The sequence below is a fragment of the Halorubrum sp. ARQ200 genome (assembly GCF_005435115.1).
In the GTDB taxonomy this organism is placed as follows: domain Archaea; phylum Halobacteriota; class Halobacteria; order Halobacteriales; family Haloferacaceae; genus Halorubrum; species Halorubrum tropicale.
Genome location: NZ_SGTZ01000008.1, coordinates 53,251 through 109,212 on the forward strand (window position 1 = coordinate 53,251; position 55,962 = coordinate 109,212).

At 71.5% G+C, this 55,962-nt stretch carries 52 protein-coding genes and 1 tRNA gene (2 of these 53 cut by a window edge); 27 read left to right on the top strand and 26 right to left on the bottom strand.

From position 1 onward, the window contains the following. Positions 1-283 carry the end of a helix-turn-helix domain-containing protein gene (locus EXE50_RS10810; protein ID WP_199241356.1) on the top strand. Its footprint begins 362 nt before the window's first position, so 283 of the gene's 645 nt are visible here — the last part of the coding sequence; its start codon lies beyond the left edge, outside the window; it ends in the stop codon at positions 281-283. A gap of 30 nt (positions 284-313) precedes the next feature. Here EXE50_RS10810 and EXE50_RS10815 read toward each other — a convergent pair whose 3' ends face one another. Beyond that, positions 314-2,080 (bottom strand): excinuclease ABC subunit C, encoded by a 1,767-nt coding sequence (locus EXE50_RS10815; RefSeq protein WP_137705118.1) that lies wholly within the window; start codon positions 2,078-2,080, stop codon positions 314-316. A 145-nt stretch (positions 2,081-2,225) separates the two neighbouring features. Between EXE50_RS10815 and EXE50_RS10820 the strand changes: the two genes are divergently transcribed. The 3 genes from EXE50_RS10820 to EXE50_RS10830 all read left to right on the top strand — a co-directional run bounded on the left by EXE50_RS10820 (position 2,226) and on the right by EXE50_RS10830 (position 5,677). Then, the gene (locus EXE50_RS10820; protein ID WP_053770298.1) at positions 2,226-3,842 is read left to right on the top strand and encodes a methyl-accepting chemotaxis protein; all 1,617 of its coding nucleotides are present in this window, start codon (positions 2,226-2,228) and stop codon (positions 3,840-3,842) included. A 155-nt stretch (positions 3,843-3,997) separates the two neighbouring features. Continuing rightward, positions 3,998-5,389 carry a cytochrome P450 gene (locus EXE50_RS10825; protein ID WP_053770299.1) on the top strand — a complete coding sequence of 464 codons (1,392 nt, stop codon included), beginning with the start codon at positions 3,998-4,000 and terminating at the stop codon, positions 5,387-5,389. Between the two features lie 3 nt (positions 5,390-5,392). Beyond that, complete coding sequence (locus EXE50_RS10830; protein WP_233561640.1) at positions 5,393-5,677, top strand: hypothetical protein; 285 nt, start codon at positions 5,393-5,395, stop codon at positions 5,675-5,677. A 10-nt stretch (positions 5,678-5,687) separates the two neighbouring features. Here the strand turns inward: EXE50_RS10830 and EXE50_RS10835 are convergent, their stop codons facing one another. From EXE50_RS10835 to mdh, 3 genes are all read right to left on the bottom strand, one after another. Further along, on the bottom strand, positions 5,688-6,263 hold the full coding sequence (locus tag EXE50_RS10835) for a 2'-5' RNA ligase family protein (RefSeq protein ID WP_137705078.1): 576 nt from the start codon (positions 6,261-6,263) through the stop codon (positions 5,688-5,690). A gap of 13 nt (positions 6,264-6,276) precedes the next feature. Further along, complete coding sequence (locus EXE50_RS10840) at positions 6,277-6,465, bottom strand: hypothetical protein (RefSeq protein WP_053770302.1); 189 nt, start codon at positions 6,463-6,465, stop codon at positions 6,277-6,279. A 66-nt stretch (positions 6,466-6,531) separates the two neighbouring features. Beyond that, on the bottom strand, positions 6,532-7,446 hold the full coding sequence (mdh, locus tag EXE50_RS10845; RefSeq protein WP_053770303.1) for a malate dehydrogenase: 915 nt from the start codon (positions 7,444-7,446) through the stop codon (positions 6,532-6,534). Between the two features lie 107 nt (positions 7,447-7,553). On the opposite strand from mdh, the gene EXE50_RS10850 reads away from it, so the two are divergent. The 3 genes from EXE50_RS10850 to EXE50_RS10860 all read left to right on the top strand — a co-directional run bounded on the left by EXE50_RS10850 (position 7,554) and on the right by EXE50_RS10860 (position 11,510). Further along, positions 7,554-8,147 carry a hypothetical protein gene (locus EXE50_RS10850; protein WP_121563330.1) on the top strand — a complete coding sequence of 198 codons (594 nt, stop codon included), beginning with the start codon at positions 7,554-7,556 and terminating at the stop codon, positions 8,145-8,147. Positions 8,148-8,182: 35 nt separating this feature from the next. Then, positions 8,183-9,595 carry an MFS transporter gene (locus EXE50_RS10855; protein ID WP_137705079.1) on the top strand — a complete coding sequence of 471 codons (1,413 nt, stop codon included), beginning with the start codon at positions 8,183-8,185 and terminating at the stop codon, positions 9,593-9,595. 79 nt (positions 9,596-9,674) lie between these two features. Continuing rightward, positions 9,675-11,510: a histidine kinase N-terminal 7TM domain-containing protein gene (locus EXE50_RS10860; RefSeq protein WP_137705080.1), complete on the top strand. Its 1,836-nt coding sequence runs from the start codon at positions 9,675-9,677 to the stop codon at positions 11,508-11,510. A 55-nt stretch (positions 11,511-11,565) separates the two neighbouring features. On the opposite strand, the gene EXE50_RS10865 is transcribed toward EXE50_RS10860, so the two are convergent. The 3 genes from EXE50_RS10865 to EXE50_RS10875 all read right to left on the bottom strand — a co-directional run bounded on the left by EXE50_RS10865 (position 11,566) and on the right by EXE50_RS10875 (position 14,210). Then, positions 11,566-12,309: a DNA polymerase sliding clamp gene (locus EXE50_RS10865; protein WP_137705081.1), complete on the bottom strand. Its 744-nt coding sequence runs from the start codon at positions 12,307-12,309 to the stop codon at positions 11,566-11,568. Between the two features lie 61 nt (positions 12,310-12,370). After that, complete coding sequence (locus EXE50_RS10870) at positions 12,371-12,676, bottom strand: hypothetical protein (protein WP_053770307.1); 306 nt, start codon at positions 12,674-12,676, stop codon at positions 12,371-12,373. Between the two features lie 130 nt (positions 12,677-12,806). Further along, complete coding sequence (locus EXE50_RS10875) at positions 12,807-14,210, bottom strand: phosphoglucomutase/phosphomannomutase family protein (protein ID WP_137705082.1); 1,404 nt, start codon at positions 14,208-14,210, stop codon at positions 12,807-12,809. A 144-nt stretch (positions 14,211-14,354) separates the two neighbouring features. Between EXE50_RS10875 and EXE50_RS10880 the strand changes: the two genes are divergently transcribed. The 7 genes from EXE50_RS10880 (at position 14,355) to EXE50_RS10910 (ending at position 21,094) form a co-directional block, all read left to right on the top strand. Beyond that, positions 14,355-14,909 (top strand): NADPH-dependent FMN reductase, encoded by a 555-nt coding sequence (locus tag EXE50_RS10880; protein ID WP_053770309.1) that lies wholly within the window; start codon positions 14,355-14,357, stop codon positions 14,907-14,909. 130 nt (positions 14,910-15,039) lie between these two features. After that, positions 15,040-15,351: a rhodanese-like domain-containing protein gene (locus tag EXE50_RS10885; RefSeq protein ID WP_321167088.1), complete on the top strand. Its 312-nt coding sequence runs from the start codon at positions 15,040-15,042 to the stop codon at positions 15,349-15,351. An 83-nt stretch (positions 15,352-15,434) separates the two neighbouring features. After that, a complete protein-coding gene (gene hjc / locus EXE50_RS10890) occupies positions 15,435-15,983 on the top strand; it encodes a Holliday junction resolvase Hjc (RefSeq protein ID WP_053770311.1) in 549 nt (182 codons plus the stop codon). Between the two features lie 66 nt (positions 15,984-16,049). Then, a complete protein-coding gene (rio1, locus tag EXE50_RS10895) occupies positions 16,050-17,018 on the top strand; it encodes a serine/threonine-protein kinase Rio1 (protein WP_137705083.1) in 969 nt (322 codons plus the stop codon). Between the two features lie 103 nt (positions 17,019-17,121). Next, positions 17,122-17,664 (top strand): KH domain-containing protein, encoded by a 543-nt coding sequence (locus tag EXE50_RS10900; protein WP_053770313.1) that lies wholly within the window; start codon positions 17,122-17,124, stop codon positions 17,662-17,664. Between the two features lie 809 nt (positions 17,665-18,473). Beyond that, positions 18,474-20,126 (top strand): thermosome subunit alpha, encoded by a 1,653-nt coding sequence (gene thsA / locus EXE50_RS10905; RefSeq protein ID WP_121599891.1) that lies wholly within the window; start codon positions 18,474-18,476, stop codon positions 20,124-20,126. A 311-nt stretch (positions 20,127-20,437) separates the two neighbouring features. After that, the gene (locus EXE50_RS10910; protein WP_053770315.1) at positions 20,438-21,094 is read left to right on the top strand and encodes a lactate utilization protein; all 657 of its coding nucleotides are present in this window, start codon (positions 20,438-20,440) and stop codon (positions 21,092-21,094) included. A 136-nt stretch (positions 21,095-21,230) separates the two neighbouring features. On the opposite strand, the gene EXE50_RS10915 is transcribed toward EXE50_RS10910, so the two are convergent. Continuing rightward, positions 21,231-21,304 (bottom strand) — tRNA-Lys (locus tag EXE50_RS10915). 105 nt (positions 21,305-21,409) lie between these two features. On the opposite strand from EXE50_RS10915, the gene EXE50_RS10920 reads away from it, so the two are divergent. Then, a complete protein-coding gene (locus EXE50_RS10920; RefSeq protein WP_137705084.1) occupies positions 21,410-22,741 on the top strand; it encodes a M20/M25/M40 family metallo-hydrolase in 1,332 nt (443 codons plus the stop codon). Between the two features lie 32 nt (positions 22,742-22,773). Here the strand turns inward: EXE50_RS10920 and EXE50_RS10925 are convergent, their stop codons facing one another. Together EXE50_RS10925 and EXE50_RS10930 are read right to left on the bottom strand one after the other, a co-directional pair. Further along, positions 22,774-23,436 carry a hypothetical protein gene (locus EXE50_RS10925; protein ID WP_053770317.1) on the bottom strand — a complete coding sequence of 221 codons (663 nt, stop codon included), beginning with the start codon at positions 23,434-23,436 and terminating at the stop codon, positions 22,774-22,776. 83 nt (positions 23,437-23,519) lie between these two features. Continuing rightward, positions 23,520-24,218, bottom strand: a complete 699-nt coding sequence (locus tag EXE50_RS10930; protein WP_137705085.1) for an SdpI family protein — start codon at positions 24,216-24,218, stop codon at positions 23,520-23,522. A 108-nt stretch (positions 24,219-24,326) separates the two neighbouring features. On the opposite strand from EXE50_RS10930, the gene EXE50_RS10935 reads away from it, so the two are divergent. The 3 genes from EXE50_RS10935 to EXE50_RS10945 all read left to right on the top strand — a co-directional run bounded on the left by EXE50_RS10935 (position 24,327) and on the right by EXE50_RS10945 (position 25,908). Further along, on the top strand, positions 24,327-25,190 hold the full coding sequence (locus EXE50_RS10935) for a tetratricopeptide repeat protein (RefSeq protein ID WP_053770319.1): 864 nt from the start codon (positions 24,327-24,329) through the stop codon (positions 25,188-25,190). Continuing rightward, complete coding sequence (locus EXE50_RS10940) at positions 25,191-25,490, top strand: DUF424 domain-containing protein (RefSeq protein WP_053770320.1); 300 nt, start codon at positions 25,191-25,193, stop codon at positions 25,488-25,490. Between the two features lie 115 nt (positions 25,491-25,605). Next, a complete protein-coding gene (locus tag EXE50_RS10945; RefSeq protein WP_137705086.1) occupies positions 25,606-25,908 on the top strand; it encodes a hypothetical protein in 303 nt (100 codons plus the stop codon). Between the two features lie 33 nt (positions 25,909-25,941). On the opposite strand, the gene EXE50_RS10950 is transcribed toward EXE50_RS10945, so the two are convergent. Beyond that, on the bottom strand, positions 25,942-27,051 hold the full coding sequence (locus tag EXE50_RS10950; protein ID WP_053770970.1) for an alanine--glyoxylate aminotransferase family protein: 1,110 nt from the start codon (positions 27,049-27,051) through the stop codon (positions 25,942-25,944). Positions 27,052-27,247: 196 nt separating this feature from the next. On the opposite strand from EXE50_RS10950, the gene EXE50_RS10955 reads away from it, so the two are divergent. Then, a complete protein-coding gene (locus tag EXE50_RS10955; RefSeq protein ID WP_137705087.1) occupies positions 27,248-29,629 on the top strand; it encodes an amino acid permease in 2,382 nt (793 codons plus the stop codon). Positions 29,630-29,671: 42 nt separating this feature from the next. Here EXE50_RS10955 and EXE50_RS10960 read toward each other — a convergent pair whose 3' ends face one another. The 4 genes from EXE50_RS10960 to EXE50_RS10975 form a co-directional block, all read right to left on the bottom strand. Then, the gene (locus EXE50_RS10960) at positions 29,672-29,929 is read right to left on the bottom strand and encodes a hypothetical protein (RefSeq protein ID WP_049932058.1); all 258 of its coding nucleotides are present in this window, start codon (positions 29,927-29,929) and stop codon (positions 29,672-29,674) included. A gap of 402 nt (positions 29,930-30,331) precedes the next feature. After that, on the bottom strand, positions 30,332-31,474 hold the full coding sequence (locus EXE50_RS10965; RefSeq protein WP_137705088.1) for an ABC transporter ATP-binding protein: 1,143 nt from the start codon (positions 31,472-31,474) through the stop codon (positions 30,332-30,334). Next, complete coding sequence (locus tag EXE50_RS10970; protein ID WP_137705089.1) at positions 31,464-33,272, bottom strand: iron ABC transporter permease; 1,809 nt, start codon at positions 33,270-33,272, stop codon at positions 31,464-31,466. The genes EXE50_RS10965 and EXE50_RS10970 overlap by 11 nt, the downstream gene beginning before the upstream one ends. 27 nt (positions 33,273-33,299) lie before the next feature. Beyond that, entirely contained in the window at positions 33,300-34,529 is a 1,230-nt protein-coding gene (locus tag EXE50_RS10975; RefSeq protein ID WP_137705090.1) for a thiamine ABC transporter substrate binding subunit, read from the bottom strand. A gap of 84 nt (positions 34,530-34,613) precedes the next feature. On the opposite strand from EXE50_RS10975, the gene EXE50_RS10980 reads away from it, so the two are divergent. Together EXE50_RS10980 and hisA are read left to right on the top strand one after the other, a co-directional pair. After that, positions 34,614-35,453: a hypothetical protein gene (locus EXE50_RS10980; RefSeq protein ID WP_137705091.1), complete on the top strand. Its 840-nt coding sequence runs from the start codon at positions 34,614-34,616 to the stop codon at positions 35,451-35,453. Positions 35,454-35,772: 319 nt separating this feature from the next. Further along, positions 35,773-36,513, top strand: coding sequence for a 1-(5-phosphoribosyl)-5-[(5-phosphoribosylamino)methylideneamino]imidazole-4-carboxamide isomerase (gene hisA / locus EXE50_RS10985; RefSeq protein WP_137705092.1), 741 nt, complete (start codon positions 35,773-35,775; stop codon positions 36,511-36,513). Between the two features lie 126 nt (positions 36,514-36,639). On the opposite strand, the gene EXE50_RS10990 is transcribed toward hisA, so the two are convergent. After that, positions 36,640-37,293, bottom strand: a complete 654-nt coding sequence (locus tag EXE50_RS10990; protein WP_137705093.1) for a hypothetical protein — start codon at positions 37,291-37,293, stop codon at positions 36,640-36,642. Between the two features lie 545 nt (positions 37,294-37,838). Between EXE50_RS10990 and hisB the strand changes: the two genes are divergently transcribed. The 3 genes from hisB to EXE50_RS11005 all read left to right on the top strand — a co-directional run bounded on the left by hisB (position 37,839) and on the right by EXE50_RS11005 (position 41,257). Further along, a complete protein-coding gene (hisB, locus tag EXE50_RS10995) occupies positions 37,839-38,435 on the top strand; it encodes an imidazoleglycerol-phosphate dehydratase HisB (RefSeq protein ID WP_137705094.1) in 597 nt (198 codons plus the stop codon). Positions 38,436-38,500: 65 nt separating this feature from the next. Further along, a complete protein-coding gene (locus tag EXE50_RS11000) occupies positions 38,501-39,397 on the top strand; it encodes a YkgJ family cysteine cluster protein (protein WP_137705095.1) in 897 nt (298 codons plus the stop codon). Positions 39,398-39,472: 75 nt separating this feature from the next. After that, positions 39,473-41,257: an L-aspartate oxidase gene (locus EXE50_RS11005; protein WP_137705096.1), complete on the top strand. Its 1,785-nt coding sequence runs from the start codon at positions 39,473-39,475 to the stop codon at positions 41,255-41,257. A gap of 19 nt (positions 41,258-41,276) precedes the next feature. Here the strand turns inward: EXE50_RS11005 and EXE50_RS11010 are convergent, their stop codons facing one another. From EXE50_RS11010 to larE, 7 genes are all read right to left on the bottom strand, one after another. Next, positions 41,277-41,555: a hypothetical protein gene (locus tag EXE50_RS11010; RefSeq protein ID WP_137705097.1), complete on the bottom strand. Its 279-nt coding sequence runs from the start codon at positions 41,553-41,555 to the stop codon at positions 41,277-41,279. Beyond that, a complete protein-coding gene (locus EXE50_RS11015; RefSeq protein WP_137705098.1) occupies positions 41,552-42,184 on the bottom strand; it encodes a GNAT family N-acetyltransferase in 633 nt (210 codons plus the stop codon). Before EXE50_RS11015 ends, EXE50_RS11010 begins: the two co-directional genes overlap by 4 nt. Before the next feature lie 71 nt (positions 42,185-42,255). After that, positions 42,256-43,389 carry a Brp/Blh family beta-carotene 15,15'-dioxygenase gene (locus EXE50_RS11020; RefSeq protein WP_137705099.1) on the bottom strand — a complete coding sequence of 378 codons (1,134 nt, stop codon included), beginning with the start codon at positions 43,387-43,389 and terminating at the stop codon, positions 42,256-42,258. Then, positions 43,382-44,215 carry a lycopene cyclase domain-containing protein gene (locus tag EXE50_RS11025; RefSeq protein ID WP_137705100.1) on the bottom strand — a complete coding sequence of 278 codons (834 nt, stop codon included), beginning with the start codon at positions 44,213-44,215 and terminating at the stop codon, positions 43,382-43,384. Before EXE50_RS11025 ends, EXE50_RS11020 begins: the two co-directional genes overlap by 8 nt. A 106-nt stretch (positions 44,216-44,321) precedes the next feature. Further along, a complete protein-coding gene (gene serB, locus EXE50_RS11030; protein ID WP_053770334.1) occupies positions 44,322-44,972 on the bottom strand; it encodes a phosphoserine phosphatase SerB in 651 nt (216 codons plus the stop codon). Between the two features lie 180 nt (positions 44,973-45,152). Next, positions 45,153-45,356: a hypothetical protein gene (locus EXE50_RS11035; RefSeq protein ID WP_053770335.1), complete on the bottom strand. Its 204-nt coding sequence runs from the start codon at positions 45,354-45,356 to the stop codon at positions 45,153-45,155. A 96-nt stretch (positions 45,357-45,452) separates the two neighbouring features. Beyond that, complete coding sequence (gene larE, locus EXE50_RS11040) at positions 45,453-46,397, bottom strand: ATP-dependent sacrificial sulfur transferase LarE (protein ID WP_137705101.1); 945 nt, start codon at positions 46,395-46,397, stop codon at positions 45,453-45,455. A 132-nt stretch (positions 46,398-46,529) separates the two neighbouring features. On the opposite strand from larE, the gene EXE50_RS11045 reads away from it, so the two are divergent. Beyond that, positions 46,530-48,545 (top strand): helix-hairpin-helix domain-containing protein, encoded by a 2,016-nt coding sequence (locus EXE50_RS11045; RefSeq protein WP_137705102.1) that lies wholly within the window; start codon positions 46,530-46,532, stop codon positions 48,543-48,545. Positions 48,546-48,594: 49 nt separating this feature from the next. Here EXE50_RS11045 and EXE50_RS11050 read toward each other — a convergent pair whose 3' ends face one another. Beyond that, positions 48,595-48,975 carry a RidA family protein gene (locus EXE50_RS11050; protein ID WP_137705103.1) on the bottom strand — a complete coding sequence of 127 codons (381 nt, stop codon included), beginning with the start codon at positions 48,973-48,975 and terminating at the stop codon, positions 48,595-48,597. 116 nt (positions 48,976-49,091) lie between these two features. Between EXE50_RS11050 and EXE50_RS11055 the strand changes: the two genes are divergently transcribed. After that, on the top strand, positions 49,092-49,340 hold the full coding sequence (locus tag EXE50_RS11055) for a hypothetical protein (protein WP_137705104.1): 249 nt from the start codon (positions 49,092-49,094) through the stop codon (positions 49,338-49,340). A gap of 24 nt (positions 49,341-49,364) precedes the next feature. On the opposite strand, the gene uvrA is transcribed toward EXE50_RS11055, so the two are convergent. Both uvrA and EXE50_RS11065 read right to left on the bottom strand, forming a co-directional pair. Beyond that, positions 49,365-52,316, bottom strand: coding sequence for an excinuclease ABC subunit UvrA (gene uvrA, locus EXE50_RS11060; RefSeq protein WP_137705105.1), 2,952 nt, complete (start codon positions 52,314-52,316; stop codon positions 49,365-49,367). A 99-nt stretch (positions 52,317-52,415) separates the two neighbouring features. Next, on the bottom strand, positions 52,416-54,632 hold the full coding sequence (locus EXE50_RS11065; protein ID WP_137705106.1) for a twin-arginine translocase subunit TatC: 2,217 nt from the start codon (positions 54,630-54,632) through the stop codon (positions 52,416-52,418). A gap of 156 nt (positions 54,633-54,788) precedes the next feature. On the opposite strand from EXE50_RS11065, the gene EXE50_RS11070 reads away from it, so the two are divergent. Further along, a protein-coding gene (locus tag EXE50_RS11070; RefSeq protein ID WP_137705107.1) for a twin-arginine translocase subunit TatC crosses the window boundary here: on the top strand, positions 54,789-55,962 show its 5' portion. The gene runs 62 nt beyond the window's last position; 1,174 of the gene's 1,236 nt are visible here — the first part of the coding sequence; its start codon is at positions 54,789-54,791; its stop codon lies beyond the right edge, outside the window.

Here is a 55,962-nt window from a genome sequence, read left to right on the forward strand (position 1 = left end):
CGCGGCCGAAGCGCTCAGCGCGTTCCACGACGACCTCGCCGACCTCGCCGACCTCACCATCGAGCGGGTCCGGGAGTTCGAGCGCCGGCGGACCCCCTCCCGGCTGACCGACCGACAGCGCGCGGCGCTGGAGGCGGCGGTCTCGGCGGGGTACTACGAGGTGCCCCGCGGGGGGACCGTCGCGGACGTCGCGGCCGCGCTCGACTGCGCGACGAGCACGGCCGGGGAACTGCTCCGCAAGGCGGAGGCGGCGGTCGTCGAGCGCGCCGTCGAGCCGGAGTGACGGCGCCCGCCGCGAGGGAGAGACCCGCGTTTACAGCCGCTCGCGGAGCGTGTCCGCGGTCGCGTCGCCGACGCCGTCCACGTCGATGAGGTCCTCCCGGGAGGCGTCGCGGACGTTCTCGACCGAGCCGAACCGCCGGAGCAGCCGGCGGCGCGTCTCGGGGCCGACGCCGGGCACGTCGTCGAGGACAGTCGCCACCTCGTCGCGGACGGTCTGGTGGTACGCGACCGCGAAGCGGTGCGCCTCGTCGCGCACGCGCTGGAGGAGGTGGAGCTCGGGCGCGCCGTCGTCCCACCGCCGGGTCCCGGTCGGGGTGACGACCAGCTCCTCCGCCTTCGCGAGGGCGACGACGGGCACGTCCCACCCCGTCTCCGCGAGCGCGTCGCGGGCGGCCCCCAGCTGTCCGTCGCCGCCGTCGATGAGGAGGAGGTCCGGGTCGGGGCGGTCGTCCGAGCCGTCGAGCGCGCGCTCGGCGCGCCACCGGACCAGCTCGCGCATGTTCGCGTAGTCGTCGTTGCGCTCGGTCAGCTTCTTCCGGCGGTAGTCGGCCGTCTCCGCGCTCCCGTCGACGAAGCACACGTCGGAGCCGACCACCGCGGTCCCCTGCGCGTGGCTCACGTCGAACCCCTCGATCCGCTCGGGGCGGGCGATCCCGAGCCGCTCGCCGAGCGCGCCCACGGGGTCGTCGCGGCCGCCGCGCTTCCGGGCGTTCTTCAGCGCGAGCTCGACCAGCTTCGCCTCGCGGCCGGCGCCCGGCACGCGGACCGCGACCCCCTCGCCCTCCAGCCAGTCGACCACGTCCGGGTCGGCGGGCCGCTCGGCGAGCAGGACCGCGTCCGGGAACTCCCGCTCGGCGTAGTACTGCGCGAGGAACGCCGCGAGGACGGCGGCCGGGGTGTTGGCGTCGGCGGACGAGGGGCCGCCGTCCGCGCCCTCGACCGCCGCGGCGTCCAGCCGGTGCCGGCTCCGGTCGACGAGCTGGCCCCGTTCGCTGTGGAGCCGGGCCACGCGGGCGGCGTCGCCCTCGACGGCGGCCGCCAGCACGTCGACCGTGCGGTCGTCGCTCCGGTCGCTGACGGCCTCGCCGCCCTCGCCGTGGAACGCCTCGACGGCCTCCAGCCGGTCGCGGAGGTTCGCGGCGCGCTCGAACTCGTTCGCCTCGGCGGCCGCCTCCATCCGGCGGCGGAGGGGGTCGGCGAGGACGCCGGTCTCGCCCTCGAAGAAGCGCCGCGCCGCGGCCACGTCCTCGGCGTACTCCTCCGGCGGGATTTCGCCCGTACACGGCGCCGAGCAGATGCCCATTTCGTAGTCGAGGCAGGGCCGGTCGCGGCCCTCGTACTTGTGGTCCGAGCAGCCGCGCAGCCGGTACTCGTCGCGGATCGCCTTCACGACGGTCTCGACGCGTCCCACGTCGGTGAAGGGACCGTACGCGACCGCGCCCGCCTCGGGGTCGCGGGTCACTTCGATCCGGGGCACCTCGTGGTCCGAGAAGGCGACCAGGGGGTACGACTTGTCGTCCTTCAGCCGGACGTTGTAGCGCGGCCGGAGCCGCTTGATGAGGTTCGCCTCCAAGAGGAGCGCCTGCGTCTCCGTGTCGGTGACCGCGAACTCGATCCGGTCGGCGCGCTCGACCATCCCCCTGATCCGCCCCGAGCGCGGGTCCGCGTACGACCGCACCCGGTCGCGGAGGTCGAGCGCCTTCCCGACGTACAGCGTCGCCTCGCCCGCCCGGAACTGGTAGACCCCCGGCTCCGTCGGGAGGTCTCGGGCCCGCTCGCGCACCGCGTCGGCGTCCATCGGTCTCGGACCGACGTAGCCGCCCGACGCCATTGAACGCTGCGGGGCGCGGTCCCCGCCGCCCCGAAGCCGCTCGTCGAGGTTATCAGAATCGAATATCGGGACGGACGCTTTATGATGGCGCTTGGGAGACGGTGACGTAGACATGAGTAGACTTCGCGAGCGCCTGCGGAACGCACTCGGGTGGGGGAGCGATTCCCGGTCGGTCCCCGACGGGGGCGTCGTCGTTGAGGACGGCGAGGGAACGGACGCCGGGACGGCCGCGGCGGACGAGGCCGTCGGCCCGGGCGAGGAGGGGCACGGCGTCGCCGACGAGGCCGGCGTGAACCGCGCGGCGACGCTCGCCGGCGCCGGCTTCGAGCAGGTGTTCAACGCCACCAGCATCCCGACGTTCATCCTCGACTGCGACGGGAACGTCGCCGAGTGGAACGAGTCGATCGCGACGCTCACCGGCGTCGACCGCGACGAGGCGGTCGGGCACGGCCACGTCTCCGAGCTCTTCTACCCCGACGGCCGCCGGGCCGACACGCTCGCGGACAAGGTCCTCGACGCGCCGACGAACGCCGACGAGGTGTACGGCGTCGAGCCGTGCGACTCCGCGCGCGACCGCTACCGCGACGCCAGCACGATGGTCGACCGCCACGGCGAGGAGCGCCACATCGAGTTCACGGCGACCGCGCTGTACGACGACGGCGAGCTCGTCGGCGTGACCGAGGTCGTCATCGACCGGACGGAGACGGTGAACGAGCGCGACGCGACGAGCGAGCTGGTCGCGGAGGTCCGCGAGACCGCCGAGGCGATCGGCGAGGGGGACCTCGACGCCCGCGCGGGCCACCGCGACTCCTTCGAGCACCTCGACGGCGACCTGATCCGCGTCGTCGACGTCGTCAACCGGATGGCCGACAACCTCGACGAGCTCTCCTCGGGCGTCCACGAGAAGGCGCGCGACCTCGACGAGACGGTCGAGGAGGCGAGCGCCGCGGCCGCCGACATCGCGGAGAACGTCGACGAGCAGAACGAGCTCTTGGAGGAGAGCGTCTCGGAGATGCAGTCCTTCTCCGCCGGGATGGAGGAGGTCGCCGCCACCGCCGACCAGGTCGACTCCGCAGCCGTCGCCGCGAGCGAGGCGGCCGACGAGGGCCTCGACGCCAGCGAGGACGCCCGCGAGGCGACCGAGGACGTCGTCGAGATCGGCGACGAGTTAGTCGAGAGCGTCGGCGCGCTCTCCGAGCGCATGGACGACATCGAGGAGGTCATCGAGGTCATCTCCGACGTGGCCGAGCAGACGAATCTGCTCGCCCTGAACGCCAACATCGAGGCCGCCCGCGCCGGCGAGGGCGGCGACGGCTTCGCGGTCGTCGCCGAGGAGGTGAAGAAGCTCGCCGACGAGACCCGCGGTTACACCGAGGAGATCACGGAGAGCCTCGACAAGCTCCAGACCCAGTCGGCGGAGACGACGACCGCCGTCGAGCGTTCCCACGAGCGCATCGAGGACGCGGGCACCGAGATCGAGACGGTGCTCGACTCCCTCGAAGAGATCGCCGACGCCGTCGACGAGGCGGCCGCGGGCGTCGCGGAGGTCGCGCGGACCACCGACGACCAGGCCGCGACCGTCGAGGAGCTCACCTCCTCGCTGGAGGCGGTCCGCGAGCGCTCCGACCGCACCGAGGACGCGACCGAGCGCATCGTCGACGCCACCGACGACCAGGAGGCGGCCGTCGACGAGCTGATCGCCCGCGTCGAGCGCCTCGACGCCCGGTAACGGCCCGTCGACGCCGCGGCCCGCCCGCTCTTCCGGCAACGCCCCGTCGACGCCGCGGCCCGCCCGCTCTTCCGAGGTCTCGTTCTCCGCGTTTTTCCCCCGCGTACCCTTCCCCTCCGCCGAACGTTTAACCCCGCTCAACCCCCAGAAATCGTATGTCCGTTACGCCGCCCGGACCGCTCGGCGACCCCCTCTTCGGGAACGGTCGCCAGTTCGCTGACGACCCGTTCGGATTCCTGCGCGCCTGCGCCGACAGCTACGGCGACGTGGTGGGGCTTGACCTCGGCCCGCGAGAGACGTACCTGCTCACGAACCCCGCCGACGTCGAGCGCGTGCTCGTCGCGGACGCCGAACGCTACCGCAAGCCGCAGTTCGACGACGCGATGGACACGCTCCTCGGTGACGGCCTCCTGCTGAGCGAGGGCGACACGTGGAAGCGCCAGCGCCGGCTCGCGAACCCCGCCTTCCACAACCGCCGGATCGGCGCGCTCGCCGGCGTGATGGCCGACCACGCCGAGTCGCACGTCGCCGACTGGGAGGACGGCGACGTCGTCGACGTCCAGCTGGAGCTTGCGCGGCTCACCGTGAAGATCATCGTCACGGCCATGTTCGGTGCCGACATCAGCGACGAGGAGGTGAAGACGGTCCAGGAGAACCTCGAACCGCTCGGCGCCCGGTTCGAGCCGGACCCCCGCCGGTTCCTGATCCCGGACTGGCTGCCGACTCGGGAGAACCGCGAGTTCGACGCCGCCATCGACACGCTCGAATCGGTGATCGACGACATCGTCGCCCGCCGCCGCGGTACGGAGCGCGACCCGAGCGTCGACCCCGCCGGGCCCGACGGCACCGGCGTCCGCGGGCCGCCCGGCGACCCCGACGCCGACCTCCCGATGGACCTGCTCTCCGTCCTGCTCCGCGCCCGCGACCGCGGCGAGCAGACCGACGAGAACCTCCGCGACGAGCTGGTGACGATGCTGCTCGCCGGCCACGACACCACCGCGCTCGCGTTGACGTACGCGTTCTACCTCCTCTCGAACCACCCCGAGGCCCGCGACCGCGTCGCGAGCGAGGCCCGGGAGGCGACGGCCGACGGCCCCCTGACCGCGGCCGCCGTCCGCGACATGGACTACACCGAGCGCGCCCTCAACGAGTCGATGCGGCTCTACCCGCCGGTGTACACGCTGTTCCGCGAACCGAAGCTCGACGTGAAGCTCGGGGGGTACCGCATCCCCGAGGGGTCGGCGCTGATGGTGTCCCAGTGGGCGATCCACCGGTCCGGGCGCTGGTACGACGACCCCGAGGCGTTCGACCCGGACCGCTGGACCCCGGAGCGCCGGAGCGAGCGCCCCCGGTTCGCGTTCTTCCCGTTCGGCGGCGGGCCTCGCCACTGTATCGGGAAGGCGTTCTCGCTCCTGGAGGCGAAGATCATCCTCGCGACGGTCTGCTCGCGGTTCGACCTCGATTACGAGGGGCCGGACCTCTCCTTACGCGGGTCGCTGACGATGCACCCGAACCACCCGGTGCCGATGCGGATCCGCGAGCGCTGAGGGATGGCCGGCGCCGACGAGGCGACCCCCGACGGCGAGGCGACCCCCGACGGCGAGGCGACCCCCGACGGCGAGGCGACCTCCGAGGCCGACGTCTACTGCGCCCGCTGCGGCGATCCGCTCTCGCGCGGCCTCGTCGCGAGCGGACGGCGCGCCTGCTGTCTCAACGCGACCCCCATCGCCGGCGTCTGCCCGACGCACGGTCCGGTGGGGCCGCACCACGCGGTCGAGGAGCCGAACGACGACGAGGCGGCCGACGCCGGCGTAACGCCGACCGACCCCGCGTGACCGCGTAACGCTACAGCTCAACGCTCGACGCGACCTCCCGGAACTCCGGGTCCCACACGTCGAGCGCGTGGACCCGCCACCGGACCGGGTCGAACGCGGCGTCGACGAGGTCGGCGACGACGCCCGGCTCCGGGTTCCCGCCCCGCGCCAGCGTGACGTGCGGCACGTAGTCGTCGCCCTCGATTCCCTCCACCGCCCCGAACGCCGCGCAGAGCCGTCGGTGGAGCCGATCCAGTCCGTCGCTCTCGACGGTCAGGTAGACGACCGGCCGCGACCCCGACCGCGGCGCGTCGAAGACGTCGATCCCGGTCACGGCGACCTCGAAGGGGCCGACGCCGGCGAGCGGCCGACGAAGCCGCTCGCGCAGGCGGTCGAGGGCTTCTTCCCGAGGCGGCGGCTCCCGACTCCCTTCCCGCCCACCTCCTTCGTCCCCGTCGCGCTCCCCGTCCCGTACGTCCGCGACGCCGAACCGCTTACAGACGAGGGTGCGGCGCTCACGGACGCGGTCGAACCCCGACAGTTTCGGGTGGAGATCGGCCGCGAGGCGGTCGACGCCGGGCGGCAGCGGGACGTTGAGGCTGAACACGTCGGCGGGCGCCTCAGATCCGATCGGTGAGGTGTAAGGCGATCACGACGACGAGCGCGATCCCGATCAGCGTCGGGAGCGCGTCGAGCAGCCAGAACGCGACCTCCAAGACGGTCCCGACGATCTCCAGGAGAAGCCACACGACGACGAGCAGTAACACGACCTTCAGCAGGTCGTCGGTGTCGATCTCGGCACGGTTCATGCTCCGAAGCGACGCGGCAGCGATAAAAATCCGGTGGGTGTCGGCGGCCGACCCCCGCGAACGGCCCTACGCGATCTTCTCGTACTGCTCGGAGAGCTTCTCGGCGGCCTCGTCGAGCAGATCGGCCTCGTACTCGTCGAGGTCCCACTCGACGACCTCCTCGACGCCGTTCGAGCCCAGCTTCGCGGGCACGCCGAGCGCCGTGTCGTCGTAGCCGTACTCGCCGTCGAGGACGACCGAGCACGGGAGCACCTCGCCGGTGTCGTTGAGGATGGCCTCGACCGTGTGGGCGACGCCGGTGGCGGGCCCCCACTGCGTGGCGCCCTTCCGGCTGATCACGTCCATCGCGGACTCCTGGAGGTCCGCGAGGATCTCTTCCTTCTCGTCGGCGTCGAACGACGGGTCCCGGCCGTCGACGCGCACCTTCGAGAAGACCGGCGCCTGCGCGTCGCCGTGCTCGCCGAGGATCGTCGCCTCGACGTTCTTGACGGGCGCGTCGAAGCGCTCGGAGAGGACGTAGCGGAAGCGCGCGGAGTCGAGCCGGCCGCCGAAGCCGATCACCTTGTGGCGGTCGCGGTCGCCCGCCTCGTAGAGGTGGCGGTTGAGCAGGTCGACCGGGTTCGACGTGGTGACGGTGACGAAGTCGTCGTTGTGCTCGGCGATCGACGACCCGATGTCCTCCATGATCGGCGCGTTGTCGCCGGCCAGGTCGATTCGGGTCTGTCCCTCCTTCCGCGGGATGCCGGCCGTGATGACGACGACGTCCGATCCGGCCGTGTCCTCGTACTCTCCCTGCCGGACGGTCGTGTTCGAGTCGTAGGCGACGCCGTGGTTCGCGTCGGCGGCCTGTCCGATCGTCGTCTCGCGCTGGTCCGGGATGTCGACGAAGACGAGCTCGTCGACCACGTCGCGCAGCGCGAGGTTGTAGCCCGCCGCGGCTCCGACGGTCCCCGCCGCACCGATAACGCTGACCTTTGTCATACCGTCTTGATCCGCGACCGGACGGCGAGTAAACGTTTCGGAACCCCCCAACGTCCGCGGGCGCCGTCGCGAAACCCCTAACTCCCGCGGCGTCGAACCGTCGCCTCGTGCCGACGTTCCGCTACCCGTGCCCGGGCTGTCGGACGACGAACAGCCTCCACGACGCCGACTGCGAGTTCGAGGGCGTGAGCTGGCCGACCGTCGAGAAGGCCTACACGGACCTCCTCTCGGTGCTGTCCGCCGAGCCCGACGGCCTCTCGGAGGCGGCGCTGCGGGACGCGGTCCCCGCCGACTGGGGCGGGCTCCACAAGGCCGCGCTCGGCGCGCTCCGCCGCGACCAGCGCGTCGTCGAGGACGGCGACCGGCTCCGCCTGCTCACCGCCGCGGAGTTCAAGGAGCGCGTCTCCGAGCCCACCCGCGAGCCGATGCGCACCGTCTATCAGCACGGCTCCGTGCCGGGCTGTCACGACAACGCCGTCTTCGCGATGGTGGCGTGGTACGAGATGGTCGGCCTCTCGTGGCCCGAGACCCGCGAGAACGTGATCGAGTGGCTCCGCGAGTCGGGCGCGTGGGACCGCGGCGGCTTCGAGGAGTCGACGCCGGGGGAACTCGTCGACGCCAAGCGCCACGTGTACGACGAGGGGTACGGCTGGAAGGAGAAGGGCCAGGCCGCGAAGCGCGTCATCGAGCGCCACCTGTAGCGCCGACTTAAGTCGCCCCGCGACCTCTCGACACCGTGACACACCCGGAAGCCGGCGCCGCGCCGACCGCGGACCCCGACGCGGCCGCCGTCAGTGACGCCGACGCCGCCGACGCCCCCGACGGCGACGGCGCCGACCGCCCCCCGGCCGTCGCCAACCCCCGCCGCGCGCTCGCCGTCGTGATCGGCGTCGTGTTCATCGACCTCGTCGGCTTCGGGATCGTGATCCCCATCCTCCCCTTCTACGTCCGGTCGTTCGGCGTCAGCGACGCCTTCATCGGGCTGCTCGCGTCCTCCTACTCGCTCGCGCAGTTCGTCGCGGCGCCCACGCTCGGCCGGCTCTCCGACCGGATCGGGCGCCGTCCCGTCCTCTTGGCGTCGCTCGCGGCCGCCGGCGTCGCGTGGGTGACGTTCGGCTACGCCGGCTCGGCCGGCGCGCGCTTCGGCCCCGTCGCCGCGCTGGCGGTGCTCTTCGCCTCCCGCACGCTGGCCGGCGCGATGGGCGGCAACATCGCCGCCGCGCAGGCGTACGTCGCCGACATCACGCCCCGCGACCGGCGGGCGGGCGCGCTCGGCCTCGTCGGCGCGTCGTTCGCGCTCGGGTTCGTCTTCGGGCCGGCGATCGGCGGCCTGCTCGCCGCCGACGCCGTGGTGGCCCGCGCCGACGCGCTCTTCCCCGCGTTCGTCCCCGCGACGCCGTACTCCCTGCCGAGCTTCGCGGCGGCGGGGATGAGCCTCCTCGCGGTCGCCGTCGGGTTCCTCCTCCTCGAAGAGCCGGCGCGGACGCGACCCGCGGGTGACGCGCCGGGCGCCCGCACCACCGCGATCGGCCAGTTCCGGGACGCGCTCGCGTCCGCGTCGCTCCGGCCGCTGACGGTCGCGTACTTCGTCGTCGCCGTCGCGTTCGCGGGCGTCCAGGTGATGTTCATCCCGTACGTCGCGGACGCGTTCGGTTACGACGCGACGGCCGCGGCGTTCCTGCTCACCTACGTCGGCGTCCTCGGCGCGGTGAACCAGGGCGTCGTCGTCGGTCGGCTCTCGCGGGTCGTCCCCTCGCGGACGCTCGTCGCCGCCGGGTCCGTCGTCCTCGCGGGCGCGCTCGCCGCGATCCCCGCGACCGGACTGGTCGACCGGGTCGCGGGCGGAGTCGCCCTCGGCGGGCCGGAGTGGCTCACGCTCCCTCTGCTCGCGCTGCTCGCCGCGCTCGCCGCGCTCTCGCTCGGCAACGCCCTCGTGAACGTCTCGCTGGCGACGCTCGTCTCCGCGTCGGCCGACGACGCCGACCAGGGGGCCGCCTTCGGCGTGACGCAGGGCGCGTCGAGCCTCGGGCGGACCGTCGGCCCGCCGCTGATGGCGGTGCTGTACACGGTCGCCGTCGCGTCGCCGTTCCTGATCGGCGCGCTGCTCCTCGCGCCCGTGGCGCTCGCGTTCGGACGCCGGGCCGGGTGAGCGCCCCGGGCGGGCGGTGAGCGGCCGTCCCGCCTCCGCACGACAGTTTTACGCCCGCCGTCGCCGTCGTGCCTCGCACATGGCCCTCGACCTCGTTCCCGCCTGGCCCGCCGTCGGATCCCTCGCGGGCGGGGCGGGGGCGGTCGCGCTCGCGTGGGCGATCCGCCAACACCGCGGCCGCCCCGGCGTCGACTGGTTCCTCGGCGTCTTCGCCGCGCAGGCGACGTGGTGCGTCTCCTACGGCGTCGGGCTGCTCGTCGCCGACCCGGCGGTCCGCGCCGCGCTGGAGACGGCGATGTGGCTGGGCGTGATCTGGACCGGGGTCGCCTTCCTCGGCTTCGCCTTGGAGTACACCGGCCGGAGCGACGTGGTCCGGAGCCGCCCGTTCGGGGCGGTCGCCGGGTTCGGCCTCCTCTCGTCCGTCCTCGTCGCCACGAACCCCCTCCACGGCGCCTTCTGGACCGACCTCTCGCGCGCCCCCGTCTTCGGCGTCGAGACCGTCTCGTACGCGTTCGGTCCGTGGGCGTACCTCACCGTCGCCGTCGAGACCGTCCTCGTCGCCAGCGCGGTCTTCCTCCTCGTCGACACGCTGCTCAGCTACGGGCCGCTGTACCGCCGCGAGAGCGCCGCGGTCGCCCTGAGCTCGCTGCCGCCGGGGTTCGCGCTGGTCGCGTGGACGCTCCAGCTCGGCCCGGTCCCGCAGCTCCAGCTCGCGCCGGTGATGTTCGTCCCGCACGTGATCCTGGACGCGTACGCGTTCGACCGCGCGGAGATGTTCGACCGGAACCCGACCACCAGCCGCGCCGCCGAGCGCACGGCGATCGACGACCTCCGGGACCCGATCGTCGCGCTCGCGCTCGACCGCCGCGTCGTCCGGCTCAACCCCGCCGCAGAGACGGTGTTAGGCGTCGACGCCGAGACCGCCCGCGACCGGCCGCTCGCCGACTTCCTCGACCTGCCCGTCGGGATCGGCGACGAGGCGATCGACGCCGCCGACGACGACCCCGGCGACGACGAGGCGGGCGGCGGCTCCCGCGAGACGGTTCAGGTCGACACCGCCGACGGCGCCGGTCGCCGCACGTACGCGGTGTCGGTCTCTCGGCTGACCGATCCGAACGGGACCCACGTCGGCTACACGGTCGTCCTCTCGGACGTCACCGAGCGCGAGCGCCGCCGCCAGCAGTTAGAGGTGCTCAACCGAATCTTGCGCCACAACCTCCGCAACGACGCCGGCGTCGTCCGCGGCTACGGCGAGATCCTCCGCGACCGCCTCGACGACCCGGAGCTGGTCCGGATGGCGGACGCCGTCGAGCGCCGCGCCGGCGCGCTGGCCGCGCTCGGCGAGAAGGCGGGTACCGTCGAGCGGCTCCTCGCCGACAGCGACGCCGGGGCGACCGACGTCCGCGACCTCGTCCGCGCGGTCGTCGCCGACGCCCGCGAGCGCGACCCGGACGCCGTCGTCGAACTCGCGGTCGCCGGCGAGCCCGACGCGGAGACCGACGGCGGCGGAGCGGCCGACTGGACCACCCACGTGAGGCCCGACGCGCTCCGCGCGGTCGTCGAGAACACCGTGGAGAACGCGGTCGACCACCACGACGGCGAGGGCGTCGAGCGCGACGACGGCGGGGCCTGGGTGCGCGTCTCGCTCCGCGGAGAGGGCGGCGCGACGGGCGAGTCCGAGGGCGACGACCCCCGATTCGTCCTCACCGTCGCGGACGACGGGCCCGGGATCCCCGACCACGAGGTCAAGGCGGTCGAGTCCGGGCGGGAGACCGCCCTCGAACACGGCTCCGGGCTGGGACTGTGGGTCGTCGCGTGGGGCGCCGCCGCGGTCGGCGCCGAGGTGGAGTACGCCGAGCGGGAGCCGCGGGGAACGCGGGTGACGGTGTCGATCCCGGTCGTGGACGGCGAGTGAGTCGGGTCGGAAAACGAGACCGCTGTTCCTCCCGAAAAGGCAGAATTCGGGCGCGTTAGTCGCTCTGAATGCGCGGAGCTAGCATGAAGGTCACGTTCCCCAGCCCCTCGGCGAAGCCGTAGTGGAGCTTGACGGGGAACTCCTCGCCGAGCTCGACGGTGACCTCGGCGTCGGAGGGGATCGCCTTGTTCATGTCCTTGAGGTAGTCGAGGCTGAACAGCGAGTCGGCGGGGCCGGCGGTGAGCGCGATGAGGTCCTCGCGGTCGAGCTTGAGGTTCACGTCGTCGGTGTCGCCCTCGGCCTCGATGAAGAACGCCTCGTCGGTCTCGTCGACGCGGAGGCGGATGTGGTCGGAGACCATGTCGGCGGCCTTGATCCCGCGGTCGAGCTGGGCGCCCTCGACGACGATCTCGGAGGCGAGATCGAGGTCCGGGATGTCCGGCTCCTGGCGGATCGAGTCGGGGTCGATGAGCGCGAGGGTGTACGAGAGGCCGTCGATCTCGATGTGGAGCTTGCGGGTCTCCTCGTCGAGTTCGAGGTGGATCAGGTCGCCGGAGTTGGCCATGCCGGCGATGTCCTCCAAGCGAGCGAGGTTGACGCCGATGACGCCGCCGTCCGCGTCGTACGACTCGAACGCGGCCGCCTCCAGCGTGAGGTCGACCATGCCGACGTTGGCGGGGTCGACGGCCCGGATGGAGAGCTCCTCCTCGTTCAGGCGGATCTTACACTCGTCGACCAACACGCTCACCGAATCGAGCGCGTCCTGAAACGTCGACGCGCTCACGATGGCCTTGAACATATACGTTCAGCTTGGGCGGTATCACCTAAAAAGGCACCCGATCGGAGCGGCGACCGCCGGCTCAGAGCGACCGGATGAGGCGGGCGACGACGACCGCGAGCGTGACGACGGTCCGCCACAGTCGGAGCCGTTCGAGCCGGTATTCGCGCGTGTCGGGCTCGCCCGCCTCGTCGGCCTCGGCCTCCGGCCCGCGGTCGCATTCGCAGGCCGCGTCGCCGTCGGACCGGTCGGGCGGCGGATCGGTCGTTCGGTCCGGCTCGGCTCGGGCGCTCCGATCGGTCGCGTCGCGCTTCGGCGGCTCGCCGCGCTCGGTCGGGCTCGGTTCGGCGTCGGTACGTTCGGTCGCGGGCAGCGGCTCGTCGGGCATGGTGTCTCTCGGCCGCGTCGGGCCGTACGCGACGATACGCGGTTAATTTATAAATAAACGAACCGAACGCAAGGCGGAACTGAAACTCGTCCGGGCGGCCGGGGCTCCGATCGGTCAGCCCGCCCCGTTCTCAGACCAGCGGCTCGACGAGGTCCCGCCCCTCGTCGAGGAGCTCGTCGACGGCGGCCTCCGAGTCCGCCTCGGCGTACACGCGCAGCTTCGGCTCCGTGCCCGAGGGGCGGACGAGCAGCCACGAGCCGCTCTCCAAGAGGAGCTTGAACCCGTCGAGGGTAACGACCTTCGCGACGGGGGAGCCGCGGACGGACTCCGGGATGTGGTCCTCCAGCTCGTCGAGGACGCCTTCCTTCCGGTCGTCCGGGCAGTCGAGGGACACCTTCCCGGCCGCGATATGCCCGTGCTCGTCGAGCAGGCGGTCGACGCGCGCGTCGAACGGCTCGGCGGCGTGGGTCGCGGCCGCGAGCAGCGCCATCAGCACCCCGTCCTTCTCGCGGACGTGGCCGCGGAGGGTGAACCCGCCCGACTCCTCGCCGCCGAACAGCGCGTCGTGTTCGCCCATCGCCTCGGCGACCCACTTGAAGCCGACCGGCGTCTCGTACACCGATTCGCCGTGTGCCTCCGCGATGCGGTCGACGAGGAAAGTCGTCGAGACGGTGCGGACCGCGGGCCCGGAGTCGGCCTCCAGCAGGCGGTCGTAGCAGGCGGCGTAGAAGAGGTTCGCGTCGAGGACGCCGCGGTCGGGCGTGACGACCGCGATCCGGTCGGCGTCGCCGTCGTTTGCGATCCCGAGGTCCACGTCGCTGTCGGGGTCGGTGACGCGGTCGGCCAGTTCCCCGAGATGTTCCGCCGAGGGCTCGGGGGAGTCGCCGCCGAACGTCACGTCGCGCTCGCAGCGCAGGCGGACGACCTCCGCCCCCGCAGATTCGAGCAGCGCGTCGGTGACGCCGCGCCCGCTCCCGTGCATCGCGTCGTACGCGACCGTGAGCCCGGAGAGGTCGACGCCGCCCTCCGCCCCGGCGAGGTTGCCCACCACCTCGCGGGCCGCGTCGGCGTGGTCGCTCACGAGGTCGACGCGCTCGATTCCGCCGCGCTCGGCCTCGGGCAGCAGGGCGGGCTCCGCGAGCCGGTCGACGACGTCCTCGGTCACGTCGGGGAGCGCGGGCGCGCCGTCGTGGGGGATGAACTTCACGCCGTTGTACTCGGGCGGGTTGTGGGAGGCGGTGACCATACACGCGCCGGCGAGCCCGCGGGCGACGATGGCGTGGGCGATGACGGGCGTCGGCGCGTCGCGCTCGGGCAAGAGTACGTCGAAGCCGTTGCCGGCGAGCACCTCGGCGAGGCTCTCGGCGAACCCCTCGGAGGTCTCGCGGGCGTCGTACCCCACCGCGACCGGTTCGTCGCGACCGGCCGCGTCGAGGTGGTCGGCGACCGCCTGCCCGACGATCCGCACGCGCTCGTCGGTGAAGGTGTCGAGCGTCGCGCGCCAGCCGTCCGTGCCGAAGGCAATCTCGTCCATACCGACCACGTCGGCGGCGAGGGCAATAATGCCCCGTGCCGGTCGCGAGGCTTGCGACGGGCGCCGCGAGCGGCGGAGCCTGGTGAGCGCCCGACGGGTCCGTCGATCGGCCGCGTTTTTGTGGTCGGACCTCGAACCCGAATCATGACCCGAATCGCCGCCGTCTCCGGCAGCCGGAGCGCGGACAGCACCACGCGGGCCGCGCTCCGCGTCGCGCTCGACGCCGCGGCCGACGCCGGCGCGGAGACCGACCTGATCGACCTCGCGGCCGTCGACCTCCCGCTGTTCCATCCCGACGAAGGCGCGCAGGGCGACAGCGAGGCCCTGAAGCGCCGCGTCCGCGAGGCCGACGGCGTCCTCGCCGGCACGCCCGTCTACCGCGGCTCCTACTCGTCGACGTTCAAGAACTTCCACGACTTCTGCGGCTCAGACGAGTACGCGGACACGGCCGTGGGGCTGCTCGCGACCGCCGGCGGCGGCTCCTACGGCGGGACCTTGGAACACCTCCGGTCGACGTTCCGGAACGTCCACGCGTGGACCGTCCCCCACGAGGTCGGGATCCAGGGCGCCTCCTCGAAGGTCGAGACGGCGGCGGCCGCCCCCGACCGCGGGCCGCGGATCACCGACGGGGACATCCGGCGCCGCACGGAGCGGCTGGGCCGGGTCGTCGTCGAGCACGCCGAGCGGATGCGGGAGTGAGAGTGGTCCCGGTCGCCGAGTGCCGGCCGCGGTCGGCAGGGGTTTCCCCCGCGTGGCCGTCCGTCCGCCCATGAGCCGCATCCGCCCGGACGAACTCGACGAACGCCTCGGCACCGACGACTAGCCGTTCCTGCTGGACATTCGGCCCGAGTCGGACTACGGGCGCCGCGCGATCGACGGGAGCCGGAACGTGCCGGTGTACGACGACCTCCGGAGCGGCGACGACGCCCAACTCCGCCGCCGGCTCGACGAGATCCCCGACGACCGTGAGGTCGTCACCGTCTGTAAGATGGGGATCGTCGCCAAGCGCGCGACCCGCGTGCTCGACGAGGCGGGTTACGAGGCGTCGACGCTCGCCGGCGGAATAAGCGGGTGGAGCGGGTACCAGCGCGGGTCGCTCGGCTACAGGATCCGGTCGCTGTGGTGGCGGCTGCGAGGGTGATCGCGCGCGGTCGCGGCACTCGGGCGCCGGAACCCGCCGCCCTTTTGCCCGCCTCGCGCCTACGGCGCCCATGACCGAACCGGGTGACGACGACCGTGTCCGCTAACCGGAAGGGGGACCGCCGCGAGCGCGAGCTGGTGAACGCCTTGGACGAGGCGGGGTTCGCGGTAATGCGCGCGCCGGCCAGCGGCTCCGCCACGGAGCGCGAGCTGCCCGACGTGCTCGCCGGCGACGGCGAGACGTTCTACGCCATCGAGGCGAAGTCGAGCGCGGGCGACCCCATCTACCTCACCGGCGAGGAGGTGGAGGCGCTGCTCTTCTTCGCGCGGAACTTCGGCGCGAAGGCCCGGATCGCGGTCCGGTTCGACCGCGAGGACTGGTACTTCTTCCACCCGGGCGACCTCTACACCACGGACGCCGGCTCCTACCGCGTGAAGAAGGAGACGGCGCTGGCCGACGGCACCGACTTCCCCGAGTTCGTCGGTGAGACCGAGAAGGTGACGCTCGGCGAGGTCGGCGGGGGCGACGGCGACGCGGACGAGGTCGACCCCGAGACCGGGGAGCGGCGGACGATCCTAGAGGCCGTCCGCGACGGCCACATGCCGGTCGAGGACGCGCTCGACGTGTTGTAGCGCGGCGGACCTCCCGCGCCGCGCGACCCCCTCGCTTATCCCTCGTCGCGTCGAACCCCGGGACGAATGAGCGAGGACTTCGGCCTGCTCGAACCCGCGGACCAGCCCGGCGACGAGTGGGAGCAGCTCGACGTCTCCGACACCGAGGCCGACCGGATCGCCCGGCGGCAGGACCGCGAGTTCGACGAGTTCCGCAAGCGGATCAAGGACACCGAGCAGTTCAAGCTACAGGAGTCGGTGTTCGATGACGCCACGCTCGCGGCGGTGTACAAGCTGGTCCAGGACGGCTACGTCGACGCCTTCGGCGGGCCGGTGTCTACGGGGAAGGAGGCGAGCGTCTTCGAGGCGCTCGGCGGGCAGGCCGGCGAGCGACCGGAGCCGGGGTCCGAGGCGGCCGGCGGCGGCCCCGAGGGCGTCGCGCCCGAGCGCGAGGTCGCGGTGAAGGTGTACCGGATCAACTCCTCGAACTTCCGGCAGATGCGCGAGTACTTAGAGGGCGACCCGCGCTTCGAGGGGATCGCGAACGACAAGAAAGCGGTCGTGTTGGCGTGGACCCGCAAGGAGTTCGCGAACCTCGAACGCGCGCGGCAGGCGGGCGTCCGGGTCCCCGAACCGATCGCGGTCCAGCGGAACGTTCTCGTGATGGAGCTGGTCGGGCACGCCGAGGACCGCGCCCGGCGGCTGAGCGAGGTCGACGTGGAGAACCCCGAGACCGCCTACGAGGTCGTCCGCGAGTACATGCGCCGCCTGTACGGCGCCGGGCTGATCCACGGCGACCTCTCGGAGTACAACATGATCATCCACGAGGGCGAGCTGGTGATCATCGACCTCGGGCAGGCGGTGACGGTCCACCACCCCAACGCCGGGGAGTTCCTGACGCGCGACTGCGAGAACGTGGCCGCCTTCTTCACGCGTCAGGGGATCGACGTCGACCCCGACGACCTCCGCGCGTACGTGACGGAGCCCGAACCGGATCCGACGGGTGAGCCGGGAGCGGACGGCGAACCGGAGTCGGACGAAGGGGCGACCGAGTAGACCGACGCGGGCTCCGGCGTAAGCGGCCGAAGACCACCGTCACGCGGCCACACACCGCCCGCGGCGGAACACGCTTAAAAGGCTCCGCCGGGTACCCCGTGGCATGCAACACGTGACGGTTCCGCAGGACCGGATCGGCGTCGTCATCGGCGCCGGCGGCGAGACGATGCGGGAGATCGAAGAGCGGGCGAACGTGCGGCTCGACATCGACTCCGAGTCGGGGAGCGTCGCCATCGAGGAGCGCGACGACCCGGTCGCGGCGATGGTGGCCCCCGACGTGATCAAGGCGATCGGCCGCGGCTTCAAGCCGGAGACGGCGCTGTCGATCCTCGACCACGATCTCCGGACGCTCGATCTGATCGACCTGTCGGAACACACCCGCAACGACAACGACCTCCAACGCAAGAAGGGCCGGATCATCGGCGAGAACGGTCGCACGCGCGAACTGATCGAGGAGCTGTCGGGCGCGAACGTCGTCGTCTACGGCTCGACGGTCGGCGCCGTCGGCCAGCCCGAGGAGCTGGAAGTGGTCCGGCGCGCGGTCGGGATGCTGCTCGACGGCGCCCCGCACGGCGCGGTGTACTCGTACTTGGAGCGGATGTCGAACGAGCTCGACGACGACGTGAGCTTCAGCGCGCCGCAGTAAGCGATATTCGGTCTCGATCTCTGGGCCGTTGATATCGTTCTCTGATTGGTCTCCGCGTGACCCGTAACCGAGGATCAGCGGAGTGTACTAACAGTCGCATATCACGAATACGAATTAAATAGGATCGACCCAGAGAGAATGAGCAAGACCCCAAACGCAACTTGAGGCACAATCGCAAAGAGAAACGATAGGCCAGCAATCATGAGTCCGATACCGAGAAGGGTTGGGACCGTTCTCCCTTCGAATAATCTCGCAGAGTCCTTTGGTTTCGGGGAACCGTCCGTTGCCATGCGAGCACGTCGACATGGACATTATAATAAGTTTTGGTGCTTGGAATAAAATAAACCGGTCACACAGTTACTATCTCTATTCGGCATGCGGTCGGAACCCCCCAGAACCAGTAGTTTCCAACACAGCCGTTTCTGTTTATCATTCCGTGAGTAGTACGGACACTCCCGACTGCCCATTTGAGTCCCGCCCGACCCCGACCGCCACCGCAGCCTCGCGCCTCCCCAGCCTCGTCGCTGGCACCCTCCGCTTCGCTCCGGGATCCAGCGTACTCCCTCGCGCGTGCGACTCACGCCCTTCGGGCGTTCGTCGGCACGCGCCACCGCAGTCCGTCCACAAACACCCAACGCCCAGTACGTGATCTGAAGTTCTATATAAAGGGCCGTGTGAACGCACCGCATGACTCTCGCTAATACCTCCACCGTGTTGCGGTTTCTCACGCACCGAGCAAAGGATTTATATAGAATCACAATCAATCAATGGCTGTAATGTCACAGCGTCAGCGGATGGGCAATCAGCCCATGATCGTACTTTCTGAAGAGTCGCAGCGTACCTCCGGAAAGGACGCGCAGAACATGAACATCACGGCCGGCAAGGCGGTCGCGGAGTCCGTCCGCACGACGCTCGGCCCGAAAGGGATGGACAAGATGCTCGTCGACTCCGGCGGGTCCGTCGTCGTCACGAACGACGGCGTCACCATCCTGAAGGAGATGGACATCGACCACCCGGCGGCCAACATGATCGTCGAGGTCTCCGAGACGCAGGAGGAGGAGGTCGGCGACGGCACCACCTCCGCGGTCGTGGTCGCCGGTGAGCTCCTCGACCAGGCCGAGGAGCTCCTCGACCAGGACATCCACGCGACGACCCTCGCGCAGGGGTACCGCCAGGCCGCCGAGAAGGCCAAGGAGATCCTCGACGAGGAGGCCATCGACGTCTCCGCCGACGACCGCGACACGCTCGTCGAGATCGCCGAGACGGCGATGACGGGCAAGGGCGCGGAGAACTCCAAGGACCTCCTCGCCGAGCTCGTCGTCGACGCCGTCCTCGCGGTCCAGGACGACGACGGCATCGACACGGAGAACGTCTCCGTCGAGAAGGTCGTCGGCAGCTCCATCGACGAGTCCGAGCTCGTCGAGGGCGTCATCGTCGACAAGGAGCGCGTCGACGAGAACATGCCCTTCGCGGTCGAGGACGCCGACGTCGCGCTGTTCGACGGCGCCATCGAAGTGAAGGAGACGGAGATCGACGCCGAGGTCAACGTCACGGACCCCGACCAGCTCCAGCAGTTCCTCGACCAGGAAGAGGAGCAGCTCCGCGAGATGGTCGACCACCTGACCGAGATCGGCGCCGACGTCGTCTTCGTCGGTGACGGCATCGACGACATGGCGCAGCACTACCTCGCGCAGGAGGGCATCCTCGCCGTCCGCCGCGCGAAGTCCGACGACCTCAAGCGCCTCGCCCGCGCGACCGGCGGCCGCGTCGTCTCCAACCTCGACGACATCGAGACGGACGACCTCGGCTTCGCCGGCTCCGTCGCCCAGAAGGACATCGGCGGCGACGAGCGCATCTTCGTCGAGGACGTCGAGGAGGCGAAGTCCGTCACCCTCATCCTCCGCGGCGGCACCGAGCACGTCGTCGACGAGGTCGAGCGCGCCATCGACGACTCGCTCGGCGTCGTCCGCACGACGCTGCTTGACGGGAAGGTGCTGCCCGGCGGCGGCGCCCCCGAGGCCGAGCTGGCGCTCCAGCTCCGCGACTTCGCCGACTCCGTCGGCGGCCGCGAGCAGCTCGCCGTCGAGGCGTTCGCCGACGCCTTAGAAGTCGTCCCGCGCACCCTCGCCGAGAACGCGGGCCTCGACCCCATCGACTCGCTGGTCGACCTCCGCTCCCGCCACGACGGCGGCGAGTTCGGCGCCGGTCTCGACGCCTACACGGGCGACGTGATCGACATGGAGGCCGAGGGCGTCGTGGAGCCGCTCCGCGTCAAGACCCAGGCCATCGAGTCCGCCACCGAGGCGGCCGTCATGATCCTCCGCATCGACGACGTCATCGCCGCGGGCGACCTCAAGGGCGGCGGCACCGACGACGGCGGCGACGACGGCGGCCCCGGCGGCGCGCCCGGCGGCATGGGCGGCGGCATGGGCGGCATGGGCGGCATGGGCGGCGCGATGTGAAGTTCGGCGAGAACTCACACAGCCCCCTGACCCCGACCTGACGCCGAGCCGCACCGCCTCTCGACCGACCGTCGCGCGCCCCTCCGGGCCCGACGACACGCGACTTTTATCGACGACCGGACCCGCGTAGCGACGCGCTCGTTCCTCGGTCCGGATCCACACCTCTCCATGCCGAGTCCCGCGCTACCGACCCCTACATTCGGCTCGCGCGACACGAGGGTAACACCCGCGTCACCACCGGACGGCGGTGTCCGCGAGCGGTTAAGTGACTCCCGGCCCTCCGTTCGCCCGACGAGGTTTTCACGTTCACCATGCCACAGCAGAAGGCCGATTACGCAGCCGACGCCGATATCGACGCGGAACTAGACGAGCTTCCCGACGACGAGACGGTCGAGGAGACGGTCGCGAACTTAGAGGAGCGCGGCTTCGACGCGGTCGTCGTCGACGACGCCGACGAGGCGCTGGAGGCCGTGACGTCGCGGATCCCCGCCGGGGTCTCCGTGATGAACGGGCACTCGACGACGCTCGAAGAGATCGGGTTCGACGAGTTCCTGAGCGAGGGCGACCACGAGTGGGAGAGCCTCCCGGACCGGATCTGGAACATCGACGACGACGCGGAGCGTCAGGCCGCGCGGCGCGAGTCCCAGACCGCGGACTACTTCCTCGGCGGCATCAACGCGGTCGCGCAGACGGGCGAGCTCGTCGCCGCCGACCTCTCCGGCAGCCGGATCGGCGCGTACCCGTTCGCGGCGGGTAACGTCGTCATCGTCACCGGGATCAACAAGATCGTTCCGACGCTCGACGACGCCCTCGACCGGCTCGAGTCGGTCGCGTACCCGCTGGAGAACGAGCGCGCGCAGGAGGCGTACGGCGTCGAGTCCGCCATCGCGAAGCAGCTGATCTACCGCCGCGAGACCGAGGAGGGCCGCACGACGGTCGTCCTCGTGCGCGAGCAGCTCGGGTACTGAGCCCGCGCCGACGCTCCAGGCGCTTTTTCCTCCTTTCGACGGCCTCGCCTACTCCGTTCGCTGCGCGCGACCGGTCTCTTCGAATCCCTCCCGATCGGTTCGCTCGACGGTTCGCGCTGCTCACCGTCTCGCTGTACGGGCCGGGAGGGATTCGAACCCCCGACCGTCCGGTTAAAAGCCGGACGCTCTCCCTAACTGAGCTACCGGCCCAGACGAACTGTCGTAGGGTCAGCCGACGGATAAACGTTTAGAACCGCGGTAGGGGTCGGCGTCGCCACCCGAAACGGTTTCCCGGCCCCCGCCGTCGCCGCGACCATGGACTTCGACATGCGCGCGTTCGCCGCCGACCTCTGTCGGCACCGCTCGACCGCCGGCGAGGAGGCGGCCGCGGCCGCGTTCGTCGCGGAGCGACTCGCCGACCTCGGCTTCGAGACGTACGCCTGGGACGCCGACCCCGCCGTCCTCGCGGACCACCCCTCCTTTCCGGACGACCTCGACGCGGCGGCCGTCGAGGGGCGGCGCAGCGTCGCGGGCGTTCTCGAACTCGGCGACGCGACCGACGCGACCGACGCGGGCGACGGGGACGACTCGGTCCCCACCCTCGTGTTGAACGGCCACCTCGACGTCGTCCCCGCCGAGCCGGCCGAATGGTCGAGCGACCCGTTCGAGCCGGTCTGGGGCGACGGTGCGGCCCGGGACGCGCCGCCCGGCCGCGACGGCGAGACGCTCACCGCCCGCGGCGCCGCCGACATGAAGTCGGGGCTGGCGGCCTGCGTCGGCGCCGCGGTGGACGTCCGCGAGGGGGTCGCGGACGGCTCGGTCGACCTCCCCCCGTCCGGGCTCCGGCTCGTCGTCGAGGCCGTCGCGGGCGAGGAGGACGGCGGCTACGGCGCCGCGACCGCCGCGCTCGCGAGCCCGTTCCCCTTCGAGCGCGACGCGGCGATCGTCGCGGAGCCGACCGAGCTGCGCCCCGTCGTCGCCTGCGAGGGGTCGCTCATGGCCCGGCTGGAGATCGACGGGCGGAGCGCGCACGCGGCCACCCGGTGGCGCGGCGAGGACGTGCTCCCGCGGTTCGAGGCCGTGCGAGAGGCGTTCGCCGACTTAGAGGCCGAGCGCGCCGAGTCGGTGTCGCACCCGCTGTACGAGTCCTTCCCGGTCCCGTGGCCGGTCGTCTGCGGTCGGGTCGAGGCCGGCTCGTGGGCCTCGACGGTCCCGGCGACGCTCGACGCGGAGTTCCGGATCGGCGTCGCGCCCGGCGAGACCGTCGCCGAGGTGGAGGCGGCGTTCCGCGAGCGGCTGGACCGGGTCGCGACCGACGACCCCTGGCTGCGCGAGCACCCGCCCCGGTTCGAGCGGTTCTCGGTCCAGTTCGAGCCGGCCGAGATCGCCGTCGACGAGCCGGTCGTGGAGGCGGTCCGCGCCGGCCTCGCCGCGACCGGCCACCCGGACGTCGAGCCGCGGGGCGCGACGTACGGCGCGGACTCGCGACACTTCGTCGCCGCCGGGATCCCGGCGGTGCTGTTCGGTCCCGGCACCATCGACGAGGCGCACTACCCGGACGAGACGATCGCGTGGGAGGAGGTCGTCGCGGCGCGGGACGCCGTCGCCGCCGCCGCCGAGCGGTTCGCGACCGACTACGCCGCCTAGTCGGCGACGCGCGGTTCCCTCGGTCTCGTCGTCTACCGGTCGTCGCCGAGGTACTCGTCGAGCGCGTCCGCGACGATCGCGCCCGGATCGACGGTCTCCATGGAGGCCCGGCGGCGCAGTTCGACGTAGGTGTCCGCCGGGAGCCGGAGCTGAAGCCGGCCGAGTTCGACCCCCGCGTCGCGGACCGCGGCCGCGACGTCCGCCCCGTCGTTGACCGCCGACGCGACGGCGCGCACCTCGCGGACCGTGAGGTCCCCGTCTATCGTCGCCCACGCGAGCAGGTAGCGGTCCCGCCCGCCGAGCCGCGCGACGTGCTTCGCGGCGCTGGGCGCGATCCGCCCGTTGGCGACCTGCCGCCGGACCGCCTGCGGCAGGTCGTGGACCCGCGCCCACTTGCGGATGAACGCGACGGAGACGCCCTCGCCCCCGCGCTCGGCCGCCTCTTTGTACGACCCCACGCCGCGGACGAGCGCCGCGCAGGCGGCGGCGCCGCGCAGCATCAGGACGTTGTCGTCGTCGCTCACGTCGCCGGCCGCGAAGCGGGCCACCGTCTCCGCGGCCTCCGCGACGCTGTCGGGGTCGTTCGGGTCGAACCCCACCGCGTCCGCGGCCCGGTCGCCCGTCACCGCCGGGTCCGACCGGACCACCGGTTCGCCGACAGGGGACCGCCGGTCAGCGCGTGACTCCTCGGTCATACACGTCCCTTCGGGGCCGCAGGTATAAACGCCGGGCACCGGGGCGGAACTCGCCCGAACGCGGGACGCCCCCGGCGCGGGCCTTACTTCGCCGTCCGGGCGCTCGCGTCGCCGTCGTCCCCCTCGTCCGGTCCGCGCGCGTACAGGACGTACGAGTACGCGACGGTGGCCGCGGCGGTCGCGAGCGCCGGCCCGACGAGGAAGTACACCGCGTACTCGCCGGCGAAGAGGCCGACGACCGCTATCGCGGCGGAGAGCTTGAACAGCCGCGCGCCGAGCGCGTGGGTCCGGTCCCACACGGCGGCGTCGCTGAGCGTCCACGGCGTCCGGATCCCGACGAACCAGTTCGGCTCGACGTGCGGGAGCAGCGTCCCGAGGTAGTAGAACAGCGCGGCCGCGCCGGCCACGGCGAGCGTCGTCACGTCGACCGCGTAGCCGAGGTTGACGGCGAGCACGGCGAGGTGAACGGCGACGAGGAACGCGGTGACCACGACGACGAACCGGTCGTAGTGGACGCGGAACGCGGCGATGTTCTCCCCGAGGGGGTCGATCCGCGGGAGCAGCGCGAACAGGCCGATCAGCCCGGCCGCGAGCCCCGGCACGAACCACATCCCGAGCGTTCGCGGGAGGGTTCCGGTCGGCTCGCCGGCGCCGTTCCACTGCGTCACCATCCGCTCGGGCAAGCCCGGTGCGACCGCGAGGCTGGCGGCGGCGCCGACGGCGACGAGGAGGGCCGCGACGCCGAACCGGAGCCGCGTGGAGAGTCGGGAGTCGGAGGGCATACGCGCGGAGAGACGGGCCCCACCGACGAAAAGCTTCACCCGTGGGAGTCGCCCCCGCGGGCCCGGCACGACGCAACCCTTACGCGTCGTGACCGTCAATCCGGGCGTATGACCGACGAACGCGACGACGACGGCCACGAGTTCTCCTCGGGACAGGGCGTCGACGCCGACTACGACGCGTTCACCCTCGACCCGCCCGAGTTAGGCGAGGACCCGAGCCGCGTCGACCCCGTCGACTCCCGGGTGCTGACCGAGGAGCTGGACCGCCGGAACATCGGCAGCGAGGACGTCGACGTCGAGCAGCTGATCGACGTCGGCCTCTCGTACATGGGGATCAACCGCTTCGAGGAGGCGACGGAGACGTTCGAGCGCGCCGCCAACTTCGCCGAGGAGGGCTCGCTGGAGGCCCAGGAGGCGTGGGTGAACAAGGGCGCCGCCCACGCTCAGTTGGAGGAGTTCGACCAGGCGATCGGCGCCTACCAGGAGGCGCTGCGCATCGACGAGGAGTCCGAACACGCCGCGACCGCCGAGACCAACCTCGCGTACGCCCTCTGGGAGTCCGGCCGGGGCGAGCAGGCGCTCGAACACGCCGAGCGCGCCGTCGAGACCGACCCGCGCTTCGCCGAGGCGTGGTACAACCGGGGGTTCCTCCTGGTCGAGCGCGGCCTCGCCGAGGACGCCGTCAAGTGCTTCGACAACGCGATCCGCCTCGGCTACCGCGACGCGGGCGTCTTAGAGGAGAAGGCCCGCGCCCTCGAGGAGGCCGGCGACCACGAGCAGGCCGAGGAGGTCGCCGACCGCGCCGAGGAGCTCCGCCGCGAGGCGGAAGAGCAGATGGTCGAGGAACAGACCGGGCAGGCGCCCGGGCCGGGCGGCCAGCCCCCGCGGGGCGGTCGCGGCGGTGCCGGCGGTCGCGGCGGCGAGGAGGCCCCGGAGCGCGAGCTCCAGGGCGAGGGGCCCGAGGGCTTCTGAATGCTGCTCCGCGAGCGCGAGACCGCCGAGGGACGGCTCGTCTCCGTCTGCGACCCGGACTGTCTCGGCGAGACGTACGACAACGGGCGCGCGACGCTCACCGTGAGCGAGGCGTTCTACGGCGGCGACGACGCCGTCGAGGCGACCGCCGACGAGGTGGTCGAGGGGCTCCGGCGCGCGCAGGTCGCGAACATCGTCGGCACCGAGGCGGTCGGCGTCGCCGTCGAGGCCGGCCTCGTCGACGAGGAGACCGTCCTGGAGTTCGACGGGACGCGGCACGCGCAACTGCTCTGGCTGTAGACGCGGCCCGGTCCGACTGACTCGGACGCGCGGTCCGTCGACGTCGCGGTCGCCGTCGCCCGCCGTCTCGTCGGGATCCGAACCGGCTAAGTGCGCGCGCGACGAGGCGGATCCGATGAGACGACTCACGCGGAGCGAACTGGCGTCGCGGCTGGGGCCGCGGCAGCCGTCGGACGCGTTCTGGCGCCGCGCCGTCGACCGGGGGGAGGCGGCGCTCGGCGTCGGTCCCGACGCGGTCGCCGCGGCGGCGAGCGGGGGCGCGACCGCGGACGGCGGCGACGAGCGGCGCGAACCGCTCGCCACCGGCGACATCGTCGACGTCGGCGACCACGCGTTCGTCGTCGTCGACGCGACCCCGACCGAGGCCGGCGGGCGGACCTACCGGATCGAACTGGTCGCCGACCGCGACGGGGACTGACGCGGCTCGAACTCGGTCGGTGCGGGCGCCGGATTACAGGTCCGCCACGTCCTCGATGGCGTCGGTGAGCGCTTTCACGCTCTCGACCGTGTGCTCGCCCATGTGCCCGATCCGGAACGTCTCCTCGCCGAGGTCGCCGTAGCCGTTCGAGAAGGCCATGTCGTACTCCTCGTTCACTTCCTCGATCGTCGCGGCCACGTCGATCCCCCGCGCGTTCTCGATGCAGGCGACCGTCTGCGACTCGTAGCCCGCCTCGGGGAACATCGCGAAGTGCTCGTCGGCCCAGTCGTGGACGTACTCCATCATCTCGCGGTGGCGCGCGTCGCGGGCGCGGTGCCCCTCGTCGAGCATGCGCTTCATCTGCGTGCGGTACGCCAACATGATCGGGATCGCGGGCGTCGAGTGCGTCTGTCCCTTGCGGTCGTAGTAGTCGATGGTGCGGCGGAAGCCGCCGTACCACGAGGAGTCGCCCTTCTCGACCTCGCGGTCGTAGGCGTCGTCGCTCACGACGCAGACGGCGAGCCCCGGCGGCATCGCGAACGCCTTCTGGGTGGACGCGAAGACGGCGTCGATCCCGTGTTCGTCGATGTCGACGTAGTCGCCGCCGAGCGAGGAGACGGCGTCGACGGCGAAGTAGGTGTCCGGGTACTGCTTGAGGACGTCGCCGATCTCCTCGACCGGGTTCCGGACGCCCGTGGAGGACTCGTTCATCACGCCCGCGACCATGTCGTAGTGGACGTCCGCGGACTCGATCGCGTCGCGCACGTCCTCGGGCTTGACCGCCTCGCCCCACTCGTACTCCAGGCGGTGGACGGTCTTCCCGAGGCGCTCGGCGACGTTGGCGTAGCGCTCGCTGAACGCGCCGCAGGTCGGCACGAGGACGTGCTCGTCGACGAGGTTGAGCGTCGTCGCCTCCCAGAACTCCGTGCCGGAGCCGGTGAGGATCACGACCTCGTTGTCGGTGCCGAGGAACTCCTTCGTGTCCTCGACGATGGTGGTGTAGAGGTCGGTCATCCGGTCCATCCGGTGGCCGAACATCGGCTCGGCCATCGCCTCGATGACGTCGTCGCGGACCTCGGTCGGGCCGGGGATGAACAGCGTCTTCTCGTCGTAGTCGTCGCGGTATTCGCGTTTCTTCGTCACGGGATCCACCTGTTAGATCGTACCGGGGCGCGTGAGGGTATGGTCCTTGTGTTCCGTTCAAAAGGCGCGACGCGCGGTCGCCGTCGCCTCGCGGAAACGGTGCCGTCGCCCGGATCAGCCGGGTTTATACGACCGGGCGGTTGAATTGTGGTATGATACACGCACCGAGAGTCGCAACCGCCGGAGGTGGCCCGCCGTGAGCGGCGACGAGGAGCTCGCGAAGGACCTCGGTCCGCTCGCGGCGCTCACCATCGGGATCGGGACGATGATCGGCGCCGGGATCTTCGTGCTGCCCGGCACCGCGGTCGCCCGCGCCGGCCCGCTCGCGGCGTTCACCTTCGTCCTCGGCGGCGTGATCGCCTTGTTCACCGCGCTGTCCGCCTCCGAGCTGGGGACCGCGATGCCGAAGTCGGGCGGGGCGTACTTCTACGTCAACCGCGCGCTCGGCCCCATGTTCGGCTCCGTCGCGGGGTGGGCGAACTGGCTCGGGCTCGCGTTCGCGTCGGCGTTCTACATGTACGGCTTCGGCGAGTACGTCAACGCCTTGGTCGGCCTCGGGCCGATCGGGCTCGGATTCGTGACGCTGGAGGCGGCGCAGGTGATCGGCCTCGCGGGCGCGCTGCTCTTCATCGCCGTCAACTACTTCGGCGCGAAGGAGACCGGCGGGCTCCAGATCGTCATCGTGATGTCGCTTCTGGGCATCCTCGCCGTCTTCACCGTTGTCGGCCTGCTGAACGCCGAGATGTCGTCGCTTCGCCCCCTCGCGCCGCCGGGGACGACGAGCGAGGTGCTCCCGGTCACGGGGATCATCTTCGTCTCGTATCTGGGCTTCGTCCAGATCACCTCGGTCGCCGAGGAGATCAAAAATCCCGGGCGGAACCTCCCGCTCGCGGTCCTCGGCTCGGTGATCATCGTTACGGTCGTCTACGCGCTGTTCCTCCTCGTGCTGCTCGCCGCGGTGCCGAACGAGCTGGTCGCGAACAACGAGACCGCGGTCGTCGACGCCGCCAGGCTGCTGTTCGGCGAGTACTCGCTGTTCGGCTTCTCGCTGGGCGCCGTCGGCGCCGCCATGCTGCTGATCGGCGGGCTGCTCGCGACCGCCTCCTCCGCGAACGCCTCGATCCTCTCGTCGTCCCGGATCAACTTCGCGATGGGCCGCGAGAAGATCGTCACCCCGAAGCTCAATCAGATCCACGAGCGGTTCGGCACCCCGTACAAGTCGATCGCGCTCACCGGCGCGCTCATCGTCCTCTTCCTCGTCGCCGGGAGCGTCGAGTCGCTGTCGACGATGGGGTCGGTGCTCCACCTCGTGGTGTACGGCCTGCTCAACCTCGCGCTCATCGTGATGCGCGAGTCGGAGGTCGAGGGGTACGACCCCGACTTCGAGGTCCCCTTCTACCCCGTCGTCCCGATAATCGGCGCGGTGTCGTCGTTCGCGCTGATCTACTACATCGACCCGACGATCATCCTGCTGTCCGCCGGCCTCGTCGTCTTCGCGCTGCTCTGGTACCTGCTGTACGCCCGCGGGAAGGTGGAGTCGCGCGGCGTGCTCGGGACGTGGATCCTCGACCGCTCCGAGGACCTGCCCGAGCCGGCCGTCTCGGCGGCGACCTCCGTCCAGCCGAGCGGCGGCGACTACCGCGTGATGGTGCCGCTCGCGAACCCCGCGACCGAGGAGCACCTGATCACGCTCGCGTCCGCCATCGCGAAGCAGCGCGACGGCACCGTCGTCGCGGTCAACATCGCGAACGTCCCCGACCAGACCTCCCTGGAGGCGGCCCGCGACCGCGGCGCCCACGAGGCGGCCCACGGCCTCCTTGACCAGGCCCGCGAGGACGCCGAGACGTTCGGCGTCGACGTGGAGACGCACGTCGTCCTGTCGCACCGCGTGTTCGAGGAGGTGTTCGACGCCGCGCGCACCTACGGCGCCGACATGACCGTGATGGGCTGGGGGAAGGACTCCCACGGGGCGCCGGGGCGCGCCGAGTCCGCCGTCGACGAGCTGGCGTACTCGCTCCCCTCGGACTTCCTCGTGTTCCGCGACCGCGGCTTCGACGCCTCGCGCATCCTCGTGCCGACCGCTGGCGGTCCGGCCTCCGACCTCTCCGGGGCGGTCGCGAAGATGCTCCAGACGGAGTTCGACGGCGAGGTCACCCTGCTCCACGTCGCCGAGGACGGCGAGGAGGAGGAGGGCCGAGCGTTCCTGTCCGAGTGGGCCGACGAGCACGACCTCTCGGACGCGGCGCTCCGGATCGAGACCGGCGACGTGGAGGACAGCATCGAGCGCGCCGCCCGCGACGCGACGATGCTCATCATCGGCGCGACGCAGAAGGGGCTGCTCTCGCGGCTGGTCCGGGGCTCGCTCGTGTTAGACGTGCTCAACGAGGTGGAGTGCTCCGTGCTGCTCGCGGAGAAGCGCAGCGACCGCGGCATCCTCGACCGGCTGTTCGGGAGCGGCGCGCGGTCGAACGAGGTCACCGACGGAGCGGAGACGCCCGCCGATACCGGCGTCGAGCCGGCGCCGTCCACGCCCGAGATAGACGAGGGCGGGTCCGGCGAGGAGTCGAAGGCGGACTGACGCGGCGGTCGCTTTTTACTAGCGGAGGGCGAGTGCCCCGCGTCAGCCCCAGTGCCAGAAGTGGTTGTCGTCGTCCTCGACCGGGTCGGTGCGTTCCCGGAGGGCGGCCACGTCCTCGGCGGTCGGCTCGTGGTCGTCCGGCAGCCGCTCCATGCAGTCGAAACAGAGGAAGAACTCCGAGCCGTCGGTGAGTTCGAGCGTCAGTCCCTGCGTCGACTCGAACGCGAAGTTCCACAGGTCGCCGATCCCGCCGGCGATCCGGACGGACCGCTCGCAGACGTCGCACGCCTCGGAGGCCATACTCGGAGGTAACGGGGCGCGCGGGGTAAGGCGTGTCGCCTCGATACGTGTACTACGTGGCTGGTTTCGATGGAACTGTTCGGTAGACGGCCGTTAGCGAGTCGACGGACGACACCGCCAAAGCCCCAGCCGGCGAGGCGGGCGCACGCTCGCTGCGCGCCTCACTCGGTCGCTATCGCTCCCTCGTTGCGGTGCTTGCGTCGCCTGCGCCCGCCTCGCCGGCTGCCCCTTTGAGTCCCACCTCGACAGCACAACAACGCACCTCACGCCTCCCCAGCCTCGCGGTTCGCGCTCTCCGAGCGCTCACCGCGTCCCTCGCGCGTGCTCACTCGCGGCCTCCGCTTCGCTCCGGCCGCTCGCAGGCACGCGCCACCGCACGTATTTATAAGTAGTCGGTGCCGTTCACCGCGATTCGACCCCGATCACGTGCGCGTCTTCGGGGTCGAACCCGACCGCGACCGCGCCGTCGATCGGGTCCACGACGCGGACGACGAGCTCGCGGTCGCCCCAGTCGAGCGTGACGCGCGTCGTCTCGCCGAGGAACTCCGCGCTGGCGACGGTCGCGCGCAGCGCGTTCTCGCCCGCGGGGGCCGCGGCGTCTCTGGGACCTCCGTCCGCGCCGGCGACGCGGAGGTTCTCCGGACGGACGCAGAAGGCGATCCGGTCGCCGACCGACGGGGCCGCTCCGGGGTCGTCGTCGGTCCGCACGCGCAGGGTCCCGTCGCCGCCGTCGACCTCGACCGCGAGTTCGCCCGCCGCGGACGCGTCGGTCACCGTCCCGGCGAACACGTTGTTGTCCCCGACGAACTCGGCGACGAACCGCGTCGCGGGCTGACGGTAGACCGTGCGGGGCGCGGCCACCTGCTCGGGGGCGCCGTCGTTCATCACCGCCACGCGGTCGGAGATCGCCAGCGCCTCCTCCTGGTCGTGGGTGACGTATATCGTGGTGATGTCCAGCTCGGACTGGATCCGCTTCACCTGCGCGCGGAGCCGCTCGCGGAGCCGCGCGTCGAGCGCGCTCATCGGCTCGTCGAGCAGGAGCACGTCGGGCCCGGGCGCGAGCGCCCGCGCCATCGCGACCCGCTGCTGTTGCCCGCCCGAGAGGCTCTCGGGGTCGCGGTCGGCGGCGTCGGGCAGGTCGACCAGGTCGAGGAGCTCGGCGACGCGCTCGTCGCGCGTGACGCCCTCGGGCGGGTCGGCGAAGTTGAGCCCGTACGCGACGTTCTCGCCGACGGTCATGTGCGGGAACAGCGCGTAGCTCTGGAAGACGACGCCCACGTCGCGGTCCTCCGGGGGCACGCCCGCGACCGACGCGCCAGCGAAGCGGACCGTCCCGCTCGTCGGCTCCTCGAACCCCGCGATCAGGCGGAGCGTGGTGGTCTTCCCGCAGCCGGAGGGCCCGACGAGCGTGAAGAACTCCCCCTCGCGCACCCGGAGCGTCACGTCGTCGACGGCGGTCGTCTCGCCGTAGCGCTTCGTCACGCCGTCGAGTTCGACCGCGACCTCGCCGTCGCTCTCGAACGCCGCGTCGCGCTCAGAGCCCACGGTGATCACCCCCGAGCCGCTCGATGACGACGAAGCTGAGCGCCGTAACGACCAGCAGGACGACGCCCATGGCGGTCGCCGGTCCGAGCCGCCGCCCGATGAACCGTTCGATCGCGACGGGCATCGTGTACGCGTCGGCGCCGGTCGAGAGCACGACCGTCGAGGTGAACTCGCCGATCGAGACCGCGAACGCGAACGCCGCGCCCGCGACGACCGCGGGCCAGACCAGGGGGATCTCGACGTCGCGGATCACCCGCGCCCGCGAGGCGCCGAGCGCCCGCGCGGACTCGACGAGCGAGCGGTCCAGCCCGGCGAGCCCGGGCGAGACGGTGCGCACGACGAACGGGTACCCCGAGACCGCGTGCGCGACCACGATGGCGACCGCGCCGCCGGCGGCGATCCGCCACCCGGCGACCTCGACGCCGAAGACGAGCCCCCGCAGGAGCCCGAGGCCGACGATGATCCCCGACACCGCCAGCGGCGCCATCGCGGCCGCGTCGACCAGCGTCCGCCCGCGGTAGCGTCGCGTCGTCAGCACCGCGACGACGACGCCCATCGGGAGCGCGAGCAGGGTCGCCGCCGTCGCGAACGCGAGCGAGTTGTAGATCGCGGGCAGCGGCCGCACCTGGAACGCCGCCCCCGTCCGCTGGCGCTCGACCAGGAACCGGTAGTGCTCCAGCGTGAGCGCGCCGTCGCCGCCCGTTAGCGACGCGAGGACCATCGACGCGATGGGCGCGACGAAGACGACCCCGGCGACGACGGCGTAGGCGGCCAGCCCCGCCCGCGGCAGCAGTTCCCGGAGCGTGGGCGCGGGCGGTGACAGCGAGCGCCGGGGCAGCGGGCGCGCCCCCCGCGCGCTCGTCGCGTTCCGGGCCTCGTACCGGAGGTACGCCAGCAGGACGGCGAGCGACACCGCGAGCTCGACGATCGCGAGCGCCGCGGCCTCGGCGTAGCTCAGGTCGCGGACCAGCCGGTAGACGAGCACCTCGACGGTCACGAGCTCGAACCCGCCGAGCGCCAAGACGATGGGGAAGGTGCCGAAGGTGAACACGAACGTCAGCGCCGCGCCCGTGAGGACCGCGGGGTACACCTGCGGCGCGACCACGTCGTAGAACGCCCGGACCGGTCCCGCCCCGAGGCTGCGGGCGGTCTCAACCGCGCTGGCGTCGACCGACTCCCACGCCGCGGTCGTCACGCGCGCCACGAGCGGAGCGTTGTAGAAGGCGTGCGCGATCACCACCGCTTCGAGGGTGAACATGAGTTCGACCCGCGGGAGCCCGAGCGCGGTCAGGGCGGCGTTCAGCGTCCCGTTCTCGCCGAACGTGGCGACGAACCCCACCGCGACCATGATCGACGGCAGGACGAACGGGACGATGGTGAGCGAGCGCAGCGTCCGCCGGCCGGGGAACTCGTAGCGCGCGAGCAGGTACGCTGCCGGGAGCCCGAGGGCGACGCTCGCGAGCGTCGAGAGGACCGCCTGGTACGCGGTGAAACCGACGACCCCGGGGCGGCGGTCGGGCGAGAGCAGCGACCGGGCGACGGCGGCCGGCGGCTCGCCGGACAGCAGCCGCGCCAGCTCGCCGAAGTAGAACGGGTCGGTGAGCACGTCCGCGAAGACGCGGAGGGTGACGGCGCCGTCGACGACGACCGCCTCGATCAGGACCGTCGCGGCCGGGTAGTAGAACGCGACGACGAGCGCGGCGCTGGTGAGGACCGCGAGCGCGGTCAGCGCGTTCGCCTCGACGCCCTCGCGCAAGCGGGCCAGCCGCCCCGCGCGGCCGCCGTCAGGTCCCGTCACGCGCTCGGCCCCACGTCGGCCACGCGCTTAGTTCCCGGCGAACTGCCGCTCCCAGGCCTCGACCCACGCGTCGACCGAGCCCTGGAGCTCGTCGTAGGTGAACGTCACCGGGTCGCTCGGCTCCTTGGCCAGCTCGGCGTAGTCGCTCGGCAGCTCGGCGCCGTCCGTCGCGGGGAACGCGACGTTGCGCTGGGCGATCTCGCCCTGGACCTCGGGCTCCAGCATGAACGACATGAACCGCCGCGCGAGGGCGGGCTCGTCGGCGTCGGCGAACAGGGCCATCCCCTCGGGGTTCGCGTACGCCTGGTCGTTCAGGAAGCGGATCTGGTGTTCCTCGAGGTCCGCGCCCTCCATGTCGGCGAACACCTGGTCGGTGGAGTAGGAGACGACGATCGGCGCCTCGCCCTCGCTCCAGGCCGAGTACGCGTCGTCCCAGCTCCCCAGCACGCGCACGTCGTTGGCCTGGAGGTCCGCCCAGTAGTCGAGGTAGTCGTAGTCGGGGTCGCCGTCGCCGCCCTCGATCGCCTCCCCGTCCCCGTCGCTCGCGACGCCGCCGTCGCCGAAGCGGCTGATCGTGTGGAGGAGGAACGCGCGCCCGGTCGAGGAGCCGCCGGGGTTCTGCGCGATGAGCGCGCCCGCGTGCTCGTCGTCGAGCAGCCCCTCGAACGTCTCGGGCGCCTCCGTCGTCGTGCCGTCGTACACGAGGCTGACGTACCCGGTGTCGAACGGGACCGCCCGGTCGAACGGGTCGAACCGGAGGCCCTCCTTGACCGCGTCGCGCCCCTCGACGTCGCCGGCCTCGGCGAAGAGGTCCTCGTCCAGTTCGCCGTCGACGCGCACGAGGTCCTCGGTGGTGAGGCCGACGTAGAGGTCGGCGTCGATCCCCGCGCCCGACGCGGCGCGCTCGATGTAGTAGTTCACCTCGTTGTCCGGGGTCGCCCACTCCAACTCGGCGTCGTACCGGCTCTCGAACTCCTCTTTGAGCCACTCGCCCGGGCTCACCGAGGGCGCGTCGATGAAGTTCGTGTACGTGGCGACCGTCAGCGTCGGCGTCTCTCCGTCGCCGCCGTCGGTGCCGTCCTCGTCCGCCCCGTTCCCGCTGCCGTCGCCGCCGTCGGACCCGTCGCCGTCGTCGACCCGCTCGGCGCTGCAGCCGGCGAGCGCGACGGCCCCGGCCGCCCCGGCCGCGGTCAGGAAGCGTCGTCGGGTGCGTGGCCGGGCCGATCGCCGCCGCGTCTCGCTCTCGTCGGTGGTCATCACTCGGTTGTTGTACTCGGTGGTTACATAAGCGATCCGTGTCGACGGCGACACGAATTTCCCCGTCGCGCCCGTCGAATTCGCATGGGAGAGGCACCGAGAAACGGCTCCGCAGAGAATTCGGCGCAGTTCGGGCCGACCACCCGACGGCGGCTGCTCGCCGGCGGCGCGGCGGTCGGCGTCGCCGGCCTCGCCGGCTGTCTCGGCGGCCGCGACGGCCCGGTTCCGGCCCCCGAGGTGACGAGCGACCGCATCGAGGACTGGCGGCGGACGGACGCGTCCGAGGGCACCGCGTCCGAGCAGTCGTACGGCCCCGTCACCGTCCGGGCGCTCGAACGCACGCGGATCTTCGAGTACGCGCCCGTCGCGGACGCGCTCGCGGAGATTGTCGACGCTGACGGGTCGCCCGTCGTCTTCTTCGCGACGCGGGTCGACCTCCGGCCCGCGATCGACCGGCTTCCGGGCGAGGTCGGCCGCGACCGGGTGATGAGCGAGGTCGAGACGGCGGCCGTCGACGCCTTCCGAACGCGGCTCCGGAACGCCGGCATCGAGGACGTTCAGGTCGCCGACGAGGGGATCACCACCGTTCGGTCCGGTCACACCGCGACGGCGTGGCGGCTGACGGGCGCGTACGCGATCGACGGCGCGATTCCCCTCCCGAACGGCACGACGGCGGAGATAGACCGGCGGCTCGAAATCGGGGCCCGGCTCGGCGTCTGGCACGACGGGACGGACGTCATCGTCTCCGGCGGCGCGTACCCGACGGAGCGGCTGACGGCCGTTCTCGACGAGTCGCTTCCCGACGCGGTCGACGCCGAGACGGTCGTGCGACGGGTCGCCGACGCGGAGACCGCCGAGGCGCTCGCGACCGACCCCGCGGAGTTCGACATCGAGGTCTCGCAGCTGCTCATCTCGGTGGCGTGAGCGGGGAAGGGATCCGGAATTTCCGAGTTCCGTCGAAATATATTGCTTAGAGAAGTGCGGCGGCGCGTGCCTCCGAGCGGCCGCCGCCGGCGGCCGCGAGGAGCACGCGCGAGGGAGCGGTGAGCGCTCGGAGAGCGCGAACCGCGAGGCCGGGGAGGCGTGTGGCTGCGGTGCTGTGCGGGGCTTTGGCGGTGTCCGCCCTCGATCTACCGTGCCTATTGATACACGGGCGACTGAGCCTTCCGAGACGTTCACCGCGTACTCCTCCGTTTCGTCTCGAACCGACCCGTTTAATCGGCGTCCCCGACTCTCACCCCGCATGAGCGACTTCCCGGAGTTCGAGGTGATCCCCGCCGTCGACGTCCAGGACGGCGATGTCGTCCAACTGGTCGGCGGCGAGCGCGGGACGGGCAAGCGCTACGGCGACCCGGTCGCGGCCGCCGAGCGCTGGATCGAGGCGGGCGCCGAGACGCTCCACCTCGTCGACCTCGACGGCGCCTTCGAGGGCGAGCGCGTCAACGCGGCGGCGATCGAGGCGGTCGTCGAGAGCGTCCCGGACGGGGTCGGCCTCCAACTGGGCGGCGGCATCCGGACCGCCGATGGCGCGCGCGACCTCCTCGACCTGGGACTCGACCGCGTCATCCTCGGCACCGCGGCCGTCGAGACGCCCGGAATCGTCGACGAAATCGACGCGACTCACCCCGGGAGCGTCGTCGTCAGCCTCGACGCGAAGGACGGCGAGGTCGTCGTCTCGGGCTGGACGGAGGAGACCGGACTGGAGCCGGCCGCGGCCGCCGCGCAGTACGAGGACCTCGGCGCGGGCGCCATCCTGTTCACCAACGTCGACGTGGAGGGCCAACTGGAGGGGATCGACCGGGAGGCGGTCGAAAGCGTCGTCGAGGCCGTCGATGTCCCCGTTATCGCGTCCGGGGGCGTGGCGAGCGTCGAGGACGTTGTTGATTTAAAAGAGGCCGGCGCGGCCGCGGTCGTCGTCGGCACCGCGCTGTACGAGGGCGAGTTCACGCTGCGGGAAGCGCAGGACGCGGCGGACGAGATTTAACAATCGGAGCGCGGGTTTGTCGTCGACAACTTATAGCTGATCTACTGCGGACTGGACCGTTCTGGAACAATTCAAATATACGCTAATTTCTGTGTGTATTCACTAGTTCACTCGTCTGGCTAGCAGTTATTTGTTGGCGTCACTCTCCCCTAGTATTCGGGAAACTAGTAGCGGGATTGCTAGTAGTACAGCCACAGAAATACCAGGGTTTACCACACCAGTTGCCAGATTTCTCGAGATAATTTCCTGTTGCGCGTACCCGCTTGTCACAAACAACTGAACTCCCACAGCAATCACGAATAGTACTAGCGTAATGTTTGTATTTACACTTGAGAGTGCCTTAGCACGGTAGTCAGCTGGCATTCCGTTTTCATCGGGTATTCCTTCCAATTCGGCAGCCATCATCGCCGGAGACCGTAGTGACGACACAAAGCCGTTGATTGTCGCAAGAGCGATGAATAGGATGCTGTAAACTCCAGGATCAAGTTGGTGTAGAAGATCGAACGCGCCTACAAGCATAGCCGCCCAAACAAATATCTTGAATTTCGGCTCCTGCTCATAAGCTTGGAATAGGGCTATTTCAGCGAGAATTTTTGAGCGCTTGTCGATGTCGTAACGGGATTCTGTTTGTACACTTTGATCAAGGTGTGGAATGATCCATCTAATTCCGACTCGACCTTTCATAGAAATTCCAAATTGGTCGTAGAGTTCTTCACGGAGTTCGTTCTCAGACTGCTCCTCTGAGGTAGTATGTTCTGTTTGTTTTGTTTCTTCTGGCATACCGTCTCATAGTCGACACTACCAGAAAAAGGTCGTTCAGATCTAATAAAATCCAATAGAATCTCGCCGAAGTGGGTCCACTTATAGAACGAAGCACAGGTCCACTCTGACGGCCGTTTCGTTGTATCTCAAATAAGATCAAACTCTTGGGGATCATTCTGTCACACCCATCCTTGCGGATCGCCGGCGAACGGTACCAAAGCCCCAGCCGGGAGGCGGGCGCACGCTCGCTGCGCGCTTCAGTCGCTCACTTCGTTCGCTCCTTCCAGTGCTTGCGTCGCCTGCGCCCGTCTCCCGGCTGCCCCTTTGCGTCCCGCCCGACCGCACAGCACCGCAGCCTCACGCCTCCCCAGCCTCGTCGGCCGCCGTCGCTTCGCTCGGCGCCCGACTCCAGCGAGGGACCGAAGGTCCCTCTGGCAGCCGGCGCGTAGCGCCGGCGACCTCGCGCGTGCTCCTCGCGGCCCGGCGGCCGCTCGGAGGCACGCGCCGCCGCGAGCCGCGATTTCACCCGCAACCGACTTACGAATCCCCCGCGACGGGCCGGTATGAGCGAGCACGACCGGACCGCGGCCGTCACCCGCGAGACCTCGGAGACGACGATCGAACTCACCCTCGCTATCGACGGCGACGGCGACAGCGAGGTCTCGACGGGGATCGGCTTCTACGACCACATGCTGGCGTCGTTCGCCAAGCACGGCCTCTTCGACCTCACGGTCCGCTGTGACGGCGACTTAGAGATCGACGACCACCACACCGTCGAGGACGTGGCGATCTGCCTCGGCGAGGCGTTCGACGAGGCGCTCGGCGACAAGCGCGGCATCCGTCGCTACGCCGACCGCCGCGTCCCGCTCGACGAGGCGGTCGCGAGCGTCGTCGTCGACGTGGCCGGGCGCCCGTACTACGAGTTCGACGGCGAGTTCTCCCAAGAGTCGGTCGGGGAGTTCACGAGCGTCATGGCCGACCACTTCGCGCTGTCGCTGGCACACAACGCCGGGCTGACGCTCCACGCGACCGTCGAGAAGGGCGACAACGCCCACCACGAGGTCGAGGCGCTGTTCAAGGCGATGGCGCGGGCGCTCGACGACGCGACCCGCCTCGACGAGCGCCGCAGCGACACGCCCAGCACGAAGGGCGAGCTGTAGCCGGAACCGTCGACTCCGCCCCGCCGCCGATCGCTTATCACCGCGCGAACCGTTACCACGGACGTATGGAACTCGACTGCGAGGGGTGTGCCGGCTGCTGCGTCGACTGGCGCCCGCTCGACCCGGCCGCGGCGGGCTCCGACCGCACCGGCCCGCGCCCCCCGCTCGACGACGTGTACGCCCTCGCGCCGCTCACCCGCGACGAGGTCGCGCGGTTCGTCGGCGACGGCCTCGGCGACGCCCTCGCCCCCCGACTCTTCGAGCCGGCCGAGCGGGACGAGGCCGTGACCGTCGACGGGACCGACCTCGCCGCGATCGACGGGCGCCCGGTCTTCGTCGTCGGCCTCCGGAAGCCCCCGAAGCCGGTCGCGCCGATCGGCACGGACGAGCCGCGCTGGCTCGGCGCCTGCGCCTTCCTCGACCCGACGACGCTCCAGTGCCGGATCCACGACACAGACCGCTACCCGCGCACCTGTTCGACGTACCCGGGTCACAACCTGGAACTCGGCGCCGAGACGGAGTGCGAGCGCGTCGCGGCCGCCGGCGGCGGCGAGCGCCTCCTCGACGACGAGCCGCCCGCTGACCTCCCGGCGCCCGAGTTCGGCCCGCAGGCGCTCGGCGCGACCGTGTTCGCGTACCCCGACCCCGCGGATCTCGACGGCGTCGTCGCCCGACTCCGCGACGGGGAGGCGACCGCCGACGACCGCGCGCGCTTCGTCGGCGCCGCCGTCGGCTCTCGCCCGGGATCGCTGTCGGTGACCCGCGACCGCATGAGCGACGCGCGCGAGGCCGCCCGCGACGCCGACTCGTGGGTCGGCGCGGCGATCCGCTCGTGGACCGAGCGCGCCGGCGGCGACGGCGAGCGCGTCGGCCTCGGCCGCGACGCCCGCGACCGGCTCGTCCGCGAGGTCGAGGACGACGCGGGCGCGCCCGGAACCCCGGGATGGGACGCCGAGCGGTAGGCGGAGCCCGGGCCCTCGTTCGCGCGTGCGCACACGCGCGTGAGGCTTACCAGTGTGCGGCCCCTCCCTTCGCACATGGCCGAACTGACATCGACTGACGAGCCGGTCGAGTACGCGCGTGAGGACGTGTCCGTCCTCGTCGTCGGCGCCGGCGCGGCCGGCGCACGCACCGCCATCGAGCTGGCCGAACGCGGGGTCGAGGACGTGCTCGTGCTCGGCAAGCGCGGACACGGCGACGCGCACACCACCTGGGCGCGGGGCGGGATCAACGGCGCCCTCGGCACCCACGACCCCGAGGACTCGCCGGCGATCCACGCCGCCGACACGCTCAACGAGGGCCACTTCGTCAACGACCCGGCGAAGGTGGAGACGGTAACCGAACAGATGCCAGAGCGCCTCCGCGAGCTCGACGAGTGGGGGATGGCGTACTCGCGCACGGACGGCGGCGAGATCGACCAGCGCTTCTTCGGCGCGCAGTCGTTCCGCCGGACCGCCTTCGCGGGCGACCACACCGGCGAGTCGCTGTTGGACACGCTCGTCGAACGCGCACAGGAGCTGTCGGTGCCGTACCGCGAGAACGTGATGATCACGAAGCTCGTCTCCGACGGCGACGCGGTCCACGGCGCCGTCGGCTTCGACATGGACACGGGCGAGTTCCTCCTGTTTAACGCCGGTATCGTCGTCCTCGCGGCCGGCGGCCACGCGGCGATATACGACCGCCACACGTCGCGCGACGACGAGAACAACGGCGACGGCGCGGCGCTGGCGTACGACGCCGGCGCGTCGCTCATGGACATGGAGTTCATGCAGTTCCATCCCACCGGGATGGCGGTCGACGAGACCGACCCGGAGTGGGCGCCGTGGAGCGGTCGGCTCGTCACCGAAGCCGTCCGCGGCGAGGGTGGCCGCCTGTTCAACGCCGAGGGCGAACGCTTCATGGAGCGCTACTCGCCGGACCAGATGGAACTCGACGCCCGCGACGTGGTCGCCAGGGCGATCGCGCGGGAGATCGCCGAGGGGCGCGGCACGGAGAACGGCGGCGTCTACCTCGACATCTCCCACCGCGACGCCGACTTCGTCCGCGAGCGCCTCCCGCGGATGTACGAGCGGTTCGACGACCTCGGGGTCGACATGGCGGAGGAACCGGTCGAGGTGGCGCCGACCTCCCACTACGGGATGGGCGGCGTCGCCGTCGACGACGACGGTGAGACCGACGTGGACGGGCTGTTCGCCATCGGCGAGACGATGGCGGGGGTCCACGGCGCCAACCGCCTCGGCGGGAACTCGCTGGCCGAGACCGTCGCGTACGGCGTGGTCGCGGGCGAGCGGATCGCCGACCGCGCCGACGGACCGGGCGAGGTCCCGACCGACCTGCGCGAGACGCTCGTCGATCCGCACCTCGCCGACCTGCGGGCGATGGCCGACAGCGACGGCGAGAACGAGGTTGACGCGGTGCTCGCCGACCTCCGCGAGCTGATGTGGGACCACGCCGGGATCCTCCGCGACGAGTCGTCGCTCCGCGGGGGACTCGACCGCCTCGCCGACGTCCGCGACCGCGCGGCCGACCTCCGCGTCGGCCCGGTGACGAGCGAGTCGTTCGAGCTCGCGGTCGACCTCGGATTCATGATCGTCGCCGCCGAGGCGGTGCTCCGCGGCGCGCTCGAACGCGAGGAGTCCCGCGGCGCTCACTACCGGACCGACTTCCCCGACCGCGACCCCGACTGGCGGCGTAACCTCTACTTCGACGCCCCCGACGTCGGCGGCATGGCGCTCAGGAGCGAGCCGGTCGACGAGCCGAGCGAGGCGGTCCAGGCCGCGCTCGACGAGGGGCACGAGCTGGACTACCACCAGTTGGAGTAGCGGTGTCGAAGGCTCCGGATCACCCGCCCCGCTTCCGGTACCAGACGCGCTCGCCGACCGGCGACTCCCCCTCCGCGGTCGGTAGCCGGCTCACGAACAGGTCCCTGACGGCGAACGTGATCACCAGCTCGACCGGCCCGTCGTCGCCGTCCGCCTCGCCCTCCGATTCGGCTTCCCCGACCGGTCGCACCGTCACGACGCAGTGGCCGTCGCGCTCCCCGACCGACTCGACGACGCCGACGGACCACCAGTCGACGTGGTGCGACGGCTCCCTCGCGTGGACGCGGTCGTGGTTCACGACCGGCCCGCTCCCGGGTCGACCTCGTCGCCCGCGACCCGTCGCACCGCGAGCGCTCCCTCGCAGACGCACTCGCCCTCGCACTTCGGACACTCGTCGGCCGATCGCTCGATCGGGTCGCGGTGGACCGTCTCGTAGCCGTGCGCGTCGAACAGCTTCTCCGGGGAGTCGTCGCCGCCGTGGTACCACGAGTCCGCGAGGAAGCAGTCGACGCCGCGGTCCGCGCCGACCGCGTGGAGGCGTTCGAGCAGCCGGCTCCCGATCCCGCGTCCGGTCGCGTCCGGCCTGACGTACCCCATCTCGAGGTGCCCGTACAGCCCCGCATCGGGGAGCAGGTCGGGGTCGTCGAAGAAGTACATCTCGTCGGCGACGGCGTCGGGGGACGCGAGCTCCCGGAGCGCCATCACCCCGAGGATCCGGCCGCTCTCGTCGTCCTTGCGGCCCCCCTCGGCACCGGTCTCCCCCGCGTCTTCCGCGCCGGCCTCGACCGCGACCAGCACGTGGTACGTCGGGTCGTCGAGCCCGAGGTCGACGCCGTAGGAGCTCCCCTCGCTGAAGTGCGAGGTGATGAGCGCCTCCAGCGCCTCGGCGTCGTCCGGCCGCGGGTCCCGGATCGCGATCTCGTCCATCGACGGAGGGAACGTCGCCGCGGAGTAAGAGCGATGCGGTGCCGGAACCCCGCCGGCCCCGCGGCCCGCGGTCACCGGCCGGCGTCCGGCCGCCACACCGCCTGCCGGCGGTCGAGCCACGTGACCACGGCGACGTGCGGCAGCGTCATGGCCGCAATGGCGACCAGGGACACCGCGAGCAGGTCGCCCGGCGCCGCCACGCCGGCGGGCACCGAGACCCCGACCGCGCCCACAACGAGGAACCCGCCGAGCGTGAGCGGCGCGGCGTCGCGGCCGAAGCGGGCGAGCGCGCCGACCGCGTCGCCGGCCGACGCCGCGCTCGCCGCCTCGGGGTCGACGAGGACGAGCCGCCCGACGTGCCGGAGCGCGTGCCACAGCGCGAAGTACACCCCGACCGCGAACACCGGCGCCGCGAGCAGGAACCACGCCCACAGCACCGCCAACTCGCCGACGTCGCGGTGCCACCCGCCCGCGTCGCGGCCGCTCCTCACGCGACGGTAGCCGAGCCCGACCGACGCCAGCGTCGCGGCCGCCATCCCGACCCCGACGCCGACCCGGACGCCGGGCGCGAACAGCGGATCGACCGCGGCCGCCGCCGCGCCGGCGTCGACGAGGAACAGCCCGACGATCCACTCGGCCACCAGCCGGTACTCCTCGGGGTGCGCGAGGAGGGGGACGCCCATCGGGAGGCCCCCGCGGACGACGAGCGCCAGCCACCGCTCCGCCGACGTGGGGAGGTGGTCGACGCCGGCGATCGCGAGCGCCGCCACGTCGCCCTGGCCCCAGTGGAGCCACGTGAGCGCGATGAACCCGACGAACGCGGCGACGGGCGCGGCGAAGAACGCGGCGACGACCGCGCCGCCGAGGACCGCGTAGACGACCGAGACGACCGCGATCGACCGCCGGAGCGACACGCTCGGGTCGGCCCGCAGGGGGACGAGGTGGTCGACCGCGCCGTGCGCCATCCCGACGGCGAGGGTGCCGAGCGCGAACGTCGCGACGCCGACTTCGACCGGAAACAGGGGGGTCACGGCGCCGATCGGCAGCAGCGCGGCCAGCGCCAGCGCCGGGCGGCGCGCGAACCAGCGGTCGACGCGCTCGTTCGCGGCGTCGGCCGCCTCCGGCGCGTCCCCCGCGCCCGCTCCTGGGTCGCGCGTCGCCGCGGTCCGGGACTCGGCCGCGCCCGTCGACGCCGCCTCAGTCATCGACCACGTCGGGGTCCGGGTCGGCGGGCGGTTCCGGGCCGGGAACGTCGCGCTCACCGTCGCCCGGCGGGGACGGCTCCCCGACTGCCCGTCCCCGGCGGTCGTTCCAGTCGAGCACCCACTCGAAGAGGACGAGTCCGTTGACGGTCATCACGCCGGCCGAGGCGAAGAACAGCATCTCCTCGATCGGGAGTCCGAGAACGGTGACGCCCGTCGTCAGGTCGGGCGAGAGGTACCACGTGCCCATTCCGATCGCGATCCGGTCCGCGATCCAGAAGTACGCGGCCGGGAGCAGCGTGGCCGCGAGCCACATCTTGGGCGTCCGCACGAGGTACCCGCCGCCGACCCCCCACTGGAGCGCGAGGACGGGACCGACCCACGCGATCAGCCCGCCGAGGTAGAGGAACGAGGGGTCGAGGAGGACGAGTCCGAGCCCGATCGGCACCATCGCGAGGCCGACCGCGACGCCGGCGATCCGCGGCGCGCGGTCGAAGTCGCCCTCGCGGAACGTCGGGTCGAACCCGATCAGGTGGAGCGCGAACGCGGTGACGACGGTCTGGATCGCGAAGAAGAGGTACTCGCCGAGCGGGATCGACAGCGCGCGGACGAGCACCGCGCCGTCGGCGTACCCCCACGCGCCCTGCCGGATCATGTAGCTGATCCACGGGGTCGTGTAGAGGTACGCGATGGCGACGAGGATCGCGATCCCGGCCGTCGCGCGACGCCGCCGGACCGCGTCGTACCGCGGCGCGAGGTACCACAGGAGCGCGAGGACGGGGAGGCTGAAGACGAGGTGAAACTGGAGATACGTCAGCGTCGGCAGCATCGAACCACCCCAGCAGAGACACTCATACCCGTATATTTCCCTTCGTTTCTCTTTAACCCTTCAGCCGAACGTCGTCAGGTACCGCCGGACCGAACCGGTTCGGGCGTCACTCGTCGGCCGCGAGGACGCCGTGCGCCTCCAGCACCTTCCCGAGCCGGTACATGGAGGCGACGACCGAGTCGCAGACGGGGCGGACCGCGGACTTCGGGACGAAGCCGACCGCGAGCCCCGCGGCCTCCAGCATCGGCAGGTCGTTCGCGCCGTCGCCGACCGCCACCGTCTCGGTCATCGGGACGCCCACCTCCGCGGCGAGGTCGGCGAGCGCGTCGTCCTTCGTCCCCTCGATCAGCGGCCCCTCGGCCTCGCCGGTGAGCGCGCCGTCCGCGTCGGTCGGCAGCCGGTTGGCGACGATCGTGTCGACGGCGACGCCCTCGCGGTCGAGCGCCGCCTCGACGCCGCGCTCGAACCCGCCCGTGAGCACGGCGACGTGGTGCCCCTCGTCGCGTAAGCGCTCGATGAGGCGCGCGGCGCCGGGACGGATTCGGACCGCGTCGAAGGCGTCCTCGGCGTCGGCCGCCGACAGGCCGGCCAGAAGCTCCGCGCGCCGGTAGAGGCTCTCGGCGTAGCCGATCTCGTCGTTCATCGCCCGCTCGGTGATCTCGGCGACCTCGTCGGTGGCGCCCGCCCGCTCGGCGAGCAGGACCGTCATCTCGGAGTCGGAGAGCGTCCCGTCGAAGTCGAACGCGATGAGACTCATGGCGTTCGTTCGTCGCGGCGGGGCCTTGAAGCGCGCGGTCGGCCGCGAATGTCGCCGACGGAAACGTCCGTCGAGCCGCCCGTTCACAGCCGCTCGCCGCGGTACTTGACGTACGTGACCGCCTCGGCGCAGCCGCACTCGCTGTCGCAGCCGCTGCGACCGACTTCCGGCCGCGCTCGCTCACTCGCCGTCCGCGTCGGCGAGGAACTCCACGTCGCCGGCGATGACCGCGCTCGCGATGACTCCCACGCCGACGAGCGTCGCGACCCCGAGGGTGGTCAGCGTCACCGAGAGCGCCGACCCGCCGACCGCGACGCCGACGAACGCCCCGACGGCCCCGCCGACGCCGCCGGCGATCACCGCCAGCGTCTGTGCCTCCCGCATAGGTGTCGATTCAGCAACACCGTTTATAAGCGTTCCTGCCGGGTTCTCTCGGGTGATAACGCCGAACGGCGTCGCGTCAACCCCCTCTCCGGCCTCTCAGCGCGGGTACTGCCGTCCGAGGTCGCCGCCGGCCGCCGCCGACTCGCTTCCGTCCGCCCCGTCCGCGCCGTTCGCGTCGTCCGCGGGCTCGCCCTCGCCGCCCGGACTCACGCTGCCGGTCCGGTAGCCGGCCATGTCGAGGGTGACGTACTCGAAGCCGAGGTCGGTCAGGTGCTCGTGGACGGCGTCGGCGAAGGCGGGATCGAGCGCGCGCTCCAGCTCGTCGGGCGCGATCTCGACGCGGGCGAGCCCGTCGTGGTCGCGGACGCGGAACCCCTCGAAGCCCCACTCGCGGAGCACGCGCTCGGCCTTCTCGACGCGGGTCAGCCGCTCCTCGGTCACTTCGAGGCCGGTCGGGATCCGCGAGGAGAGACACGCCATCGACGGCTTGTCGGCCACGGAGAGGTCGTAGGCGTCGGCGATCGCGCGGACCTCCTCCTTCGCGATCCCGGCGTCCAGGAGGGGGGAGAACACGTCGAGCTCCTCGACCGCGCGGAGCCCGGGTCGGTGCCCCTCGCCCGGGTCGTCCGCGTTCGTCCCGTCACAGACCGTGTCGATCCCCCGTTCCTTCGCCGTCTCGTACATCTTCCCGAGCCGCATCGTCCGGCAGTGGTAACACCGGTCGCCGTCGTTCGCGACGAAGTTCGGGTCGTCGAGCTCGGAGAAGGCGACCGTCTCGTGGTCGATCCCGATCTCGCCGGCGACCCGCCGCGCGTCGTCGAGCTCCGCCGCGGGGAGCGTCTCGCTGCGGGCGGTACACGCCACGGCGTCCTCACCGAGCGCGTCCCGGGCCAGCGCCGCGACGACCGCCGAGTCGACGCCGCCCGAGAACGCGACGAGCACGCCGTCCCGCTCGGCGAGCGCGCCGCGGGCGCTCGCCGCCTTCGACGCCGTCTCGGGGCCGAGCGACCCGTCGCCGACGGGCCGCGCGTTCTGATTCATGGCCGGCGTTCGCGGCCCGCGCGAAAAAGCCCGTCGCACGCGGAACCGACGGCGGCCGTCCGGGGTTCGGCAGCGGCGGCCCGCGGGAGCGACCCGCACGCTTTAGACCGTTGCCGCGATACCGGCCGGTAGATGGATCTGGAGGCGATCCCCGGCGTCGGCGCCAAGACGGCCGCGGCCCTGCGCGAGCTCGACGACCCGGCCGCGACCGTCGAGTCCGGCGACGTGGCCGCCATCGCCCGCGCGCCGGGCGTCAACGAGGCCCGCGCGGCCCGCATCGCGCGCGGGGCGATCCGCCGCCGCCACGGCGACGACGGGCGGGTGCTGGCCACCGACCGGGCCCGCGAGCTGTACCGGGAGGCGATCGACCTGCTGCGCGAGCGGACCGTCACCGACTACGCCGCGAAGCGACTGGAGACGTTCTACCCGAGCGCGTCCGCCTCGCGCATCGACGAGGCCCAGGCGTTCGCGGCCGCCGCGACGGAGCGCGACCCCGACCCGGCGGTCCGCGAGGCGCTCGCGGACTGCGCGCCGCTCGCCGACCCCCCGACCGTGCGCGTCCGCGACCGGTGCCTCGCGAGCGCCGACGCCGAGACGCTCGCGCGGGCCGAGGCCGAGGTGCCCGAGCTCTCCGTCGAGACGGTCGAGGACGCCCGTGACGTCTCCGAGCTCGGCCGGTCGTACGCCTCGGTGATCGTCTTAGACGAGTCGTTCGCCGGCCTCGACGTGGAGGGCGACGTGAGCGTGCGCCCGGACGCGCTGGAGACCCCCGCGGAGACGGTCCCGGAGCGCCTGCTCGCCTTCTTCGCGGAGAACCGCGAGCGGCTGGAGGCGGCCGCGGCGGTCCACGAGGCCGCCGCGGCGGCCGGGGACCCCGTCTCGGACGGCGACCCCCCCGTCGACATCGACCGCCTGCGCGACGCGCTCTCGCGGCTCGACGACGACGGCACCATCGCCGGCGACGCGGAGTTAGACCGGTTGACGGTCGCCGTCGACGACCTTGACGCCGCGGTGTCGACGGCGGCGTCCGTCGCCGACGACCGGCTGCGCGAGGCGATCCGCGAGCGCGACGTCACCATCGAGGGGACCGACTTCCTCTCGCTGGTCGAGCAGGGCGCCCGCGTCGACTCGCTGCTCGACCGCGAGCTGGCCGACGAGTACGACGCGGCGGTCGACGCCGCCCGCGAGCACCTCGCCGACGCGCTCCGCTTAGAGCCCGAGGAGGCGGAGCTGGCGGAGCGCGTCTTCGGCGGCGACCCCTCCTTCCCGGTCGACCACGACGAGAGCGCGGTCTCGCGGCTCCGCACGGAGCTGTCGGCGGCTCGCGACCGGCGGGCGGCGACGCTGAAGGCCGAGCTCGCGAGCGACCTCGGCGACCTCCGCGAGCCGGTCGAGGAGCTCGTGCGCGACGCCCTCGAACTCGACGTGGAGCTGGCTATCTCGCGGTTCGCCGACGACTTCGACTGCGTCATGCCGGCGGTCGTCGGGTCGGAGGCGGCCGACGCGGACGCCGGCTTCCGCATCGAGGGCGGCCGCTCCCCGCTGCTCGACGTCGACTTCGCCGCCGTCGAGCCCGTCGACTACGCCGTCTCGGGCGCGACGCTCCTGTCCGGGGTCAACTCCGGCGGCAAGACCTCGACGCTCGACTTGGTCGCGCTGGTCGTCGTCCTCGCGCAGATGGGCATGCCCGTGCCCGCCGAGTCGGCCACCGTCGAGCGGTTCGAGGAGATCCACTACTACGCGAAGTCGCAGGGGACCCTCGACGCGGGCGCGTTCGAGGCGACGCTGCGGGACTTCGGCGACCTCGTCGACGGCGCGGACGGCCGGCTCGTCCTCGTCGACGAGCTGGAGTCGATCACGGAGCCGGGCGCCTCCGCGAAGATCATCGCGGGCATCCTGGAGGCGCTCGACGACCAGGACGCCACCGCGGTCTTCGTCTCCCACCTGGCCCGCGAGATACGCGACGCCGCCGACTTCGCGGTCGCGGTCGACGGTATCGAGGCCGCGGGGCTCGTCGACGGCGAACTGCGCGTGAACCGCTCGCCGAAGAAGGGGCACCTCGCGCGCTCGACGCCGGAGCTCATCGTCGAGAAGCTCGCGGACGACCGCGGCGGCGAGTTCTACGGCGACCTGCTGGAGAAGTTCTGAGGGCGGGGCCGCCGCGCTCGGCCGTTCGCGCCGCCGCGTTCTGCCGGCCTCAGTCGCCGTCGAGCTCCGCCGTGACCGTGATCTCCACGTCGAGCGGCGCGGGGAGCCGAGACACCTCGACGCAGGTCCGCGCCGGGTACGGGTCCGAGAGGAACGACCGGTACGCCTCGTTCACCGCGTCGTAGTCGTCCATGTCCGTGAGGTAGACGGTCGCCGACACGATCGCGTCCGGGGTCGTCCCGGCCGCCGCTAAGATCGCGGCGACGTTTTCGAGCGTCTGCGTCGTCTGTTCGCCGACCGACTCGGGCGCCTCCCCCGTGTCGGGGTCCACGCCCGTCTTCCCCGAGACGTGGACCGTGTCGCCGGAGACGATTCCCTGTGAGTACGGGCCGAGCGCTTCCGGCACGTCGTCCGTCGTGATCTCTCGCATGACCGGGGGACGACGCGCCGCAGCATCAAGATGCGGGTCGCGGGGGTCACCCCGCCCGCTCCGGATGCTTCCCCCGCGCCGACATATTCATACAGGCTCGGTCGGAACCGAGCCGTATGCCTGCCGTGTCCCCGTTCGGCGTCCTCCTCTTCGCGGCGCAGGCCGGCGTCGGCGCTCAGGTGTCCCGCTCGCTCCCCGACCGTGGCCGCGCTCGTCGCGCCGCGGTCGGGCTCGCCGTGGCGGTACTGGGTCTCTTGGTCCTGTTCAGATTCGGCGTCATCGCGGCGCTCGCCGCCGACCTGATCGCGCTCCTCGCCGTCGCGAGGGTGACGGGGACGTCCGGTCGCCGCCCGCTTCGAGGGTAGACGCCGGGCTCGCGGTGGGGCGTCTCAGTCGTCGTCGGCCACCGCCGGCTTCCGGCGGTCGTCGCGGGGGCCTTCGAGGTCGACCTTCGGGAGCATGTCCCGGAGGTAGCGCCCGGTGTGGGAGGCGTCCACGTGGGCGATCTCCTCGGGCGTGCCGTCCGCGACCAGCTCGCCGCCGCCGTCGCCGCCCTCGGGGCCGAGGTCGATCACGTGGTCGGCGTTCTTCACGAGGTCGAGCTCGTGCTCGATGACGACGACGGTGTTGCCGGCGTCGACGAGCCGGTGGAGCACGTCGATCAGCTTGCGCTCGTCCTCTTTGTGCAGGCCCGTCGTCGGCTCGTCGAGGAGGTACAGCGTGTCGCCGGTCGCGCGCTTCCCGAGCTCCTCGGCGAGCTTCACGCGCTGGGCCTCGCCGCCCGAGAGCGTGGTCGAGGGCTGGCCGAGTTCCATGTAGCCGAGCCCCACGTCCTTCAGCAGCTTCAGCCGGCGTTCGAGCCCGCGGTGGCTCTCGAAGAACTCGTGGGCCTCCGCGACGCTCATGTCGAGCACGTCGGCGATGGTCTTCCCCTTGTACTCCACGTCGAGCGTCTCGTCGTTGTACCTGGCCCCGCCGCACTCCTCGCAGGGGACGTACACGTCCGAGAGGAAGTTCATCTCGATCTTGACGGTGCCCTGCCCGCCGCACTCCTCGCAGCGCCCGCCCTTCACGTTGAACGAGAAGCGCCCCTTCTCGTAGCCGCGACGCTTCGAGAGCTTCGTCTCCGCGAACAGCTCGCGGACGTGGTCGAACACGTCCGTGTACGTGGCGGGGTTCGAGCGCGGCGTCCGCCCGATCGGCGACTGGTCGATGAGCCGCACCGTCTCGACGTCGTCGAGCCCCTCGATCGCGTCGTGTGCGCCGGGGTCGACCGAGGTGTTGTCGTTCATCTCGCGGGCGAGCCCCTTGTAGAGGATGTCGTTGACGAGCGTCGACTTCCCGGAGCCGGAGACGCCGGTGACCGTCGTCAGCGTGCCGAGCGGGATCGGCACGTCCAAGTCCTTCAAGTTGTGCTGGCGGGCGCCCCGCACCACGAGCTCGCCCTCGGGCTCGCGCCGCTCGTCGGGCACCGGAATCCCCTTCCGGCCCGCGAGGTAGTCGGCGGTCACCGACTCCTCGGCGGCGACGACCTCGTCGAAGTCGCCCTGGGCGACGACCTCGCCGCCGCGCTTGCCCGGGCCGGGGCCCATGTCGATGATCTCGTCGGCGCGCCGCATCGTCTCCTCGTCGTGCTCGACGACGAGGAGGGTGTTGCCCAGGTCGCGGAGCCCTTCGAGGGTGTCGAGCAGCCGGTCGTTGTCGCGCTGGTGGAGCCCGATGGAGGGCTCGTCCAAGACGTACAGCACGCCGACGAGCCCCGACCCGACCTGCGTCGCGAGCCGGATGCGCTGGCTCTCGCCGCCCGACAGCGTCGACGCCTCGCGGTCGAGGGTGAGGTACTCCAAGCCGACCTCCTCCATGAAGCCGAGGCGCGCGCGGATCTCCTTGAGGATCTCCTCGGCGATGGTCGTCTCGCGCTCGGTCAGCTCCGCCTCCATCCCCTCGAAGTGCTCGCGGGCCTCGGCGATCGACAGCTCGTTGACCTCGGTGATCGACGTGCCCGCGACCAGGACGTGCCGCGACTGCTCTTTCAGGCGCGTCCCCTCGCACTCGGGACAGGTCGTCACGGCCATGTACTCCTCGATGTGGTCGCGGGCGCGCTCGGAGTCGGTCTCGACGTGGCGGCGCTCCAGGTTCGGGATGACGCCCTCGAACCGCTCGGTCTTCTCGCGGGTGCCGTTCTTCGTCGTCCACTCGAAGTGGACCAGGTCGTCGGTCCCGTAGAGGAACTGCCGCCGGATCTCCTCGTCGAGCTCCTCGAACGGCGCGTCGAGGTCGACGCCGAAGTGGTCGGCGACGTTGTCGAGCTGTCGCGAGTAGTAGGTGCGGTCGTAGCTCCACGGCTCGAACACGTGCTTCAGCGGCTTCGACGGGTCCTCGATCACGAGGTCCTCGTCGACCTCCTTCGTCGAGCCGATCCCCTCGCACTCGGGGCAGGCGCCGTACGGGCTGTTGAAGGAGAACGAGCGCGTCTCGATCGCGGAGAACTGCACGTCGGAGTTGGGGTTGCCGAGCTCCTCGGAGAACTCCACGACGAGCCGGTCGTCGCCGTCGGCATCGGCCGCGAGCGACCCCGTCGAGCGCGCGTTCGACGCGAACGGCACGTCCTCGGGCGGGTCCGGGACGATCAGCTTGAGGACGCCGCCGGCCGCTTCGAGGGCGGTCTCGACGGAGTCGGTGATCCGCGAGCGGGCGTCCGGCGAGACGGTGACGCGGTCGACGATCACGTCGATCGTGTGGTCGTAGTTCTCGTCGAGCTCGGGGTCGTCGAGCGTGAGGTCGACCGGCTCGCCGTCGACCTCGACGCGGCTGTACCCGTCCGACACCAGCTCCTCGAACAGGTCCTCGAACGCGCCCTTCTGGTCGCGGACGACGGGCGCGGCGATCTTCGCGCGGGTGTCCTCGGGGAGGTCGAGGATCTGGTTCACCATGTCCTGGGCGGACTGCTCGCCGACCTCTTCGCCGGTGACCGGGTCGTACTGCGTGCCGATCCGGGCGTACAGCAGGCGGAGGTAGTCGTGGAGCTCCGTGACGGTCCCCACCGTCGACCGGGGGTTGTTCGCGGCGTTCTTCTGGTCGATGGAGATGGCCGGCGAGAGCCCCTCGACGGACTCAACCTGCGGTTTGTCCATCTGTCCGAGGAAGTTGCGGGCGTACGCGGACAGCGACTCGATGTAGCGCCGCTGCCCCTCGGCGTAGACGGTGTCGAACGCGAGCGACGACTTCCCCGAGCCCGAGAGCCCGGTGACGACGGTGAACTCCTCGCGCGGGATCCGGACGTCGAGGTCCTTGAGGTTGTGCTCCTCGGCGCCGCGGACCTCGATGTAGTCCTTGCTCATTTCTACTCTGCCGTTGCGGGCGCGCGCGGGAATAGTCGTCGGTCGCGGGGGCCTCGCGAGGCCGTTGCCGCCGGCGACCGCGCCGAGCGCGCGCGCGGCTCACTCCCCGATGAACTCCGCGGGCGGCGAGAGGTCGCGGCGCCCGCCGAAGGTGACGAGGAAGAGGACGCCGACGCCGATCCCGTACGCCAGCATTAGCGGGATCGTCGCGAGGAACATCGTGATCACGTCGGCGGGGGTGAACACCGCCGCGACGAGCATGATCCCGATCGTCACCTCGCGCCAGCGCTCCCGGAACACGCGGTACGGGACGCCCGCGTTGTTGAGGAGCACCATCGCGATGGGGATGTCCGCGAGGAAGCCGATCCCGATCGTGGTGTAGATGACGAGCCAGAGGAAGTCGCTCACCTGGTAGGTGATGACCATGTCGGCGAGGCGCGCGTCCGTGACGAGCCAGCCGATGATCCCGGGCGCGATGGTCGTGTACCCGAGCGCGAAGCCGCCGATCATCCCGGCGCCGAGCGCGCCCGCCCAGAGGTACACCTGGTAGATCCGCCCGGCGACGAAGCCGCGCTCGCGGAGCGCGGGCCACGCGTAGTAGAGGGCGACGGGGAACGCGGCGAAGATGCCGAGCATCACCGAGAACTTCACCATGAAGATGAGCGCCTCGACCGGGTGGAGCGTGATGATGTTGATCCCGCCCTCCACCTCCGCCGGCACGCGCCGTTCGAGGTCGGCGCGGACGGTGCCGAGGCCGCCGAGGTACAGCCACGTGAACGCGGCCGCCATCACGGCGCCGAACACCGCGACGATCCGGAACGACCGCGTGCGCAGCGAGTCGAAGATGAACTTGAGGTCCTTGTAGTAGCCGCCGATGTCGTCCTCGGCCGCCTCCTCGTTGCCGTCCGTCAGCTCGGCGAGGAACGTCGAGCCGGCGCGCGAGGTCCGGTTCTGGACGGAGCCGACCAGCCCGTCGCCGCCGTCCCCGGCGTCGCCCGCGGCGTCGGCGTCGCTCGCGTCCGACTCGCCGTCGTCGTCGCTCCCCTCGTTCACCTCGTCGTAGCGGTCGAGGATCGCCTGCGCCTTCTCCGGGTCGTCGTCGTCGATCGCGGCCTGCGCCAGCGCGAGCGACTCCTCTTCGCCCATCTCGGCGAACGCGTCCGCGGGGGCCGCCCGCACCCCCGCGGCGTCGAGCTCGCCCACGTCGATCGCGGTCGGGTCGCCGTACTGCGCGCCCGCGCTCGTCGTGTCGAGGTCGGTGTACACCGCCCACAGCGTCGCGACGGCCGCGAACGCGAGCGCCCAGAGGGCGGCATAGACCCAGAGCGCGGTGGCGGGGTCGAGGCCGAGCCCCTCGCCCGGCGCGAGGAAGCGGCGGGTGCTCCCCGCGAGCCGCAGGAGGTCGTTGACCGCGGTCCGGCCGCCGTACTCGTAGAAGCCGTACACGAGCGCGCCGCCGAGGACGGTCGCGCCCCCGACGACGTTCCAGTGGTCCCGGACCGCGCCGAGCACGTGGATGCGGTCGGAGCTCCGCTTGGCCGTGACGACGAGCTTCGCGAGGTAGAGGCTGAACCCGTACAGCGCGACCAGCGGGAACGCCCACAGGAGCTGCGTGAACGGGTCCGGCGGGGAGAAGACGGCGCCGAACACGAAGATGGCGACGACCGCGTAGCGCCACTTGTCCCGGAACGTCTCGTACGGGACGATCTCCGCGTACGACAGCCCGGTGATGAGGAGGGGCATCTGTCCGGCGAGCCCGAAGGACAGCGAGAGGAAGACGATGAACTCCGTCCACATCACGATCCCGTAGGTCGGCTGAATGTCGGCCTCCAGGCCGAACTCGGCCAGGAAGCCGAACATCAGCGGGAAGAAGGCGAAGACGCCGTAGGCGACGCCGGCGGAGAACAGGCCGGCGCCGAGCAGCCCGAGCAGCGCGAGCTTCCACCGAGCGATCGGCGACTGCGGCCACATCCCCCGGGCGCGGAGCTCGTCGCGGGTGACGTAGATCAGCGGCGGGATCGCGGTTATCGCGCCCACGATCAGTCCGATCTTCGCTTGGAGGAGGATCACCTCGAACGGGGTCGTCGCGATGATGTCGGCCTCCTCGGCGACCGCGGCGCTCATGTTCGACTCCGTCACCTCGCGGAGCCGGTCCCAGATGTACGTGCGCAGCGCCCAGAACGTCGCGAGGAAGCCGATGAGGAAGACGACGAACACCTTCTGGAGGTCCTTCTGGATCGAGCGAAGGAACGCCTTCGCCGTCTCCTGGCCCTCCGCGATCGACCGTTGGGTGTCCTCGTCGAGGGCGCTCGCCATACGGAGGGCGAGGGCCGTCGCCGTTATCAACCTTTTCGACCGCGGGCGCCGCCGCCGGCGCCGTTCCGGGACGGCCCGCGGAGCGACGCCGATCGGTCCCGCGCGGCGCCGCTATCCGAAAAGGTTGATAACCGCCCGGTCGCGTAGGGAAACTGAATGGACGACTCGGACCGGTCGCGCGACGACGACTCGGCCGCCGCTGACGGGTCGACCGACGAGGCCGAACCCGAGAGCGACGGCGCCGTCGACGACGGGTCCGAGACCGACGCGGAGCCGTCCGCGGGCGTCGAGTCCGAGGTGACACCCGAGGTCGAGCCCGAGGTCGGGTCGACCCACGGCGACGACGACTCCGCGGCGGGCGAGACGGACGGCGACGACGACGGGTCGCCGGAGACGCTCTCGGACCCGGACGAGGTGGTCGAGGCCGAGGACGCCGGTCGGTCGGCCGCGCTCGACGACGGTGACGAGGCCGACGAGGAGTCGGTCGAGGCCGAGGCGTCTGCGGACGACGAGGCGTCTGCGGACGGCGAACTGTCGGCCGACGACGCGACGGTGGACGACGCCGAGGCCGCCGGCGACGGCGGCACCCCGGCGACGACCGCCGAGGCCGCGGACCCCGCGACCGCCGGCGTGCCGACGACCGAGGACGACGAGCCGTTCGACGGGATCGAGGGCCCCGAGACGGACGAGGAGATGCCGCTCGCCGTGCACATCGAGGAGATGATGCGCCGGCTCGCGGTCGTGTTCCTCATCGGCGGCCTCGCGACGCTCGTCGTCGTCACCGAGTCGACGGAGCTCATCAACTACTTCTGGAGCTACCACATCCCGGCGCCGATGGAGAACCGGCCGCGACTGTACGGCCCGCTCGAACTCCCGCTCACCCGGCTGAAGGTGGCCGGCCTCGCGGGCGTCGTGGTCGGGCTCCCGGCGTTCGTCTACGAGACGTACCGGTTCATGCGGCCGGGGCTGTACCAGACCGAGCGGCGCTACTACCTCGCGGCGGTGCCGACGAGCCTCATCCTCGGCGGGATCGGAATCGCCTTCGCGCACTTTCTCGTGTTGCCAGCGATCTTCTCGTATTTCACCACCTACACCTCCGACGCGGCGACGATCGCCTTCGGGCTCGCGGAGACGTTCAACCTGATCGTCATCATGCTCGCGTTCATGGCGATCGTCTTCCAGATCCCGCTTTTCATCATGCTCGCGATCATGATGAACCTCGTCACCCGGCAGTGGCTGGAGGCGAAGCGGCTGATCTTCTGGGGGACGTTCCTCGGGATCGCGTTCCTGTTCAGCCCGGACCCGACCGGGATGGCGCCGATCATCGTGA

Excerpts from the sequence above, each read along its gene's own strand:
- serB (WP_053770334.1), bottom strand. The coding sequence starts at position 44,972 with ATGAGTCTCATCGCGTTCGACTTCGACGGGACGCTCTCCGACTCCGAG.
- EXE50_RS10975 (WP_137705090.1), bottom strand. The coding sequence starts at position 34,529 with ATGACCACCGACGAGAGCGAGACGCGGCGGCGATCGGCCCGGCCACGC.
- mdh (WP_053770303.1), bottom strand. The coding sequence starts at position 7,446 with ATGACAAAGGTCAGCGTTATCGGTGCGGCGGGGACCGTCGGAGCCGCG.
- EXE50_RS11065 (WP_137705106.1), bottom strand. The coding sequence starts at position 54,632 with ATGGCGAGCGCCCTCGACGAGGACACCCAACGGTCGATCGCGGAGGGC.
- EXE50_RS11045 (WP_137705102.1), top strand. The coding sequence starts at position 46,530 with ATGGATCTGGAGGCGATCCCCGGCGTCGGCGCCAAGACGGCCGCGGCC.
- EXE50_RS10960 (WP_049932058.1), bottom strand. The coding sequence starts at position 29,929 with ATGGCCTCCGAGGCGTGCGACGTCTGCGAGCGGTCCGTCCGGATCGCC.
- EXE50_RS10920 (WP_137705084.1), top strand. The coding sequence starts at position 21,410 with ATGGACTTCGACATGCGCGCGTTCGCCGCCGACCTCTGTCGGCACCGC.
- EXE50_RS10825 (WP_053770299.1), top strand. The coding sequence starts at position 3,998 with ATGTCCGTTACGCCGCCCGGACCGCTCGGCGACCCCCTCTTCGGGAAC.
- EXE50_RS11005 (WP_137705096.1), top strand. The coding sequence starts at position 39,473 with ATGGCCGAACTGACATCGACTGACGAGCCGGTCGAGTACGCGCGTGAG.
- EXE50_RS11015 (WP_137705098.1), bottom strand. The coding sequence starts at position 42,184 with ATGGACGAGATCGCGATCCGGGACCCGCGGCCGGACGACGCCGAGGCG.
- EXE50_RS10865 (WP_137705081.1), bottom strand. The coding sequence starts at position 12,309 with ATGTTCAAGGCCATCGTGAGCGCGTCGACGTTTCAGGACGCGCTCGAT.
- EXE50_RS10830 (WP_233561640.1), top strand. The coding sequence starts at position 5,393 with ATGGCCGGCGCCGACGAGGCGACCCCCGACGGCGAGGCGACCCCCGAC.
- EXE50_RS10860 (WP_137705080.1), top strand. The coding sequence starts at position 9,675 with ATGGCCCTCGACCTCGTTCCCGCCTGGCCCGCCGTCGGATCCCTCGCG.
- EXE50_RS10875 (WP_137705082.1), bottom strand. The coding sequence starts at position 14,210 with ATGGACGAGATTGCCTTCGGCACGGACGGCTGGCGCGCGACGCTCGAC.
- EXE50_RS10900 (WP_053770313.1), top strand. The coding sequence starts at position 17,122 with ATGCAACACGTGACGGTTCCGCAGGACCGGATCGGCGTCGTCATCGGC.
- EXE50_RS10980 (WP_137705091.1), top strand. The coding sequence starts at position 34,614 with ATGGGAGAGGCACCGAGAAACGGCTCCGCAGAGAATTCGGCGCAGTTC.
- EXE50_RS11050 (WP_137705103.1), bottom strand. The coding sequence starts at position 48,975 with ATGCGAGAGATCACGACGGACGACGTGCCGGAAGCGCTCGGCCCGTAC.
- EXE50_RS11055 (WP_137705104.1), top strand. The coding sequence starts at position 49,092 with ATGCCTGCCGTGTCCCCGTTCGGCGTCCTCCTCTTCGCGGCGCAGGCC.
- hisB (WP_137705094.1), top strand. The coding sequence starts at position 37,839 with ATGAGCGAGCACGACCGGACCGCGGCCGTCACCCGCGAGACCTCGGAG.
- rio1 (WP_137705083.1), top strand. The coding sequence starts at position 16,050 with ATGAGCGAGGACTTCGGCCTGCTCGAACCCGCGGACCAGCCCGGCGAC.
- larE (WP_137705101.1), bottom strand. The coding sequence starts at position 46,397 with ATGAATCAGAACGCGCGGCCCGTCGGCGACGGGTCGCTCGGCCCCGAG.
- EXE50_RS10880 (WP_053770309.1), top strand. The coding sequence starts at position 14,355 with ATGACCCGAATCGCCGCCGTCTCCGGCAGCCGGAGCGCGGACAGCACC.
- EXE50_RS10815 (WP_137705118.1), bottom strand. The coding sequence starts at position 2,080 with ATGGACGCCGACGCGGTGCGCGAGCGGGCCCGAGACCTCCCGACGGAG.
- EXE50_RS10870 (WP_053770307.1), bottom strand. The coding sequence starts at position 12,676 with ATGCCCGACGAGCCGCTGCCCGCGACCGAACGTACCGACGCCGAACCG.
- EXE50_RS10945 (WP_137705086.1), top strand. The coding sequence starts at position 25,606 with ATGAGACGACTCACGCGGAGCGAACTGGCGTCGCGGCTGGGGCCGCGG.
- EXE50_RS10910 (WP_053770315.1), top strand. The coding sequence starts at position 20,438 with ATGCCACAGCAGAAGGCCGATTACGCAGCCGACGCCGATATCGACGCG.
- uvrA (WP_137705105.1), bottom strand. The coding sequence starts at position 52,316 with ATGAGCAAGGACTACATCGAGGTCCGCGGCGCCGAGGAGCACAACCTC.
- EXE50_RS10990 (WP_137705093.1), bottom strand. The coding sequence starts at position 37,293 with ATGCCAGAAGAAACAAAACAAACAGAACATACTACCTCAGAGGAGCAG.
- EXE50_RS10940 (WP_053770320.1), top strand. The coding sequence starts at position 25,191 with ATGCTGCTCCGCGAGCGCGAGACCGCCGAGGGACGGCTCGTCTCCGTC.
- EXE50_RS10820 (WP_053770298.1), top strand. The coding sequence starts at position 2,226 with ATGAGTAGACTTCGCGAGCGCCTGCGGAACGCACTCGGGTGGGGGAGC.
- hisA (WP_137705092.1), top strand. The coding sequence starts at position 35,773 with ATGAGCGACTTCCCGGAGTTCGAGGTGATCCCCGCCGTCGACGTCCAG.
- EXE50_RS10935 (WP_053770319.1), top strand. The coding sequence starts at position 24,327 with ATGACCGACGAACGCGACGACGACGGCCACGAGTTCTCCTCGGGACAG.
- EXE50_RS11000 (WP_137705095.1), top strand. The coding sequence starts at position 38,501 with ATGGAACTCGACTGCGAGGGGTGTGCCGGCTGCTGCGTCGACTGGCGC.
- EXE50_RS11025 (WP_137705100.1), bottom strand. The coding sequence starts at position 44,215 with ATGCTGCCGACGCTGACGTATCTCCAGTTTCACCTCGTCTTCAGCCTC.
- EXE50_RS11035 (WP_053770335.1), bottom strand. The coding sequence starts at position 45,356 with ATGCGGGAGGCACAGACGCTGGCGGTGATCGCCGGCGGCGTCGGCGGG.
- EXE50_RS10930 (WP_137705085.1), bottom strand. The coding sequence starts at position 24,218 with ATGCCCTCCGACTCCCGACTCTCCACGCGGCTCCGGTTCGGCGTCGCG.
- thsA (WP_121599891.1), top strand. The coding sequence starts at position 18,474 with ATGATCGTACTTTCTGAAGAGTCGCAGCGTACCTCCGGAAAGGACGCG.
- EXE50_RS10840 (WP_053770302.1), bottom strand. The coding sequence starts at position 6,465 with ATGAACCGTGCCGAGATCGACACCGACGACCTGCTGAAGGTCGTGTTA.
- EXE50_RS11020 (WP_137705099.1), bottom strand. The coding sequence starts at position 43,389 with ATGACTGAGGCGGCGTCGACGGGCGCGGCCGAGTCCCGGACCGCGGCG.
- EXE50_RS10925 (WP_053770317.1), bottom strand. The coding sequence starts at position 23,436 with ATGACCGAGGAGTCACGCGCTGACCGGCGGTCCCCTGTCGGCGAACCG.